Origin of the sequence: Xenorhabdus beddingii, assembly GCF_002127545.1 — a bacterium.
Lineage (GTDB): Bacteria > Pseudomonadota > Gammaproteobacteria > Enterobacterales > Enterobacteriaceae > Xenorhabdus > Xenorhabdus beddingii.
The window spans coordinates 11721-53753 of record NZ_MUBK01000028.1; the positions used below are offsets into that span (position 1 = coordinate 11721).

Below are 42033 nucleotides of genomic sequence, written 5' to 3' on the forward strand. Positions count from 1 at the left end.
TATCAGGCCATGATTTCGGGTGTGAGAGCCGTGAAATGTATCACAGTTGACTCACGCCTTTTAATATTCCGCCTGTTGCACTTAATATGTTAACTCAGCATTAATTGAAATGAGTACCTGGCTGATTTATGCCTTACTATCAGCGCTAACCGCAGCACTGGTGGCTATCTTTGGAAAAATTGGGTTGCAGAATTTGGATACCAATACAGCAACCGCCATTCGTGCTGTCATCATGGCCCTGTTTCTGGTCGGCGTGGTTGTTGTGCAGGGAAAATTGAATCTCATCAGCGAAGTTCTCGCCAATCGCAAGGCGCTCCTGTTTATCCTATTAAGTGGCGTTGCCGGGGCGCTTTCCTGGCTATTCTATTTTCTGGCGATCAAGCATGGCAACGTTTCCCAAGTGGCTCCCATCGATAAATTGAGCGTGGTATTTGCCGTCATTCTGGCCGTGATATTATTGGGGGAAAAAATTTCTCTGGTCGCTGCCGCAGGGGTTGCCCTGATTACCGTCGGAGCCTTGATGGTTGCTTTGGGATAAAAAATAGAGCGCCATAAAAACCGGAAAGCCGTAGCGGTTGCTACGGCTTATTATTGAGATACGGGTTAAAACTTAACCCGCAGTAAACACTTGATTGACGATTTCCTGTGCCTCTTGCTCAATTTTTTCCCGATGTTCCGCACCGAGGAAACTTTCACAATAGATTTTATAGGCTTCTTCCGTACCGGAAGGACGGGCAGCAAACCAGCCATTGTCACTCATGACTTTTAGGCCACCAATGGAAGCGCCATTGCCCGATGCGGTTGTCAGGCGGGCCGTGATTGGATCGCCCGCCAGCCTGTCGGCCTTGACCATTTCTGGTGATAATTTGGACAACAAGGCTTTTTGCTGATGCGTCGCCGCCGCCTGAATACGGCTGTAACTGGGGGTGCCGAATTTGGCCGCCAATTTGTCATAACGCTGCTGTGGATTCTCTCCGGTCACGGCGGTCATTTCAGCCGCCAGAAGACAAAGGATGATACCATCTTTATCCGTTGACCACGGTGTACCATCAAAACGCAGGAAAGAGGCGCCGGCGCTTTCTTCTCCGCCAAAACCCAGCTCGCCTTTGTACAATCCATCCACAAACCATTTAAAACCGACAGGGACTTCGATTAACTCGCGCCCCAAATCCGCAACAACACGATCAATCATGGCGCTGGAAACCAGAGTCTTACCCACGGCAATACTTTCAGACCATTGTGGACGATGGCGGAATAAGTAATCCACCGCCGTTGCCAAATAATGGTTAGGGTTCATCAAACCAGCCGGTGTAATAATCCCGTGACGGTCATAATCCGGGTCATTGGCAAAGGCCAAATCAAATTTACCGCGCAGCTCCAGCAACCCCGCCATTGCCCAGCGAGATGAGCAATCCATGCGGATCACACCGTCATGATCCAGAGTCATAAAGCGGAAAGTCTGATCAATCTTATCATTAACCAGTGTCAGGTCGAGATGGTAATACTCCCCAATCCGCTGCCAGTATGCAATCCCGGAACCGCCCAATGGATCGATGCCAATTTTTAAACCTGCCTGCTGGATCGCCGCCATATCCACAACGTCACCCAACGCAGTGACATAAGGATCAATCAAATCCTGAGAATGCAGGTATTCACTTTTTAATGCCCGTTCATAAGGCACTCTTTTGATCCCATTGAGATCATTCGCCAGTAATTCGTTGGCACGCCGTTCAATGATTGCGGTCAAATCGGTATCGGCTGGCCCACCATTGGAGGGATTATATTTAATGCCGCCGTCTTCCGGCGGATTATGGGATGGCGTTATCACAATCCCATCAGCCCGATTTTTTCCCTGACGGTTGTAACATAAAATGGCATGGGAAATCGCAGGAGTCGGGGTAAAACCATTATTCTCCTGCACAATCACATCCACACCGTTGGCCGTCAAGACTTCCAATACCGAGATAAACGCCGCTTCTGAAAGCGCATGGGTATCTTTACCCACATAACATGGCCCAGTCACTCCCTGCTGCGAACGGACTTCCACGATCGCTTGGGAAATAGCCAGAATATGGGCTTCGTTAAAACTGTTGCGTCCAGAACTACCACGATGGCCGGAAGTGCCAAACTTGACCTGATGCGCTGGGTTTTCGGAATGGGGTTGCAAGGTGTAATACTGTGATGTGAGCTGGGCAACATTGATTAAATCATGTTGCCGGGCAAGTTGCCCTGCTCTTGGATGAATTGCCACTTTATTTCTCCTGAGAGGCTGCACTGGCTTACTTTGTCAGTGCAGTATAAATAAGTTAAGCGGTTGGTTATAGAGCAACTATACCCGTCATACTTCAAGTTGCCTCTTTGTTGGCTGTGTTCCCTTGCCGCCGCGATGCAACTCGAATTATTTTGGGTATAACTAAATAGTGCCACACACTTTTTCAATCAGATTCGCCGGAAACTTCATATCCTGCATAACATGTTCAATCATGCTGCGCTTACGGTCAGTATTGGTATTGGTGATCACCCAAAAAGGTGTGCCGGGGATATGACGTGGCTTGGTTTGTTTACCGCTAGCCAGTAGCGTATGCTCATCGCCTGCAAAATAGGTGCGGGTACGACCATGCATCGCTTCCGTTGTTTTGGAAAAACTTTCACTGTTTAGGCTATACAGCGTGGACAGGATCAACATGAAGCGTTCAACAGATTTTTTCTTCTCAGCGTATTCATCGGAAAGCAGTAATTCGCGGATAACGCGAACCGCATCACGGGAACGGGCAACGGGAATTTTAACAACAGGTGTAGGATCGTTGGCAGGCGGTGTAATTTGTACTGGCTGCCCGGCGTCCAATTTCAAGATGCGCCGTAAAATATCAGATGCACTTTCACCGATATGCAGGGTTTGGCTTGCAATAAAGCGGTAAAGGTCTTCATCAACTTCTATCGTTTTCATTTCTATCCAGTACTGTTCTTAATGAAAAAATTATCCTGAGATTATAAGATATAATGCCACAAAACAAAACAATTAAACTTTCAATAACTTAAAGTGATTCTTTTTAAAATTGCCAATCTCTGGAAAAGCGACTTTCCTCTAAAATAAATCAATCAGTTACATCTATTTCATCTCATTGAGTTTGTCACTGCCCATGAGTCATGATATTAAACATCTCAATATTAAACATTGTATAAATGGCATTAAATTCAGGTAAACCATGAAGTCAAATAGTCAATTAAATTATCATTTCCACACACCGGAAAATCCGCAATCATCGACGCCCATTGTCTTGATCCACGGACTTTTTGGCGATTTAAACAACCTTGGGGGGCTGGGACGCGATTTACAACAACATTATCCGGTCATTCAAATTGATGTGCGTAATCACGGTATTTCACCCCTGATGGAAACCATGGATTACCCCAATATGGCACAGGATGTTCTGGCGCTCCTTGATAAGCTCACGCTATCCAAGGCCACGGTTATTGGGCATTCCATGGGGGGCAAAATCGCCATGGCCATGACCGCCATGGCACCAGAGCAGATTGACAAAATCGTCGTGATTGATATGGCTCCCGTTGCCTATCCCGTTCGCCGGCACGACAGCATTTTCACCGCGCTGAACAACGTCACGGCCGCCGGCGCACAGACCCGGCAAGCAGCAACAGAGATTATGCGTCAGGACATTCAGGAAGAGGGCGTCATTCAGTTTCTGCTGAAATCGTTCCGTCAAGGGGAATGGAAATTCAACCTGCCGGTGTTGCAAAAAGAGTACGAAAAGATTATCGGTTGGGAAACGATCCCTGCTTGGCACAAACCTGCCCTGTTTATCCGTGGCGGAAACTCAGATTACGTGACTGAAGCATATCGGGAAGATATCGTCAGGCAATTTCCACAAGCAACAGCATGGGTTGTGGCTGGTTGTGGGCATTGGGTACACGCAGAAAAACCGGAAGCGGTACTCAGGGCAATTCATCGTTTTTTAGAAACAGAATAATGATAATATCAACCCATAAAATATGGGTTGATAAAAAAACCAATATATAACCAGAATAATCCGGGTTGCATTGCGGCGGAAAGGGCGCACAGCCAACAAAGAGGCAACTTGAAATATGACGGGTATAAAAATAATTATATCCAATTCATCAATGGCATCCTAATATATCCCAAAGGAAAAAACATCAGTAAATATTAAATCAACAATAATTAATGTATCCCATAAACAAAAAGAACATCTTGACTTTAATTAAGGATAAAAAATAATGAAAGATAATATTTTATATAATCCTATTGCCCATCTTTACGAGAGCTTTTCAGATTCAACGCCCCATATTGATGTAGAAATTCGGACGATGCTCAATCTGGCCGGAGATGTACAAGGAAAATCAGTGTTAGATTTAGCCTGTGGATATGGTCTTTTTAGCCGGAAATTCAAAAGCCTCGGCGCATCAAAAGTGATTGGTGTCGATATATCAGATAAAATGATAGAAATTGCCAGAAATAAATCGCGACAATACAACGATGGCATAGAGTTTCATCTCAGTGATGTCTGCAAGATGGGATCATTCGGAAAATTTGATCTCGTCGTGGCCGCCTGGTTATTTTGCCATGCGGAATCACTTGAAGATCTTAAGACCATGTTTCGTGTCGTTGCCGACCATCTTAAACCGTCCGGTAAATTCGTCGCTTATACCTTTGAACCTGATTATCGATTGGCAAACGGGAATTATGAAAATTATTTCATCAAAGTTCTGAGTGAAGAGCCAGTAAAAGATACCACTCTCGTAAAAGCGGAATTTCTGACGACGCCTCCCAGTCCTTTCACGATGTATCGCTGGAGCCGTGAACAATATGCAGAAGCCATCAATGAGGCGGGTTTAAAACATGAATGGCATAAGCCCATGTTGTTAGAAAGTGATATTGCGAGCCAACCTCCGGGTTTCTGGGATAATTATCAACGAAACTGCCTTGATACCGCGCTGGTTTGTCAACTCTGACAAAATATTCTGAGGCCATATATTACACGGCCTCAGAATTAATCCTCATTATCCTGTTACTTGAGCCATAATAGAAAAATTCATGCTTTCCACTACGCTATCAAGCAGTTTGGGTGTACATGCTGATACCAGACTTCCCCCAAACATCACTTTTTCCCGGCTGCCTTTTAACGTACAGAAATCCCCGCCCGCTTCTTTAATGCAAGGCAAAATCGCCGCGCTATCCCACGGTTTCATCAAAGTATCAATCGCACAATGCAAGCGTCCAGAGGCGACCATGGCATGTTGGTAACAATCATTGACAAAAGTAAAATCACGGGCTGATTTTACCAGCGAATCCAAATTATAAGCGATTGTGCCATCGGCAAGATGATAGCTTGTGCCGTGTATTCCTGAAGCGGTGATCACCGCCTGTTCCACCCTTTGCGGTGAGTTTTCGGCAATTTTGAGTTGGCGCCGTGGCTTACCTTCCACACTCATCCAACATCCCTCACCTTTTGCCGCATAAACCACCGTCGAAATCGCCGGAAAGCTCATCACCCCCACCACGGGATCACCTTGTTCAACAAAGGCAATTAATGTACTGAATAACGGAACGCCATATAAAAATGCCCTTGTACCATCAATGGGATCAATGACCCAGCCAGATTCAAATTTTTCAGCGCCCTCCAGACCAAACTCTTCGCCCAAAACAGGCACACCCGGACTGCGTTTTGCCAATAGGTCACGAAGTTCTGTTTCCAGCATGAGATCAGTTTGGGTGACAACGGAACGATCCGGTTTATAATCAAACTTCCCTGCTCCGTCAAAAGCATCTTGAGTCTTTTTTCTGATGATATTCACGGCTTCAAGGGCTATCTTCAACATCGGTTTGTGACTCCTTTTTGTTGTGGAAGAGAATTGTTATGGGGGAGAATAAAAATTTGTTCTGCTACAATTCATTTTCAAGCTGACGAACAAGCGGGATGATATTTTTACCAAAATATTCCAGTTCTTCCTGAATATGCAGAAAGCCAAGCAACATCAAGTTTACGCCCGCTTTTTTATATTCAATGATCCGTTGGGCTATTTGCAACGGGGTGCCAATAAGATTGGTTTTGAAGCCATCGTTATATTGCACGAGATCTTCAAGTGTCGATTTTGCCCAGTTACCCTCTTTTTCCGGTGATGCATTGCCCGCATTCTGTACTTCATGGTGAAAACCTTTTACCGCGTCAAAATCACTGTGATCTAAAATATCCTGCAATACTGCATTAGCTTCTTGCTCAGAATCACGGGCAATGGCAAAGCCATTTACCCCTATTTTGACCCGGTGGTTAGTCAATCTCTCTTTGCTCCTGATATCCTCAATCTGTTTCTGGATATACTCTACGCTGCCACCATTGGTGAAATACCAGTCAGAAACACGTGTCGCCATATCTCTGGCCGCTCTCGAACTCCCGCCCTGAAAAACTTCAGGAAGTGGCTCCAGAGGCTTCGGTTTTAAAACATAATCCCGAAAGCGATAAAAGTCACCCGCAAAACTGAAAGAAGGCTGCGACCAGACGCCTTTTAAACAGCGGATAAACTCTTCGGAACGCAAATAGCGCTCCTCATGATCCAACCAAGGTTCACCAATCGCTTTGAATTCACTGCGAAACCAACCACTGACAATATTCACTGCGATGCGGGCATTATAGAGTTGGCTAATCGTTGCTATTTGTTTAGCCGCCAGAGCCGGATTCCAGGGACCGGGCAAAAGTGCTGCGATCACTTTCAGACGTTCTGTGACCGAAAGCAAATCCTGAGAAAAAGTGACCGATTCATGTTGGTTATCCGCACCATACCCGGCAGTAAATCGAATTTGAGTTAAGGCATAGTCAAAACCCACATTTTCTGCGGTCTGGGCTAATCGGCGATTATAGTGATGATCCCAATGAGTTCGCTGTTTAATTTTACTGATCACCAACCCACCTGAAACATTAGGAACCCAGTAAGCAAATTGAATGGGGGAGGAGTTAAATTTAATCATATAACCTCTACTTAGGGCCTGTGTTAAGGATATTTTGCTCCATAATTTGCCCGTCATTAAATAGGTTTTCATCATGATGACACACTGAAATTCCGAGGATCCCTGACTCCCCCGCAGTATGAGGAGTCAGAAAATGCCCCACAATTTTGAAATGTCATTTAATTAAAATTAATATAAATAGGATTAATGGCTAAAAAATAAAACGGTAAATTTTATTGGAAACAATGCCTATAATATCGAGATTTATAAAGCTCATTTACCTAAGGAAAAAGAAAATCTGATGAGTGATTTTTCCAATCAGCCATTTAATTCATGGATAAAAACAGAATAGTGTTTTTCAAGTTTAATATTATTTTCCATTGAGTATATAGCTTCATAATTTTTATAAGGTATTTCACTATAAATATCCACATAGTTTAGACAAAGAACTAAAAGTAATAATTAATTTCCATTCGTTATATACCCAATGGATTTCAAGATGCAGCGCGACGGCAAGGGAACTCATCCTCAGGAGCATAGATCACTATGTGACTGGGGTGAGTGAGCGCAGCCAACAAAGCTGCAACTTGAAAGACGACGGGTATAAGAATAATGAGATTATCTTAGCCACTATTTTAACTAGTTATTCTGATGAGCCCAGACCCATAAGAAACACAAAAGAAAACAACCATTACAAAATAAACTTCCAGAATGATTATTAATATAAATGACCTTTTACACCACCAAATTGATAAATATTTCCCACTCAATCCTAAATATAAAGTCCACGATAATAAACACCAGATAAAAGCCTGAAACGTGCATGACAGCATGACTGGAAACAAAAAGCCGTGCCAATTTGTGATTTAGTTCACAATCTATTAACAATGGCAAAATTTTGAATTCCTCTCTCAACCCAGTGCAGGTCTGAAATTAAGTCAATACGCTTTATCAATCCCCTTCTAACCTACTTAAAAACAGCCCTATTCATTAATGATATTTATGTCATTATCTGCATAATAAGTAACCCTCAAGATATCTTATCTATTTCATTGAAACACGGGCACGCCATATATTGATAGCATCAATGAATCATCTAAGGAAAGCATGAAAAAAGATAAAGAATCGCTGTACCTGCAAGAACTGGCCGCTGACCCTGAATCCGGACTGTTACCGCGATCCGGGGGAAATGTAAGCCATCACAACAAGGAGCAACCACAATGACTATGCCGCCCACCGCCAAAAGCGGGTTACGTTTTGTTTTTCGGATCGCCGGCCTGCCGTTGCAGTACAACCCGCAACCGGAGACGGCACACGGGCTGGATACCATTTATCAGGTCTATCTGGGCGTCGGCATGAGTCCGCAACGCAGCCTGCACAAAGATTACAACCCGGACAGCCCGTGCTATCACCTCTCCCATATGCACAGCAGCGACGGTTACCGCGATTTCGGCAGCCAGACCCCCTATACCGTGTTCGAGAGCTACGGGCGTTTCCAGAAAGATGCCGCCGCCAAACCGTTCCTGAAATACCGGCAGGAAGCGCTGGATAACCAGAAGCAAAGCGGCAACGGGCGCAGTAACTGCATCAAGCTGATGCCGGGCAAAATCTTCGAAATTAAAAATCACCCCCATACCCCGCTCAATACCCGCTGGCAGATTGTCGGCATCCATCATTATGGCCGCTGCCCGCAGGCATTCGGGCACGATGGCGGTGAAGGCACCACACTCAGCAATGATTTCAGCTTTATCGACGGTCTTGCCGACTGGCGCCCGCCGTTTCACTACAAACCGCTGGCCGATGGCGATGAAACCGCGATGGTGGTCGGGCCGGCCGGCGAGGAAATTTTCGTCAATAAAAACGGGGCCATCAAGGTGCATTTCCACTGGAACCGTTATGACGAGGCGGATGATGGTGCGTCCTGCTGGGTTCGCCCGTCACAGAACTGCTGATAGACAGGCCGCAACCAATGCGGTTTTGCCGTCCCGACGCGTGTAGCGAAGGTAACAGCGAAATCCCGTTTACATTGGGTGAGCATTTGCTGGCAGTCTGGTTACGTTCTCCCTACGGACTGAACGTGTTAACCAGTTCACTTTATTGCGATTTATGGGAAAACCACGGCCAGATGGCGAAGCAACTGGATCAGCCTGAAGGCAGTCTGGAATCACAGATTGAGCACTGGTTGCGGCAAAAACTCGCAACCGGACAACGTATTGAAAAAGTATCCAGTCAGGATTACCTGCTGGCGATGGAACAAGAAAAAGAACAGGAGAGAGAGCGATGAGTGATGAAAATTCGGTTTATTGCCATGATTGCCAGAAAATACTTAAAAATGACTTATACATTAAACTTGTCAGAGACTATACAAATGAGCCTATCTCTAATGTGCCTTACATTCTGACAAATAAAGGGCTGGAACATTCGGGAACAAGTGATGGTTATGGTATGAATCTTGAAGAGGGTTTAACCAGCACACCGTTCACCATCAAAATAAATCCTTCTCAGTCGGTCTAGTTGACGCGCCTCATTAAAAAGATGGATGAGACGAACAGAAGAATATAAACGCTTAGTCATAGCATGATATTAAACCTATTTTAATCAGGAAGATGTAAATGACCGAAGTCTTTAAAAAACATAAATACGATGACATGGAGTTGTACAAGAGCACCCAATCTGTTGCAGCCTGTGACTGCCATCTCGAAGAAAAAGACGGAAAACAAATTAAAGTCATTGATGTACCGATACTCACTTGTGAGTGTGTCTGGCGCAGGTATCAGAAAGAGGCCGAAGACATTGTTGCACCGGGAGGCAAGTTGATTGCCGATCCCATAGAACGCAACCAAAAAATTAGTGCAGCTTATGCTAAAATTTGGTTGGCCGATAATCGTTTCCAATGGGCCGGTCTTGCTGCTTTTGCTTCTAAGCAGGTAGGGTGTGGATTGATGCATGCTTCTACGGTAATGAAAAAAGTGGAAGCTGAGCATGACGCCCAAAAACGCTCGACTAAAGTCATGGAGGAGGCAAAAAAAGAAGTAGATAATCCGATGTTCCCTGGTTACCCACCGTTTATTATTGCCGGTGAAAGTGCGGATGATGTTGGGCAAGCTATAGAAGTAACTAGGAAAGCTAACAAAAATAATCCAGTACCTGCTGATTTGCCTATTGGTGAAAAAGGATTAGCATACGCATCAGTCAACCATGTGTATCAAATGATGACTCTGGGAAATACATCGTTATTTCTGGATGTATATCCGCTGCACGCTTTCTACAAGCAACGTGGGTTGGAGGAACTCAAAACTTGCCTGCCTGCACGTAAAAATATCTACGGCAATAGCCAATTCCCGATATTGTGGCCGATAAAGCAAGAGACGTTACGATTTGGTAACGACTATGCGGAGATTTTACAAACCTTTGAGGCGATAGATTCGGGTAATATTGCTAAAAGTGTCGAGTACCTTGCTTACCACGAGCAGGTCAATATATTACAACCCTCAATGTACAGTGATAACAGTTTCGTATGGGCATTGCGTAGCAACCATTGGACCTATATCAGCGGTTTACTTTCTGGTGCATCAGAATCTGTTGAATTAACGCTAACTAGTCAATGCGTACCTGTTAACGATGGTAGAACTATCAAATTTATCGATGACTGGGGACTAGACCTATCCAATATCAACTCACGTATGCCATTCGTTCTTAAGGCGGCAACTCGTTTTAATGAATTGCTAAATGGTAGCAATCGAGGTTTGATACAAAAATCTATAGAAGAAATTGCTGCAAGAGGCGGTGACAAATGAGACTGTTACAATCAATAAGCCGACGGCACGGTGGTTTTATTTTAGCATTGTCAATCGTTCTGGGCTTGGGGATAGCCTATATCTATTATTCATTTTATTCTCGTGACCCAGAAATAGCCCTAGTGATTGGTGAACCTTACGAGGCGATGAGGCAGCGATCTAGTGCTGCTATTGCCCCACATCTTCCAGGCCATGCTTGGTATAACACTCCGAAAACGGATGCACGTTTACGTTTTACTGACCTCAAATATGGATTTGTGACTCCCCCAGCCCGATTTTTTACTGTTATGTTTGATGATGGAATAATCAATAGCGTGCGCATGTCGCCACAAATTGAGCCTTTACTCTACAACGATGCAATTAAGATAGTATTGGATTTACAAGATCAGTGGCGCAAATCGGGTTGGGTACTTACTAAAGGATACCAACCCTTGGCTAATACACCAGAATTACATGCTCAACTTCATAGTTTAAGAGGCTTTGAAGCAACTTATTGGCAAGCCAGTGATCAGTACCAGATCAAACTGGACATAGGGCGTTTTAAAGATGACAGACATCCTAATGAAGAGCGATATTTGATCACTCTGGCAATAGCCAAGCCGTGGGTAGGGTGATAGTCGTACAAGCTTAGATGAGAATGGAAATATTATTTTTCACACCTACTATCCAGATGACACTGACGCGCTGCGCTTGTCTCCTCCGTGTGACCGGGCTAATACATTAACCCGGTCACACGGAGAATTGAAAAAAATATCTCCATTACTATCGATTATCTCTATATCACTACACAGATTAGGGAGAGGTGTCGAATGATTCTGTTACAAAATATAAGCCAGCGGCGTAACGGCTTAATCTTAGTGTTATTCGTTATCCTAGGATTGGCCTCTGCCTACCTCTATCATTCTTTTTATTCCCGTGAACCCGCTGAGATAGCTTTAGTGATTGGTGAACCTTACGAGGATATGCGACAACGATCCAGTGCTGCTATTGATCCTGATATTCCGGGCGAAATTTGGTTCAATGTACCAAAAACGGATGCACGTTTACGCTTTACTGACCCGAAATATGGATTTGTTACCCCTCTAGCCCGATTCTTTGTTGTTAAGTTTAATAATGGAATAATCGAGAATGTACGTATGTCGCCACAAATTGAGCCGTTACTCTACGAAGATGCAATCAAGATTGCATTGGATTTACAAGATCAATGGCGCAAAGCAGGTTGGGAGCTTACTAAAGGGTATCTACCCTTGGTTAATACACCTGAATTGCATGAGAGTCTTCGCCGTATGAAAGGTGGGGCATTCACATAATAAAATCGGCATTCCGTCCCCCTTTGGGATAATGGATTTCAACCATCGTAACGGGATAAAAGCAAAGTGGCGGATTTTTATCCGCCACTTTGGCTGTCATTTGATGGCTCACTCTTGTGAGCCATTTTCGTTAATGCGTGGATAATTCCTAACGGAAAAATCTTTCCTGCCATCAGGCCAGTTTAGATTTCACGTTGGTCGTATCCGACCAAGCGGTCATGATGGTTGACTTCGTTTTATTATCAAGCGAGTCAATAAACCCGCTGTCACCCATATTAGGTGCAAATCCGCTCATCGCCTGTACCAGAGAATCCACCGCATGGGGAGAGAGGGCGGTATATTCGCGCTCACCCTGTGCGTCTTTATCCCCCATTTGGGTGATGATATCGGCACGGTTGCCATTGAAGTAATTATCGAAGGTCACAGACCCCATTGCTTCAAACTGCCCCTGTGCCGAATTTTCTTTCACATGACGATGCGTCAACAGAACCAAATCGTAACCGCTGCGTTGGAACCACAGGTTTTGCCAGTTGATATCGTTGAAAATAATCTTGTCACTCTGCTTGATATCTTCAACCACGTTATCAATCACATCACCACTGACCACAAAGCTGTTAACGCCCGTGCCACCCTTGAAGCGGTTTTGATATCCGCCCAATACCAGCAGGTCATCTCCGGCACCGCCGTCAATCCGGCTGAACTTGGATACCACATCAGCAATCAGGTGATCGCTGCCTGCACCGCCATTGATCACGGCGTGGTAACCCATCAGTTTGATGGAATTGTTGCCCGTGTTGCCATCAATCCGGTTATCGTTGCCGAACACCGTCGCAAAGTCGTTACCTTCGCCCAAATCGACCCGATTGTTGTTACCTATAGTCACCACGTAATCTTGATCTTTTCCGGCATCAATGCGATTAAAGTTGCCGGAAGCCACGATATAGTCACGTCCTTGGCCGCCATCAATCACGCCGCCTTCACCAAAGGCAAAGACCTGATCGTCCCCCTCGCCCATGTAGGCATAGTTAATGCGTCCGGCCAATACCGCAACGTCATTGCCCGCACCACCAAACATCATGTTTTCACGCCCCATCATGACGCCCGTGTCATGACCTTTACCACCGGTGAAAATATTCGAGGTTCCGACGGAATAGAAGACGTCATCACCACGGCCGCCCCAGAAGTTGTTGTTGTCTCCCAGATAGGCACCGAGATCTTTACCATCCCCTCCCCAGTTAAAGTTGTAGTTACCCAGAGAGGCATGGATGTCACCATCCCCTTGCAGGTGACCACTGTTGCGCAGGAAGTCGAAGGTTTTATCCTGTATGTTCAGCAAATCAGCCGTCAGGTTCTGTTTCAGATTCGCGACCAGAGATTTCATCTCAGCCTGCTTATCCTGATGGAACAGCGTTGCAAACAGGTTTGGCAGGTTCAGTGAACTCAGCCCAAAGGCACGATCTGCCTGTGCCGCCTGTGAAGTTTCCGTTTCTGGTGTTGAATCCTCTTCAAGGATGGAGATATGCCCTGCTTGATTCTCATCCGGTTCTTTCGCTTGCAAACCGTGGCTTTCAGCAAAAGATTTCACGCCATCAGCCCCGATGTTCAGCCCGGCTTTCAAACCGTCGAGCCATTTTTCCGGATCAGTGAAGGCTTGCAGTTGATCCCCACTGAATTCACCGATGATGTCCAACATTTCGCGCAGAATGGCAACACCATCAACAGGCTCATTTGAACGGGAAACCATGTCGCCATTCGGGGTATAATCCACGCCAAAGATATCCGCCAACGTCGTATCCGCACTGACACCGGCCAGATTTCCCAACAGTTTGTTTTTAAGCTGGCGTGGCAGGTCCGTCGGGCTAAAGGTAAACGTGGTTTTCGCCATACCGGTGGAGGTATATTCCTGCGTCATCAAGCCAAACAGTGAACCCAGATTAGTATCCAGAATCGACTGGATATTGTCACCGAACATAAAGTTCCAGTTACCCGTCGTGACCTGAATATCCGCGCCCTGTCCACCCACGGCAAAGTTGAAGGCCAGTTTTTCATTCGCCTGACGGAATTTGTCCGCCCGACTGATTTTACCCCTTTCAGGGGTGTTGCCATTGCCACCCAACCACTGGTTGTATTTCTTGTTCAGTGTGCTTTCGAGATCACTTTTCAGACCACGGCTGCTACGTTCGTTTTGAGCGTTAAGATCAGTCAGGGTTTTATAATCCACACTGCTGGTCAAATCGAGACCGGACAGATCACTGACATATTTCTTCGCACTTTCCAGTGTCCACTGTTGGTCCTGTTTAGCCAGCCAATCCGGTGCGTTAGACGATCCGGCAATATTTTGCAATACGCCGGAAATACGTGCGGCACCGTCAAACGGGTTAACCAGCGGCGGGGTTGGAATGGATTTTTCCAGCATGACGATCAGGTCGTTACTGCGTCCCTGATTGAAACTGACGTTGCGGTTGCCCACAAACAGTTGGGCGCCTTCCAATGCCTGATAGCCGGCAATATCAACGCTGTGCTTGCTGTCACCATTACCGATGTGAACCATCACGTTGTTATCACCAAAGGCCAGAGACTTAAAGCCGCCCGTACCGACTTTGATGCCGACGTTGGTGGTTCCCCAGTTCGCCACGGTGAATTCACCATGACCCGCCTGTACCTGAATATTGCCGGAATAGCTCAGTTGATTATTTGATGATGCCGCCGCGTTATGCTTATCTTCTTGATGCCGTTTTTCTGGCGCATGGAAGGTTTCTGCATTATCGGCAATCGCGCCTTGGGCTTTTGCATTTACCTCGGTCTGACCCACACGGGACAGGCTGATGTCATTTTCAGAGATGCCACGGCGGAGCCGTTCAGAGTGGCTTTCCACTTCACCCTGGTCATTCCAGCCCAACACGATCTTATTATCCGCGAACTTATTAACCCACTGTTCCTGCGTATCTTTCGTGTATTTACGGCCAATGCGGTCTACCGCCACTTCACTGCTGCGCGCTGAGACGGTGGTACGGATGCCCTGATTGTCCAGTGCCGAAATAAAGCGGCGGGCAAAACCTTCCCGTTTGTCATCGCTGATCAGCGAGCAACCGACGAGACTGATATGGTCAGGCGTGCCGATAGGTTTGAAATCGGTACTGAACTGTTTCAGTTTCAAGGCCAGTTCATCCGCACGGTAGCCACTCATGCGCGTGTGGTTCAGCGCGGACTCTTCACGCCCATGCCCGACAATCTGCCAGCGTAATTTGCCGGAGAGCCGTTGTTCGGTGAGTTGTTCGACCTCACCATAAACCACGCGATATTGACCATTGGCATCAAGCTGAACAATCACGCTGGAATCCGGGTGCTTACTTGCCAGACTTGCCGCGGCTTGCGCAGCAACCGGGTCATTTTCCGTCTGGATAATGATCTGACCGCTAAAGCGGCTGTCGCTATTTTCCGCCTGTGGTTTGACCTCAGCTTTCGCCCAGGAGTCAACATTTTGGTTATTCACGCGGAGATGATTTTCCAGTGACTCTCCATTCAGTGAATTGTCACTCAGTGAATTATCACCCAAAGGTTTTTTCACTTCATCTGCCGAAGCCTTGAGGGTGAATTTGCCATTTTCCGCATGAGCAATGACGTTATCGAGATTCGACTGCACAAGGTGTGCCGCCTGTCTGAAATGGTGACTTTCAACTTCGACCTGAATTTTCTGGCCTTTTTTAGTTGTCACTTCCAGCGTCACGGCCTCGTCAGCAAAATCAACCACACGCCCTGTCACGTTTGAACCCAGTTTAAAGGTCTTGCCCTGCTCTTTCAGCGCACGCAATACGTACTGTTGTTCACCGGCACGCGCCGATTGCCAGATCCCGTCATAATGGCTAATGGTGTCTGCTTCAAACGTATTGTAGTTAACATAGAAACTTTGGTTTGCCTCTTGGCTTGCTTCATATTGATAACCCAGTTTGGATTGATAACCCGTTATCATGCCCTTATGGAAAGCGTCCATAAAGCGTTCAAAGTCTTTATAGTGATCAAATGACTTAATGCCAAAGTTAGGATCGTAGAATGACCAAATGGTTTCTTTTTCCCCGTTAGGCTTTTCTTCTTTATGCACGACCACTGCCATGGCATGATCTTCAGACATAAAGGACATATAGGTCGTTTTGTCCACATCGCGCAACTGTGCCATCACGGACTCATAGCCAGCAATATCATTACTCAATGATCGGTCGATCCTATCCCCCGTCAGTCCATTGGCTTTCAGCTTGCCACCATAAGCCTGATTGGCTTTATCGCGATCGACCAAATTGGACTGATTTTGAGTTTGGCTATACTGCATCGATAGCAGGTCTTGAATGGCCGGGCCGATGTGCTGACGGCGATACTGATTCAGCAAGGCGGTTTCAACCGAATTGATATCGCTCTTTTTATGCGAGCTGTTGTCATTGTAGGCTTTGACCGCATCCGTCAACCACGACAAATATTCTTTGCCTCCCCCCAGTCCATTGACCCGCTCTTCTATCAGGTAACGGGCAGACAGGGCGAAACAGACGCCTTCCAGAAACTCTTTTGACTCAACGTGGTTCCCATTAGTCAGGAGTACATCGCCAATTTCCGGCACCAGTTTGTCAAGGTTACCTAATAGTGATTCTCCCTGCGTGAAATGGAATGAGTATTCATCCAGCTCTTTTCCTCCCGATTTCACATCAAAGAGGGTATAAAGCATTTTTTCCAGCACACCGGCTTTGACCCCAGCGTTTTCACGTCGGGGTTCAGAAAGGGTTGTCACGATCTGATCGGCGTATCGGTCCATTAACCGACCGCTGGCTTCATGACCATAGAAGGTCTGTTCACCCGATACCTGATAACCGGCCATCGCCAGTTTGGCGCGCAGTTTTTCCCCTTCTTTACCCAACCCTTCGTTATCGGTCAACAGCATGATTGGCGTCTGCTTCGAGATACCTTGCAGATTTTTCTCCACGGAGAAGCGCCCGTTGACCGTTTTCGCCAATGCGCCTGTGATCCCCGCCGGATTGGGCACTTCATGGGCGGTAATGGCTTTGGTCATGCTTGGCATAGGTCTGTCAAGCAGCAAACCGGAAACGGCCTGTCCATTGCGCTCGGCATAACGGGTAAGATCGGCGGCAACCGCCCCGCCCATTGAATAACCATGAATGATGATATTTTCCGGCTTGATACCACGGTCATTAATCAAATAGCTGAACATGGTACGGGCATCCTGATACAGCCCTTTTTCGCTGGGATGACCATCGCTGGCACCATAGCCACGCATGTTCACCGCCAGCATATCAATACCCTGGCGTTGATAGTGGCTTTGGATAGTGCTGGCTTGCTCTTCCGCAGATGAACCGGAGCCATGAATAAAGAGGACGACTTTTTTCGCCGGACTGGATTCACTCTGCTCTTTCGGGTCACCATTATGGTAATAACCCGTCAGGCGCCCGACTTCACCCTGTAGCGTGATCTTATCCGCTGCCCCTTTGGTGACGGCTTCATCCAATATGATCTGCGTGCCATAATCCACGTCACGGCGGGCTTCTCTGGCACCGTAAAGCTCCTCGTTAAGGATGCGGGCCACTGGGTTGAATGGCTCCCGATCACGCGGCGGTGTACCGTCGTTGTCAATGGCCACTTTTTCCACCACCTGATCTTTTTTATCGGAGTGACCCGGTGCTTCCCGATCCTCGCCGACAACCCGCTTCGGCTGATGCAGGTTTGTTTCAACTTGTGCTTCCTGCAATGCCTGCGCAAAGTTGAACAGCTCGGTGGGTGTCCAGACACCCAATTTTGGCCGCCACGCATGACCAATCACTTTATCAGCACCACCCGCCTTAAGTACTTTGGCAACGATGCTTGAACAGTTGTCGGTCAGAAGTTGATAACGGGCCTCAGGGTTTTGGCTGATTTTCTGCCATTCCGCCTGCATGGCCGCCGCGTCTAATCCCGCCAGATTGATGCGGAATACGCGTCCCTGATCGCCCTCGCTGGCCTTGAAGTCCTGAATATTGCTCAACTCGTGTTCAGCAAACAGGCGGATAACATGGGTGATGCGTTTTTCTGTTAATTCAGGCGATTGGCCGGCAGCCCTGCGCAGAACCTCAGCGAACTCTTTGCCCACTTCAAATATGTCAACGCCACCCGCTTCCACCTGTTTAATGAACGGTCGGGAAATCGCCTCGGGTACACCCGCCGCTTGTAATAGATGAGGATGATCCAGGGCAGCGATGGCAAAACTTTCACTGATATCCTTGAATTTTTCATCAAGACCTTCGGCTAGCCGGAGTTTTTCAATAAATTTCTCCAGCTTGAGTTTCCCATCGTGCATACCAAAGTCATCTTGTTCTTCAGACTCAACATCGTGTTTCAGCGTGTTATTCTGGGACGCGGGTTGACTCAGGTCATACCAACGTATCCTCAAGTCAGGGTATTGCTCAGAAGAAACATTGAGAAGGTGACTGAAATTGGCGGATTTACTGCCTTTCGGCCACCAACTGACGTAGTTTTTCTGGTTAAATTCACCCGCCTTTTCTGCATTGATCTGCACACGTCCTTGCCCGATTTGCAGGGCAGCATGTCCCAATCGGCTGTGATCACTCGGTTTCCAGACAAACAGGGTTGCACTCACAGGGGACAATTGTTGCTCAATGGCCTGATGTACTTTTCTCAAGCCGGAGATATCGATCCCCTTGCCGTCTTTCGATAATTCAGGGGCAGACAAGTTTGAAAAGACGGTGTCAGCCACCGACTGACCATATTCCTTGGTGATAGCAGACTTGACCTGTTCAACGGCTTTTTCTGCACTTTCCGTTTTCATGGCAATCTGGATATTGGATTGACCACGGGTCACAAAATTCCCCTGTTCATCAATATAAAGATGCTTGGAATCTTTGAGGTTGGCATTATTCAACTTGCTGTAGAGATCGCTGAAACTGCCTTTACCGGCACTTTCCAATGTCGGCTCCGCCAGTATCAATGATTCCTCCAGGCGCACATGGATCTGTGACAGCAAGTTTTTCAACGCAGGTGTACGGGCTGAATCCGGATGTCCCAACAAGTAGCCTTCAACCTGTTGACGCAAGTGAGTCAGTTTTTCTACTGCCTCAAGGTCATAATCTTCGCTGTTTTGCAGGCTGTTTTCATAGCCTTTGAGCGCTTCCAGTACATGACGATAACTGTCACCCAGGATTTTGCCCTTAACATAAGCGGCTTCCTGCAACTCACTGACCGACATCAGGTCAGTTTTGGGTTTATATTTCCAGCCATCTTCTCCTTTTTCGGCAATAATGCGGGTACGCCCGTGATCGAAGGAAATGATTTTCCCTGCTGACAGAGACAATGACTCAGGCAGTTGATCGTAACTTTCGTAGTTGGCAAGGATAAAACGCTCAACTGATTTAATTTGCGCAGGATCTTCCGGGTCTTCCACCATGATGAGTTTGAAATCATCACTGTCATGGCCCGGCCACCGACGCACTTCAAAGCCTTCCGTATCGGACTCACGCACCAGCAAGTTGCGCTCTGTGCGCAGACCATAGAATGGCAGCGCTTGGTTCAGCAGACTATCAATGGCACTGGTTTTGATTTCCTGTTTAACCATGGTATCCGGCCTGTATTTATCAGGATCTAATGCCAGCAGCCTTTCCTGCTCGGCAAAGCTGAGTGAATCAAAACGTGCCATGACAGCAACACCCGCATCTGTCAGCCTGCGGCCAATGGATCCCGGTGGCTCCCCCTGATAGTCTTTGGCTGCCTTATCCAGCAGGCGGATCTCACCCACCAGCCCTTCACGCTGCAATTGACGCAATACGGGCAATTCCACATTCCAGAAGTAGTTACCCAGGCGCAATCCGCCTTCCGCAATGACATACACATCATTACGCGATCCGGTGGCATAGAGGGAACTCCAGAATCCGGTATTGCTGCGGGTAGACGCATTAATGGCCGATTGCACGACTTTTTGTTCCGCAATGTCAGAATCGAGGAATATATTGCCCCAGTTCATCAGGATTTTGTTCATCCCAATGGCAAAAGCATTGCCTTCAATATCAGTATCGTAAACGACTTTCTTGCCATCAGGCTGTACGGCATCCAGCACTTCACGGTATTGTTTAAAGTTTCTGCCAGACCAGAATGAGACGATGCTCTTATCGCCATGTACCGGCGCGAAGCTGTAACCATAGCTCTCCAGTCTTGCAACAAATTCGGCACGCTTGCCCCAGTCATAGTCGAGGGTGGCATCAACGAACAGTTTAGCCAGCGAATCGATCTGATCTTTCGGTATGCGGTTCTCATTGCCATTCAGGTAACCGGCAATAAAGGTCACTATCCTCCCTCTGAGGTCATCTGGAATATCTGCATCCACGCGGGCAAATCCCGGCACCGGAATATATTTTTCCGTAGCAAGATCATTATCACTATCCAACCAGCGGTAAATATCAGCCACTTTCTCCGCCCTGAGCGCCGTGGCAAAGACTTTTTCAGCTATATTTTCCGGTTCATGTTGAACAGCTTCTTCACCCAATGCCTGCAAGCCACTGAGATCCAACCCCGATATTCCCGGCGTGTTCCTGACCCATTCAGCCGCGACATCAACCGACGGGCTGGCAGGTTGATTAACCGGTTCTCTGCTATCTCCGGATGTCAGAGTAGCGCCAACCGAGGCTTTTTTAGCCCGGATACCTGCATTGACCTGCAAGCGATTCAAGGCGTCTTTGGCATTGCCAAGTTCATTCAGGTCTTCATCCAGATGTCGCCAGCCTTTGCGGAAACTGCCATCCGCCTGAACAACCGATTCAGGATTAATGTGACTCTTGGATTTTTCGGCGTGTTCAATATTGTCAGAGTAGCCGGATACATAAGCCTGACCTGACAGACCACTGCTGGTTGCTCCTGTGCGAGCCGGCTTATGGTTGTCATCAAGTTTCGACCCCTTGGCATCGTTTTGCACTTGGGCGGCCTTATGGTTTGCCGCAGAGACTTCATGCTGACCACGCTGTTCGGCTTTCTGCACCGCAGACTGACCCTCACGTTCCGCCTGTTCAGCCCGTTGTTGATAGCTGATGGCTTCTTTTTTCCTGTTTTCAGCCTGAATACGTGCTTCTTCGACATCCCGCCCGGCATTCTGATGATGTTGTTCCGCATTGAGCCTGCCGGCTTCTGATTTGGCAACCGCATCCCTGAGATCCCCCAGACGCGCCGCTGCCGCTGTTTGTGCATGATCCAACGAGCTCTGCGCCGTCTCTTTGGCTTTGTCCAGATCGGTCTGCACGCGTTCCAACAGTTCACCACCAAACTGATCGCGCCATTGTTGGCCGGATTCCCCCTCATAGGTGGCATAGCCGTCCAGCGCTTCCAGCCCCTTGGCTTGCGCCATCAGTTCATTCGTGACTGCCTGGGATTCCTCTTTGATGGCATCGCGCTGTACCTGTCCGCTGGCATGCAGGGCATCCAGATCGGTGGCTTCCAGTTGTGCCTGAGTGCCGGAAATCGCCGCCAGTTGTTTATCTTTTTCCTGTGCCAGACGCTGGCGATCCGCTTCCGCTTTTTCCTTATCCTGCAAGGCATTCTGGGCTGCCCTGTCCTGCTGCATATGTTCAGTGATAGTACTGTCTGACAGATAAGATGATGAAGTGGCAGAAACGTTATCCAGAATGTAACCCAAGCCATCACTCAGGCCGGTGCCGGCAAATCCCAGTAGGTTGTTGCCCGCTCTGGCGGTTAAGGTCAGTGTCTTGTTTTGCCACTCGCTTTTATCATTGGTGGTTTCATAAACAACCTCCCCATTCCACCACACTTTCAGCCCGTTATCAGCAGAGCTGCCGACACGCCTTGCAAAATCGAATTGGACGGTAATTTTTTCGCCCTTTTTCAATTTCTTGATAAGCTGGCAGAGATGCGTGTTACCGTCGACATCAAGTTCACTGACGCGATCTCCATGCCCTTCCGCATTGAGACCGTATGCCTTGGCTGAATAGCTGGCTTCAATGCCATTGGTATATGTCCATCCCTTGTCGCCTTGTTCAAAATCACCATTAACGATCAAGTTGCGTGGCTGATTTGGCTTCAGGTGCTTGCTGTTGCCCAGTGAATGCTGAATGCCGTCAATATCCGGGGTATCCACACCCGTCACGGAACCTTGCAGGTTTTTCTGCAAATCAGAGGTGATTCCATCAATTTCTGTCAGTTTGAAGCCATTCAGGGAAGACACTTCCGGCAAATCAATGGCACCACGCCCTTTATGGGTTCCCGATGTATTGGCTTCATCGCCGTTCACCAGATAACTGATGCCCTGACTGCCTGCGCTACCCAGCACGGTCTGTTTCACATTCTCAAACAGGGCGTCCAGTTTATTGCTCTGGGTATTGCTTTCCGCCACCGCAAGGCTATAAAAATCACCGTTACCCACCTGAATGGCCACGTTGTTGCGGGCATAAGACGCATGGATATTCAAGCCATCGCCCACGCGGATGTTGGCATTTCCCTTGCCTTTCATGACCGAAACATTCAGGCCATCCCCCACGCGGGTATTGACGTTGAGTTTGCCCCACGCCACATTGACGGAAACGCCATCACCGACTTTGGTATTGATATTCAGGTCGCCATGAACGGCGGTCACGCTTAACCCATCACCCACGGTAGTCGTGATGTTGCCCTTGCCTTTGGCGGCGGTGACTTGCAGGCCATCACCCACTTTGGTGACCACGTTGCCCTGACTCCACAACGCATTGAAGCTGTCCCCATTACCGATTTGGGTCACAATATTGGCGTCACCTTTAGCCAGTACAGCATTGCGGCCATCACCCACTTTGGTGATAACGTTGGCCTTGCCCCAAGCGCCGGTGTAATCATCGCCCTTGCCCACATGGGTCACGATGTTGGCCTGCCCCTGAACCACGGTCACTTCCTGACCATCACCCACTTTGGTGATGATATTCGCATCACCTTTGGCAAGGTTATAGCGCTCACCATGACCGACATGGGTCATGACGTTGGCTTTGCCCCAGGCGGCATTGATGCCTAATCCATTGCCGACTTTGGTGATGATATTGGCGTCACCGCCCGCAAACCCGACCGTCGTGCCGTCACCGACATGCGTCATGATATTGCCGACCTTGGAAATCAGCAGACCCACGGTGGTTCCTTGCCCCACTTTGGTCAGGATATTGCCCTTGCCAGACAACAGCGCCGCCGTCGTGCCATCACCCACATGGGTCACCACATTGGCTTCCAAGGCCGCCACAACGCCCATAAAATCATTGCCAACTTTTGTCACGATATTGGCTTTGCCCAATGCCAGTACCCCCGTCAGGCCATTGCCGACATGGGTCATGATGTTCGCTTCGCCAAACATGGCAGACAGGGTGGTTCCCTCTCCCACTTTGGTCATGACATTGGCCGTGCCGGCAAACAAACCGATGCTGGTTCCCTTGCCGACATGGGTATAAATATTGGCTTTACCTATCATCAATGCCGCTGTCAGGCCATCACCCACTTTGGTCAGTACGTTTGCCCCGCCGATCATGGCGGCAAAGGTTGAACCCTTACCCATTTGGGTAAAGACATTGCCTTTACCAATCATGGCGGACAAAGCATCGCCATGACCCACTTTGGTCGCAATATTGCCTTTGGCGATCATCAGGGCAACACTCGTGCCATCACCAATGTGTGTGTATACGTTGCCGAAGGCCAGCATCAAGGCCAGTGCATCACCATTGCCGACTTTGGTGAAAATATTGCCGCCACCGCCCATCAGCGCCCAGGCATTTCCATCACCGACATGGGTGAAAATATTGCCCGCCCCCACCATGGCCGCAATGGTTGTGCCATCGCCCACTTTGGTGAAGATGTTGCCGACCGCTCCCATCACACCCAGCGTTTGTCCGTCGCCGACATGGGTCAAGACATTACCCAGCCCCAACATGATGCCGGTCGTATCGCCATTGCCGACTTTGGTCAGGATATTCGCAGCGCCCAACATCACGCCGGTGGTTTTGCCATCACCCACATGGGTCAGAACATTGGCACCACCGCCCATGACAGCCTGTACATTGCCTTTACCCTTTTTCGTCAGGATATTGGCGCCCCCCAGTGCGATTGCCGATGTATTGGCAGAGCCGGAAGCAGACGTCTCATGATTACTGATATGGGTAATGACGTTGGCACCGCCAAGCATGGCAGATTCCAGATCCCCCTCACCCAGCTTGGTCAGAATATTTGCCCCACCCGCCAGTATGGATGAAAGGTTGCCATCCCCCATTTGGGTCAGGACATTGGCACCACCGATACCCGACCAGAAAGCGTCACCATTCCCCATTTGGGTATGGGTATTGAAACCGCCGCCCATTGAGACCCGGCTGTTGCCATTGCCTTTATGAATGGAGATGTTGCCAACCGCCAACAAATGGGCAAGGTAACGGCCATCGCCCACGCGCACCAACACGTTTGCCGCACCGCCCGCATTGACATTCATATCACCGCGTTGGCTTTGGTGCAGCAAGACGTTGGCAATGCCGCCCCCGTTGAATTTCAGGTTGCCTTCTTGCCCTTTTTTGATGATGACGTTTGCCGCGCCGGCACCGTCAAATTCGGTATTACCGAACTCAGAGCCATGTTGAATCACATTGGCAATGCCGGCCCCGTTAAAGACGACATGACCACGGGTGACGTTGGATTTGATGATATTGCCACCACCTGCACCGATATAATGAATATCACCCGAACTGTCACCATTGCCCGTTGCCGATTTGAACAGCTCAAGATCGCTATATTCATGCATATCAGGCACACGACTGGCATTGGTGCGCACAGTATTCACACTGTAATGAAGATTACTCAGTGAGTAGCTGCCGGTTCCCATATATTGGTAGCCATTGGCAGGGGAGATATTCTCGTTCGCCAGATTTGCTGTATGGTTGCCTTCTTTATATAAGGGACGGGCAATATATTGCAGCATTCCCGTTTTGGGGTCGTTCCTCAGCTCAACCACCACAACCTTGGTATGTTTGCCAAGTTGCTTACCATAAATATACGTGTGTGGCATCCGGTTGGATTTTACGGCTTTGACATCAACAGTGGTTCCATCGCGGTAAATGGCATAACCACCCATTTTGGCGTCAGACAAGGTAATATCTGCCGCATCAATCTGGACACCATTGCCATAATTCACCCATGCGTTTTCTGTCAGTTTTTTCTCAACTGCGTGAATCGTTACTGGCTTGCGCTGTTCAACGGTCAGGTTTGACAACGTGTATGCGCCGTCTTCACCAACTGAATTAAAGCCACCCTGAGTCGAGATATCTTGTTTTTCCAGCCCTTTAAAATGCTTTCCTTCTTTATACCAGGCGCTTGAAACGTATCTCAGCTTGCCCGTTTTGGGATCATTACGGAGTTGAACCTTGTTGATTTTAGTGTAAGTACCATCTTCAAACGCAAACAGGTAAGTATTTGGCTCCCGTGCCGATTTAAACCCTGTCACCTGATGGGAGTTGCCAATCCATGAACCACTCATGGTTGCCGTTGTGAGTACAACCTCTTCCGCTTTCGCGTATTCCATCCCTTCGCTATTGAAATCATTGGCCGTTCCTTTACGGGTAATTTCGTTATAAGCGCCGGCACCTGTAAAATAGATATTACCGTGTGCAACATCGGAATAGAGGCTATTGTATCCACCGCCCCCCTCAAACCGGATATCTCCCTGAGTTTCAGAGTGTACGTCATCCGCCTGACGTATACGCTCAATACGGTTATAAGCCCCCGCACCCTTCAGCGTAATATTGCCAACCTTACCCTTGCGGGAGATATGGTTATATGCCCCACCTCCCGTAAAATCAATATTACCCGTCTCGACTCTGGAGCTAATGACGTTCGCCGCACCTACCCCTTTAAAGGCCACATTGCCCTGAGAACCCTGATACTTGTCAAACCAAGTACGATCGATCACATTGCCAGCACCGGCACCATTAAAAGACAGATTGCCCTGATTGGTTTCATGCCAGAGAGCATTGTATCCGCCAGCGCCATTGAAACTGACCGTTCCTTTCACCCCCTTACGGATCAATTTATTATAAGCAGCACCGCCTGCGTATGTGATATCACCATAATTGCCGGTGTGCGTTATCAATACACCACCAGCCACACCGGTAAAGTTGATGCTCCCGTTGGCCGTTTTATTAATGTCGGCGTAGCCCGCTCCCCCTTTGACTGTCAGGTTTCCGGTGGTGTCACTGACTTTAAGATAAGCCGCTCCGGCTTCAACGACATCATGCCCGGTACCCGTATAAACCGTCGCACCGAACGCCCCTAACTTAATATGATCATCACCACCATAAGCGTAGATATTACCGCCAAATCCAATGGCGACGATGTCATTATCATCATCATCAGCGTAGTAATTCCCTGTAAAAGCGAATTCAACACTTCTCCATACTGACTTTCCCATAAAACAATCCTGATATTGGGCAGAAATTAAACAGTAAACCACTGTACCCGACGGATACAGTGGTCATTTTGAATATCCAGAGTGCCCCTGACTGTGCAGGCTTTTTGCCCTTTCCATGCGGCAAAGACACGCCGACGCAGATCGCAGGCAATGTCACGCGCATGCCCGAAAGGCGCGATCATCTCTGGAAAAAAGATATGCTGGCCGGAACGCCAATCTTCCCGCGAAATTTCCCGCTCCCCGGCAAGGATCGCATCTCGACTGTTGTCAGACAAAAAAGCCCAATTACAAAAAGCAACTGGGCGTTTATGTTCATCTTCGTAATAGCAAAACTGATTAAGCTGAAATGCAGGCAAGATACGTTGTTGCCATTCAGCAACTAAATAACGTCGGTGTAAGGGGGAATGCTGACAAAGCAACATCACCCCACCAATCATTGTCTGTATTTCAGTCATACTCAGTATTGCCGGTTGATGTGTGATCATCATAAGTGAGCAACCACTAGACTGGCGTTTTGCTGATATTATTTTGATGCTTGTGAATTACGTGTTACACGCTTTTTAGGCTCAGAGGTTTCTGTAACATTGCTTTCTGTAAAATTGCGTTCTGTAACAGCAACTTTTGCTTCAACGGGAGTTGCTGTTTCATTTGTCTCTGGCATAGGCAAAAAACCAGCAGCAATCAGTTTATTGATTTCATCTTCCATTCTTGGGTCTTCAAACATACTTTTAACCATGGAAACCATATACATAAAACCAGAAGCAGGCATATGAATAACTTGTTTTAATTGTAATTCCTGATCATTTTCTGCCAACATGCCATTTGCCATTCGATTAGGCTCTTGCCCCACAAAATAAAGGGAGAATACGCCTTTGTTATAATTAACACTTGAGATGGTTTGAACAAATTTTTCAGACATAGCATTATCCATTAAATAAATATTAATTTAATGTTAAGATTGCATTAAATTAAAATGATTAAATCATAAATGAACCCCATATTTATTATGATTTCATTTATGATTTAACCGGATGACTAAAACCATGATGATAACTGCCGGGCTACGGCTAAAACAGCGGTTAAAGCATTGCCGGAACGATTTTAACCGTGGCAGTTAATCAAAAATAATTTATACAACATAGGGTAAGAATGAGTGCATAACGCTCTCAAACGGGGTCCGAATGCCAATGAACAGCAAAATTCATTACCACAAACCCGCCAATTTACAGGCTACTTTAGACAAAAATATCTCCATTCGAGGGTTAAAATCAATATATAAACAGAAAAATGTCTGTTTAACCGCTACATTTTGTCCCAATTACCAACACTCATATCCCCCTTGATAACCGATAATATCTTTAATTGGATTTATTAAAATTCTTTTATCAATAAATACCACATTATTTCTCAGGTTACCTCTTCAGTTCAGGGTTTAGTTTTTATTAAAAATAGATCGACTTTAATGAATGAAATAGAAAAAACAACAATATCATTAATTAAATTAATAATAATGATATCTAATCGAAATCAGACTGACACATCAAATAAAAACTTAAGCGATAATGATGATTACATTTCTGCCATAAACAAAATACAAAAAGAATATAGTATTAAAATCAAAAATAAATATTCTATAAATAAGAAGTTAGACGCTATTTCTTTACCTGCTATTTTATTCGGAAGCGACGGTCAGCCTTTCGTTTTGGCAAAATATGATGAACAACGGGTGTTGATTCAAAGACCTTATCAGGAAACCGCTGAGATCCTGGATAAAGCAGAATTTATCAGTCTATGGAGCGGCAGGTGGTTAAAAATAAAACAAAAAAGCAGCCAATTTAATATTCGCTGGTTTATTCCTGAATTTGTCAGACAAAAGAAAAACCTCACGGAGATCCTGCTATTCTCTTTCGTTCTGCAAATTCTGGCGCTTCTTTCTCCTCTGGTCGTGCAGGTTGTCATGGACAAGGTGCTCGTCCATCAGGCGTTTTCCACTCTGGATGTCCTGATTTTCGGGCTGGTGACCGCCGGATTGGTTGAAGTGATCCTGCGGGGGCTGCGCGAATATCAATATGCCCACACCGCCAACCGGATCGACATCAAACTCGGGTTGAAATTGGTTAGCCACCTGTTCGGCCTGCCATTGCTGTTTTTCAAATCCCGTCAAGTGGGTGCGATTGTGACACGGGTGCGGGAGCTGGAAACTGTCAGGGAATTTTTAACCGGCTCCATGTTCACCCTGAGCATTGATGTCTTGTTCATGTTTGTCTTTATTTACGTCATGAGCCTGCTGTCCGGTATGCTGACCCTGATTTTTCTGCTGACCATTCCCTGCTATGCCCTGCTTGCCTGGTGGGTGACGCCCAAAATTGAACAGGCGGTGGAAAAACAGTTCACTCATGCCGCCATCAATACCTCTTTCTTAACCGAAACCGTGGCGGGGGCTGAAACCCTGAAAAGTCTGGCCGCTGAACCGCGTTTTATTCGCCGTTGGGACAACCAGACCGAGAACATGGTCAGTACCAGTTATGCGGTGCAACAGTGGGATAATCGTTCCGGTCATCTGGTGATGCTGTTACAGAAAGTCACCAGTGCCATGATTATTTGGCTTGGCGCCTCCGAAGTGCTTTCACTGCACATGACGATTGGTCAATTGATCGCCTTCAATATGATGGTGAGCCATACGCAACAACCCCTGGCTAAGTTGGTGCAACTCTGGGGGCAGTTTATCCGTTCACGCATCGCCATTGATAAACTGGGGGATATGCTGAACCTGCCAACCGAACAGCAATCAGGAAACGAGCACGTTACGTTGCAGGGAGCCATCTCATTTTCCGATATCGTCTTTCGCTATCAACCCGACCTGCCTGCCACCATTAACCATTTCACGCTGCATATTCGGGCCGGTGAAACGCTGGGTGTCGTCGGAACCTCCGGCTCCGGGAAAAGTACCCTTGCGCGTTTGCTGCTGCGGCTTTACACCCCTGAAAGGGGGGCAATCATGCTGGATGGCATTCCGGTGCAAAACCTCAATATCGAATCCATCCGGCAGCAGGTGGGGATCGTGCTGCAAGAAAACTTCCTGTTCAATAAAACCGTGTATGAGAATTTGGCCCAATCCTGCCCTGATGCCCCCTTATCCATTGTCATTGAGGCAGCAAAATTGGCAGGAGCCCATGATTTTATTCTCAAGCTGCCGATGGGGTATGACACGGTGATCGCAGAAGGGGGACAATCCTTATCCGGCGGTCAGCGGCAACGTCTGGCGATTGCCAGAACCCTGTTGTCAGATCCCAAGATCCTGATCCTTGATGAAGCCACCAGCGCGCTGGATGATGAATCACAAGCCATCATTCAATCCAATATGGCAAACATTGCCCAGGGCAGGACGGTCATCACTATCGCACACCGGCTCTCAACGGTACGCCAGTGCGACCGGATCATTGTGTTACACCAAGGTCAGATTATCGAACAAGGCAGCCATGAACAGCTCTTGCAGCAGGGCAAACAGTATCGAAAACTTTGGCAGCTACAACAGGAACTCAAACAGGAGGCGCCTTCCCATGTTTAAGGCCATCTTGCGCAAAGGGATCAAGCGATTACGGACTCCCACTCCCCACTATGATTTTTTACCGACCCATTTGGCATTGTCACAACGCCCCCCTTCCCCGTTCGCCCGTTACACGGCAATCACCCTGAGCGTTGGCGTACTGGTCACCTTGCTATGGGCTTGTCTGGGGAAACTGGATGTGCAGGCGACGGCCACCGGGCGGCTGATTGCCTCTGGCCGGTCACAAATTATTCAGGCTTATGAACAGAGCCGCCTGATGGCCATTCATATTGCCAATGGGCAACACGTTGAGAAAGGGGCTCCCCTGCTTACGCTCAATACACTCGGTGTCAATCAGGATATTGCCCGTTTGTTGAAACAACGCGAATATTCGGTTGAAGAAGAGATCCGCTATCAGGCTTTGTTGCTGAAACATGACCCCAAATCCCTGCTCCTTTTTCAGCAGCAATCCAAAGAAAAACAGGAAAAAATCCTGACGCATTACTATCACGAAAAACAGGAATTCGATTCGGTCATCACCAATATCTACGCCGAAATGGAAGTCAATCTCTCTTCCCAAAAAGCACGGAATAGCGATATCCGCTCATTGACCCATCTACGCGAAAATATCAGCCAGCGTTTACAGGCCCGAAAAACATTGAGCCAAAAGCAGGTCATCAGCAAGGTGGAATATCTGGAACAAGAGAGAGAACTTCTGGAAGCCGAAAGGCTGATCTCTCAGCAAAAATCTGACCTCGGCATTCTGGTGACCCAATACAAAAGTCTGGAAGAGCGCTTAAAAGGCGTTAAAGTCCAAAAAGAACGGGAATGGTTTGAGAAAAGAAAACAAGCTGAAATGCAATTATCTGTCTTGAAGCAGGAGATTTCCAAAATGCAGGAGCGGGAAGCCCTTGAGGTTGTGCGCTCTCCGGTGGCCGGCACAGTCCAGCAATTGAGTGTCCATACGCTGGGTGCCGTTTTACAGCCCGCCCAAAATTTGATGGTGATTGTGCCGGATGATCATATCCAACTCGCTGAAATTCAGATCTTGAACAAAGATGCCGGATTTGTCCGCCCGGGTCAGCACGTCACCGTCAAAGTCGATGCTTTCCCCTATACCCGCTATGGCACCATCGAAGGGGAATTACTCAGTGTTTCGCGGGATTCCACCACCGATGAGCGGCTTGGTCTGGTTTTTCCCGCTCAAATCAGCCTCAGGCAGAACAATATCATGGTCGATGGGAAACCGGTCGAAATTACGGCTGGCATGTCGATTGTGGCTGAAATCAAGATGGATCAGCGACGCGTAATTGATTACCTGATCAGCCCGATCCGGGAATATCAATCAGAAGCATTGAGGGAAAAATAATCATGACTGACACGTTTTCCTTTAGCCGCCATGCCGACAATTATGCGCTGGATTGTATTGCCTATTTAGGTAAACAGTTTCACAAGGTAGCTTCTGTCGGGCAACTGCACCATGCTCTGGGGGTCGATTCCCTGATGCTGACAGATTCACAGCTACGTGAAGCGGCCGATGCCATTGGGTTGCACAGTAAATTTGACCGCCTGATATCCGGTGCGGCATTGCCTTTATCTACATTGCCTTTACCTGCATTGATTGAATTGGACAAGCGTTGGTGGGTACTGTCAGAAATCGGCCCTGACACCTTCACGGTGTTTGATCCGACCAGCGGAAAACACGAAGTGCGTGCATTCGTTCAGCCCATACACGCAGAGCCAGCAAACTTCGGCAAAGGCGAACATCCGCAATATAAAACCCAGCACGATAAAATCCAGAGCTATAAGATATTGCTGGTGGCGGATAAATCCCTGACCAAACAGCAGGTTAAATTTGGCCTGAGCTGGTTTTATCCTGCCATTTTCAGGCAAAAAAACCAGTTACGGGATATTTTCCTGTTTGCCATCGTATTGCAACTTTTTGCACTGGCCTCTCCCCTATTATTTGAAAATGTCATCGATAAGGTGCTGGTTGGGCGGAGTATTTCCAGCCTGCATGTTCTCGGCATGGCGATGCTGGCGCTGGCCGTGGCAGAACCCCTGTATGGCTTCCTGCGCAATACCGTGTTTGGGCATATGGCCAGTCAGATCAACGCGGAACTCTCCGGCAGGCTGTATCGCCATCTCGTGGGACTGCCCCTGCCCTATTTCAAGCAACGGCAAACCGGGCAAATTATCGCCAGAGTCAGGGAAATGGCACATATCCGCCAATTTCTGACCGGCTCTACCCTCATGCTGTTGCTTGACCTGATTTTCATCATTCTGTTTTTGGGCGTGATGTTTCATTACTCCTCCCTGTTGACCGGAATTGTCATCACTTCCCTGATCCTCTATTTCTTGCTATGGATCGCCGTCGGGCCAATCATCCGGCGCAAGGTAGAAAAAGAGTATGAAGCCGATGCCAATGCCACCAGCTTTCTGACAGAAGCGGTCACGGGGATTGAAACCATCAAAACCACGGCAACCGAAAAACGTTTTTTGCACCAATGGCAAAAGGTATTGAGCCAGCAGTTGATCCAACGTTTTACTGCTCAAAAGAGTGGGCTGGCCGCAGGACAAGGGATTGAGCTTATCCAGAAAATCGTGGCCGCCCTGTTACTCTGGTGGGGAGTCCGGGGCGTCCTGAATGGCGATTTATCCCCCGGTGAATTAATTGCCTTTAATATGCTGGCAGGCCATGTGACCCAGCCAATCCTACGGTTGGCACAGGTCTGGCAGGATTTCCAGCATACCCTGATTGCCCTGCGGCGGGTGGGCGATATTCTTGATGAACCCACGGAAAGCAATAAACAAGGGCTGGCATCGGCGCCTGAACTGGCGGGTCAGATTGAATTCAGGCATATCCGCTTCCGCTATCATGCGGATACGCCCGAAGTGCTGGCGAATCTGTCACTGGCGATTAAGGCCGGAGAGTTTATCGGCATCACCGGGCCATCAGGTTCCGGCAAAAGCACGCTGACCCGGTTATTACAGCGCCTCTATGTGCCACAACACGGTCAAGTTCTGGTGGATGGCATGGATTTAGCCATTGCCGATCCGGTATCCCTGCGCCGTCATATGAGTGTCGTTTTACAGGAGAGCATTCTGTTTTCCGGCAGCATTGCGGATAACATTCGTTTGTGCAAACCCAATGCCAGCGATGAAGAAGTCTATCGGGCCGCGCAGTTGGCGGGGGCGACTGACTTTATCAATGCGTTTCCCCATAAATTTGCCCATCCTGTCGGAGAAAAAGGCAGCCATCTTTCTGGCGGACAACGGCAGCGTATCGCATTGGCAAGGGCGTTGTTGAATGATCCCAAGATTTTGATCCTTGATGAAGCCACTTCCGCACTGGATTATGAATCTGAAGCGGCCATCATGAGCAATATGGATGAAATAGGCCGCAACCGAACCATCATTAGCATCGCCCATCGGCTGAATACCCTCCGCCATGCGGATAAAATATTCGTGTTAGATCAAGGCACAATCGTTGAGTCAGGTTCACATGATGCCCTGGTGCAGCAAGACGGTTTATATGCTCAACTTTGGCAGCAACAAACCCAGTGATGATGACAACTGGGGTCTCGTTTTTTGTGACGTTTTTTTATCGCGTTTTTTATCGCCATAAAAAATGCAGACATGAGGCTTATTTCGCCTTAGAATTAATTTCATAACGAAATTAACACAGCATCACAAAATGTTCTTAAGGAAGAGAATATCACTATGAAACAAGTCTCTATTACAGCATTGGTTTTTTCTCCCACATCGGTCACATCGGTTGCCATGCCGATTGAAATTCTCACCATTGCCGCCAGCACCATTGGCGGCCCGATCCCCCATGTCAGCATAATCTCTCCGACCCATCAGGGTGGGATCAATCAAAAAATAAATAATACCGATGGCCTGTTTATGGACTCAGCGCCCACGCCCCGCAGTTCTCCCCTCTCTTACCCCGATGGCGAGCATTTCGAGGGTAAATCACAACCCGATATTATTCTGGTGGGTTCACTGGGCTTCCCTGAATGGGAACCCCAGCACTGCTCACAGGAAATCATTGAGTGGCTTAAGGTCATGGATGAAAAGCACATTCCCATCGTTTCAATATGTTCAGGCACTTTTATGCTGGCCAAAGCCGGATTATTAAACACAGGTGCCACAATTCACCCGCACTTTTCCGCTGAATTCAAAAATTTATTCCCCCATATCCCCCTTTATACCGACAAAAAAATCATCAGCGACAATCACCGTTTTTGTATTTCCAGTGCCTATGGATGCGGGAGTTGTATGTTGGATATCGTGGAGTTGATATACGGACAAGATGCAGGAGAACAGTGCGCCAGATTTCTGTTAGGTGAGAATGACAACCAAAACGCCACTGATTCTGCCAGTTTTACCCCTTGTCGCCAACACGACGATCCGCTGATCCATAAACTGCAAGATTGGATGCATGCTTTCCCCTCTGAAATTTTATCCGTGGCGGATTTGGCAAACAAAATTCATCTTTGTGAACGCCAAATGAAACGTCGTTTCAAAATCGCCACCGGAAAAACCCCCATCCAGTATATCCAGCAGATCCGTCTGTCACAGGCAAAGCATTGGCTGGAAAAATCACAAAAAACCATTGAAGAAATCAGCCATGAAGTGGGTTATGAGGATACCCGTTATTTCAGGGAATTATTTAAACGCTGCAATGGACTGACGCCAAAAGAGTATCGTCAAAAATATCATCATTGATGAGTTTTTTCTGGCTGCTAATTTTGCACTCTGTCAATAATCAGTAACACGTATAGGTGGCACGTTTTATTATCCTATTCCCCAAGAGCCTGTTCCTGTTGGCTTGCGTTATGGAATAGGCTCTTCATCGCTTTCTGGAGATAAATACTATGCTAAAGCGCAAATACCTGGATTAATATTTAGATAGACATAACTATCAATCGCGGTAATCACTGTACCGCCATGATCGGTGGTGTCGTTTAAGCGGATCACAGCTCTGCCTGTCATAGTTATATCTCTGATATTAATGGGAGTATTTGTAAATCGCGCAAGCAGATTTCAATATCATTGGCTTTATTGATATGCGCTTGATTTTCAATGTCAAAAATATCTTTTGTGGTGATAATTAGTGAGCCTTTCTCACTATTTTTATCAGAAACAGGTATTATTTCTTCTGCCATTGGGACTAGGGCAGGATCAATTTCAATTGGAAGGTAGAGCATCCAGCCAGCACTTAAGCGATCTGGAAAGACTTGTTTTCTTTTTATTCTATACCCACGAGTTTCTACCATGATATACGGTAAATTCCGGTTAGAAACCAAGAAATTAACAAATTCCATCAGATGGTAAAATTGAAATTCTTTTTCTTCAATATTAAGGTTAATTGATACTTCTGTTTGTCCTAATCGATCTCGACGGTAATTATGATAAGAGATAGAACATGTAAGATCATCATTATCTTCCCCATCCCAGATACTTTTTCCGATAAAAGGATATTCATCTTTATATTCTTGTTCAAATATTTGAATAATCTTATCTGTGGCCCCTTGTTCATTAAAGGCAAGGTGCTCCAATGCTTGTTTACGACTATCTCCAGGTAAGTACCAGACTTTTTTTCGCCCAAAAAACTGATTAACCTGCTGAGTGATTCTATGTAAATCAGTAAGTACTATTTTAGGTGTTAACGGTTCTTTCCAGTCACTATATAGTTTTATTCTGGGTGATATGATGACCATATAAGATCTCCTGCTAATGTTACAAAAAAGTGTGAAATACTTTAATATTAGGATAAGCCGAAAATGCTTCCGAGTAGTAAGCGAAACTGACAGGTTCTAGAAAATGCCAATGGCAGTTTGGAATTCCATCTAGTGAAGAGCATACATCTTGCTGTCTTTTTCCTTGATTTTTCATTGAATCATCACCTGATTTCCACCAACTCATAGGTTCATCATTTCTAAAGAAATTATCATATTTAGCTTTAGCTTCGAGAAATAAACAGTTAGCAGGTTGCCAGCCATCAAAGCTCACCCCCAAGCAAGTCCATGATTCAATCATTGATAGTTCTGGATTATAAATTGTTTTAGCTATAGCTGATTGATAACTAATGGCTAATGCAGAACGACCATTAGTCTTTTCCCAAACCATCATGACCTGACCGATAGCCGGACATTTCTCACATTTAGTACGGGATGTGGCAATGGTTTGTGTATCTGATTTTGCCTTATCCTGTTCACCTGCTTTATCCTTGGTACTTTCCATCACACCAATACCGACTAATACCGCTGAACAGGCAGCCAATGTCCATTCAGCCGCAGCGATAATTGCCGGTGCCGCTGGCGCAAGAATTAATGGCATATCAATCTCTCCTTTTCAATAAATTATCCATGACGCTTAAATAATCACCGTATTGTTTTTCCGGGCTATTTCCTGCTTTCATCCCCGATTAATTCGATATGTACTGACAGAATGCGTTGTCGGATTTTAATCATATAAACATCGTCTTCTACATCCATAAATTGAATATCTTTCAATCAATGCATCCCGCCCTATGTAAAATAAGACGGGAATTGCCAACATCAAGCAAGAAAATCCTTCTGACTGGCGATCAATTTTGCCCCACATGCCGTATGCATACCGTCTAATGCGACAGGTTTTCCCTGATGCCGTAAGCTATTACTCCCCTCCACAATAGGGAAAACCCCTTGGCATTGTGGGCAGGTGACTAAATCGCCTTTGGCGGCAACGGGAACGCCTTGATAGACATACCTGTCAATCGCGGTAATCACTGTACCGCCATGATCGGTGGTGTCGTTTAAGCGGATCACAGCTCTGCCTGTCATAGTTATATCTCTGATATTAATGGGAGTATTTGTAAATCGCGCAAGCAGATTTCAATATCATTGGCTTTATTGATATGCGCTTGATTTTCAATGTCAAAAATATCTTTTGTGGTGATAATTAGTGAGCCTTTATTACGATTTTTATCGGCAATAGATATTATTTCTTCTGCCATTGGGACTAGGGCAGGATCAATTTCAATTGGCAGGTAGAGCATCCAGCCAGCATAGATTCTATCTGGAAAAACTTGCTTTTGTTTTAAAGAATAACCTCTGATATCTATCATGATGAATGGAAAATGTCTATGAGAAACTAAATTTTTGATAAAGTCGATAAATCTTGAAATATTGAATTTTTCTTTTTCAAAATCAAGACTGATAGATATATTTGTTTTTCCTAATTTGTTAGGTTCTGAATAAATATCATCTTGACACATATACATAATGGTGCTTTTCTGTTCTGCATCTCCCGGAACATCAAATAACGTTTTTATAATGGACTTTGTATCTTCATCAAAGTCTTTTTTATACCATTCTATGGCATAATCAGTGAATCCATTTTCATTAAATACATTATTTTCTCGAATTTCTTCTAGAGTATACCCAGGTAAATGCCAACCACTTGAACTATTACTAAGTTTATTAATTTCTTTCATTATTTGATGTGTATCAGATAACACTAACTCAGGTGTTATAGCTTGCCTAAGATCATAGGATAATTTCATTCTTGGATGTATAAAAGACATATTTTAATTCTCATCTAAAGTTTATTATGAAGGTATTAGCGTATTAAATGTTTTAATATTGATAAATCCGAAAGATGTAAAAACCCCAGTAAAATATGTATAAGATTCAGGCTGTAGAAAATGCCAATGAGACTTCGGAATGCTATTGAATGAAGTGCATACTACATTTTGTCTACGGGCCTGCGAAATCATGCTTTCAAGCCCTGTCATATCTGTCGGTTTTTTCCTGAAATTTTCATAAAACCACTTAGGTTCTCCATTTTTAAAAAACTGATCATAATTAGCTTTGGCTTCAAGAAATAAGCATTTTTCAGGTTTCCAGCCATCAAAATTTGTACCCTTGCATAACCAGGTTTCAATCATTTTTAATTCAGGATTGTATATCGTTCCAGCAATTTTTGTCTGATAAGCAATGGTGATAGCTGAATAAGATGAACATTTCTCCCAAACCATCATGACCTGACCAATAGCCGGGCATTTTTCACATTTAGTACGGGATGTGGCAATGGTTTGTGTATCCGATTTTGCCTTATCCTGTTCACCTGCTTTATCCTTGGTACTTTCCATCACACCAATGCCGACTAATACCGTTGCACAGGCAGCCAATGTCCATTCAGCAGCGGCTAAAATAGTAGCACCGGCAGCAGGAATTGCAGGAATAAAAACGGGCATATCAATCTCTCCTTTTCAATAAATTATCCATGACGCTTAAATAATCACGGTATTGTTGTTCCGGATTATTACCTGCGTTCAGCATATTCTGGATGTCTGGCGAACGGTGAAAATCACGGTTAAATGCGACAAAATACAAATAGGAGCGGATCAACGCTTCATCTTTAAATTCCATTGCAATCAAATCCAGATAGGCTTCTTTTAGCCGCCTGTGCAGGCTATGCTCGCTTTCGTTGACGACGGATCCGCCATATTCTGACAGAATGCGTTTTCGGACTTGGGTAATATAAGCGTCGTCTTCTGCATTAATAAACTTTGCGACCTGTTCCTTGCTTAATTTAAGCATCATGCCGTCCTTTCACGGAATAATCGTTGTTATCAAGAGAATATACCCACTCATCAATACCGTCTGTGAATGCGGTCAATTGCGCCGGACTGAAAATATCCCGGAGTTGGTGCAGAATGCGGGGATCATAAAAACGCAGCAAGGCCGTTTCCCCCGTTTCCAGTTGCACATTCAGGTAACTTTCGAGATGGCGGGTCAGTTTATCCAGCGACATTGTGGTATGTAGCCAAGACACCGAAGGTGCTGCCTGTTCCAGCGCCGCTAATTTTTCTTCCCATGCTTTGGCATACGCCATGTCAAACAGCCACGGCCCGGCGAACGCAATTTGGGCATCCGGGTATTGCCGGAACAGGGGATTATTCGTGCCGGCAAGATACGTAATCTCCTCATCAAAATAGCGTTCATATTGTAGGCCACTGACTAAGGCATACTGTTTCATGTCGGGATGGTTTTCCCGGTATTCATGCCATTTTTGCTGTAATTCCGGTGTCATGATTGCCCCCTTATCACCATGGCCGTGCCATCCCGTTCCGCTTTCATCAAACAGGTCAGGCAGATGGCTTCCTTTGGCTCCGTCAGTGTTTTTTCCATCAGTACAACGCTGGCGGGTTTCAGTGTATCCAATATATCCGGCAACTGGCCGCCCCAGCCTGAGCCACTGCCCGGTGCACCACTGCCGAAGTTAACCGCCGCACTGCTGGTGATCCCGCCGGCATCGATTTTGATAAAATGCCCTGCCGCCTGAATGGTCAGTTCAGAACCGGCATCAATCACCACTTTGGTCCCGGCGCTCAGGTGGATTTCATTGCCGCTTTGGGTCAGCAAAGCATCGTCGGTCTTGATATGCAGCTTTTGCCCGGTAGATAAGGAAATATCGTTGCCCGCCAGTACCCGGTATTCATTATCAATGCGTAAATGCGCATCATGTTTAATGTGGTGGGTCCGGTTATGGCCCACATGGTGGGTTTCGTCATTGAGAATGTGCGCTTTGAGGTCTTTTTGCGCATGAATAAACACCTCTTCACTGCCTTTTGCATCCTCAAAGCGCAGTTCGTTGAAACCTTCGCCCTTGTGGGTTTGGGTTCTGAACGTGGTACGGGTTTTTTGGGCCGGTAAATCCAGCGGTGGACGATTAAGGCCGTTATAGACGCAACCGGTGACCATCGGCCGGTCAATATCGCCGTTGAGGTAGGAAACAATCACTTCCTGCCCGATACGCGGGATGGTCATAAAGCCAAAGCCGTTGCCGTTCCAGCCCTGTGCGACCCGTATCCAGCAGGATGCACCATCATCGGCTTTATCGTAACGGTTCCAGTGAAAATGCACCTTAATCGCGCCGTCTTTGTTGACGAAGATTTCTTCGCCTTCCGGTCCCACGACCGTGGCGCTTTCATCCCCATCTGCCAGTGGTTTGTAGTGAAACGGCGGACGCCAGTCGGCATAGCCATCGATAAAACTGAAATCGTTGCTGAGTGTGGTCCCTTCGCCCCCGTCATGCCCCAGTGCCTGCGGGCAACGGCCATAATGGCTGATTTCGACAATTTGCCAGCGGGTGTTGAGTGGCGTGTGGGGATGGTTTTCTATCTTAAAGATTTTGCCCGGCATCAGTTTGATGCAGTTACTGTGACCACTGCCGCTTTGGGTCTGGTTTTGCAGGGCTTCATGCCGATATTTCACGAAAGGTTTAGCGTCGGTTTCCTGTCGGAAACGGCCATAACTTTCGTAAATGGTATACGGCGTGAGTGAGCCCAGGGCCTGATATTCCGGGCTGCTTTCCAGTTGATACACCGGGGAAAGCGGCCGGTCGGGATTATAATCCCGGTGGATGCTGCGCTTCGGTGCCATGCCCACACCGAGGCGTACCTGATAAACCACATCCTGCCCGTGGGCGGTGTCCGGTTGTGGCTGATATTGCAGCGGTAAATCTGCCGTCATTCCCAGATGGCTGTCACTGAAAAACAGCCTCTCACCCTCAAACCAGAAACTGATCCCCTCTTCGGCGGCCAGCCGGCTGAAAAAGTCATAGTCAGATTCCCGTTTCTGGGTGGTGTATTCCCGATCATAATGCGGATCTTCCCGTTGTGAATCCGCCCGGACATGGTGCTTTTTCAGCAACAGTGTCATGATATCCGGCACACTCTGCCGATGGTAGATATGGCTGTCCTGATTCAACGTCAGCCGCCAGAGAAACGGGCGCACGGTGAAGGCATACCGGGTCTGGTTGCCATCGGTGCCGCACCAGTCGGCATGGGAAATGAGGCCGATGATTTTGCGTTGTTCCGCCTCACCATAAAAGACTTGCAGCACCGCTTCCTGCATCAGCAGGGCGGTTAAGTCGATTGCCGGCGGTGGTCTGAAAGGGTTGGCGGGCAGGGACTGAACCAGTGTCAGGTTCAGGGTGAACAGCGCCGAAAGCCCTTCCCGCAGGGTAAAATCCGCCACGGCAAAGGTCTGTTCGGGTAGGCCAGTTCTTGTAGGTACAGTGATTCCTTATTGTTTTTCATCGTTTATCGTCCAGATTTTTTGATTAACTATTCATCGGAATTTTATTGATAAAGTTTATGTATCATGACTATTAATGGCATAATACGGGGTATTTCACGGAGTTAACCATTAATTTAATTAATGCGGCGCTGCTTTTTTGTTATTTAGGACAAATCTTAAAAACATCTGGGCTTCTTCGAACCCCAAAATAACCGCCAATCAACACCAAAATTATTTACATCCACAAATGTTAATTGCAGAAAAATGGTCGGATTACTCAATGATTGACATTGCACTCTGTAAATAATCAGTAACACTCATAGGTGGCACGTTTTATTATCCTATTCCCCAAGAGCCTGTTCCTGTTGGCTTTCGTTATGGAATAGGCTCTTCATCGCTTTCTGGAGATGAATACCATGCTAAAACGCAAATACCTGACCCAACCTGAGATAGAAACACTGCTTAAGGAGTTGGGCAAACATGCCCATGCAGAGCGTAATATTTGCATGCTGTTTATGGGATTTATTCATGGTTTCCGAGTATCCGAACTCCTCAGCCTGAAACTGTCCGATGTGGATTTGGACGGTCGCAGCCTGCGCGTCCAACGCCTGAAAAATGGTTTTTCCACCATTCACCCGATGGTTCCGCGTGAAGTCCAGCTTCTCCGTCATTGGCTGGTTGAACGGCAAAACTATTTACCTAATATTGAATTACCCAAGATTGAAGAGACGGATTGGTTATTTCTCTCCCGCAACGGACAACGCATATCACGTCAACAGATGCATAAAATCATTCGCCAGACCAGTTTGAAGGCAAAATTATCGATTTGCGCGAATCCGCACATGTTACGACATGCCTGTGGTTATGCACTGGCCGACAATG

The 42033-nt window shown here is 46.9% G+C and carries 29 protein-coding genes; 14 read left to right on the top strand and 15 right to left on the bottom strand.

All coding sequences use genetic code 11. The features are described 5' to 3' along the window. Positions 1 to 109 precede the first annotated feature (109 nt). Positions 110 to 538, top strand: a complete 429-nt coding sequence (locus Xbed_RS15085; RefSeq protein ID WP_086113728.1) for an EamA family transporter — start codon at positions 110 to 112, stop codon at positions 536 to 538. A 72-nt stretch (positions 539 to 610) separates the two neighbouring features. On the opposite strand, the gene pgm is transcribed toward Xbed_RS15085, so the two are convergent. Both pgm and seqA read right to left on the bottom strand, forming a co-directional pair. Continuing rightward, positions 611 to 2251 carry a phosphoglucomutase (alpha-D-glucose-1,6-bisphosphate-dependent) gene (gene pgm, locus Xbed_RS15090; RefSeq protein ID WP_086113729.1) on the bottom strand — a complete coding sequence of 547 codons (1641 nt, stop codon included), beginning with the start codon at positions 2249 to 2251 and terminating at the stop codon, positions 611 to 613. Between the two features lie 162 nt (positions 2252 to 2413). Next, a complete protein-coding gene (seqA, locus tag Xbed_RS15095) occupies positions 2414 to 2947 on the bottom strand; it encodes a replication initiation negative regulator SeqA (RefSeq protein ID WP_086113730.1) in 534 nt (177 codons plus the stop codon). A gap of 259 nt (positions 2948 to 3206) precedes the next feature. Here seqA and ybfF point away from each other — a divergent pair, with 259 nt between their 5' ends. Beyond that, positions 3207 to 3986 (top strand): esterase, encoded by a 780-nt coding sequence (gene ybfF / locus Xbed_RS15100; protein ID WP_086113731.1) that lies wholly within the window; start codon positions 3207 to 3209, stop codon positions 3984 to 3986. A 265-nt stretch (positions 3987 to 4251) separates the two neighbouring features. Then, positions 4252 to 4986 (top strand): class I SAM-dependent DNA methyltransferase, encoded by a 735-nt coding sequence (locus tag Xbed_RS15105; protein ID WP_086113732.1) that lies wholly within the window; start codon positions 4252 to 4254, stop codon positions 4984 to 4986. A gap of 48 nt (positions 4987 to 5034) precedes the next feature. Here Xbed_RS15105 and Xbed_RS15110 read toward each other — a convergent pair whose 3' ends face one another. Both Xbed_RS15110 and sfnG read right to left on the bottom strand, forming a co-directional pair. Next, complete coding sequence (locus Xbed_RS15110) at positions 5035 to 5853, bottom strand: inositol monophosphatase family protein (protein WP_086113733.1); 819 nt, start codon at positions 5851 to 5853, stop codon at positions 5035 to 5037. A gap of 64 nt (positions 5854 to 5917) precedes the next feature. Beyond that, positions 5918 to 6997 carry a dimethylsulfone monooxygenase SfnG gene (sfnG, locus tag Xbed_RS15115; RefSeq protein WP_086113734.1) on the bottom strand — a complete coding sequence of 360 codons (1080 nt, stop codon included), beginning with the start codon at positions 6995 to 6997 and terminating at the stop codon, positions 5918 to 5920. 1199 nt (positions 6998 to 8196) lie between these two features. On the opposite strand from sfnG, the gene tssI reads away from it, so the two are divergent. The 6 genes from tssI to Xbed_RS15145 all read left to right on the top strand — a co-directional run bounded on the left by tssI (position 8197) and on the right by Xbed_RS15145 (position 12083). Continuing rightward, positions 8197 to 8928 (top strand): type VI secretion system tip protein TssI/VgrG, encoded by a 732-nt coding sequence (tssI, locus tag Xbed_RS15120; RefSeq protein ID WP_244182511.1) that lies wholly within the window; start codon positions 8197 to 8199, stop codon positions 8926 to 8928. 17 nt (positions 8929 to 8945) lie between these two features. After that, positions 8946 to 9260 (top strand): hypothetical protein, encoded by a 315-nt coding sequence (locus Xbed_RS15125; RefSeq protein ID WP_244182512.1) that lies wholly within the window; start codon positions 8946 to 8948, stop codon positions 9258 to 9260. Then, positions 9257 to 9490, top strand: coding sequence for a hypothetical protein (locus tag Xbed_RS15130; protein ID WP_086113735.1), 234 nt, complete (start codon positions 9257 to 9259; stop codon positions 9488 to 9490). Before Xbed_RS15125 ends, Xbed_RS15130 begins: the two co-directional genes overlap by 4 nt. Before the next feature lie 98 nt (positions 9491 to 9588). Next, positions 9589 to 10773 carry a DUF2515 family protein gene (locus tag Xbed_RS15135; RefSeq protein ID WP_086113736.1) on the top strand — a complete coding sequence of 395 codons (1185 nt, stop codon included), beginning with the start codon at positions 9589 to 9591 and terminating at the stop codon, positions 10771 to 10773. Further along, positions 10770 to 11387 (top strand): hypothetical protein, encoded by a 618-nt coding sequence (locus tag Xbed_RS15140; protein WP_086113737.1) that lies wholly within the window; start codon positions 10770 to 10772, stop codon positions 11385 to 11387. Before Xbed_RS15135 ends, Xbed_RS15140 begins: the two co-directional genes overlap by 4 nt. Positions 11388 to 11582: 195 nt before the next feature. Then, positions 11583 to 12083 carry a hypothetical protein gene (locus Xbed_RS15145; protein ID WP_339373819.1) on the top strand — a complete coding sequence of 167 codons (501 nt, stop codon included), beginning with the start codon at positions 11583 to 11585 and terminating at the stop codon, positions 12081 to 12083. Positions 12084 to 12255: 172 nt separating this feature from the next. Here Xbed_RS15145 and rtxA read toward each other — a convergent pair whose 3' ends face one another. From rtxA to rtxH, 3 genes are read right to left on the bottom strand one after another with little or no spacing between them, the layout of a single operon-like run. Further along, positions 12256 to 26526: an MARTX multifunctional-autoprocessing repeats-in-toxin holotoxin RtxA gene (gene rtxA, locus Xbed_RS15150; protein WP_086113738.1), complete on the bottom strand. Its 14271-nt coding sequence runs from the start codon at positions 26524 to 26526 to the stop codon at positions 12256 to 12258. Between the two features lie 26 nt (positions 26527 to 26552). Beyond that, complete coding sequence (rtxC, locus tag Xbed_RS15155) at positions 26553 to 27014, bottom strand: RTX toxin-activating lysine-acyltransferase RtxC (RefSeq protein ID WP_086113739.1); 462 nt, start codon at positions 27012 to 27014, stop codon at positions 26553 to 26555. 35 nt (positions 27015 to 27049) lie between these two features. Then, positions 27050 to 27445: a protein RtxH gene (rtxH, locus tag Xbed_RS15160; RefSeq protein WP_086113740.1), complete on the bottom strand. Its 396-nt coding sequence runs from the start codon at positions 27443 to 27445 to the stop codon at positions 27050 to 27052. 543 nt (positions 27446 to 27988) lie between these two features. Between rtxH and Xbed_RS15165 the strand changes: the two genes are divergently transcribed. From Xbed_RS15165 to Xbed_RS15180, 4 genes are all read left to right on the top strand, one after another. Continuing rightward, positions 27989 to 30094, top strand: coding sequence for a peptidase domain-containing ABC transporter (locus Xbed_RS15165; RefSeq protein ID WP_086113741.1), 2106 nt, complete (start codon positions 27989 to 27991; stop codon positions 30092 to 30094). Beyond that, positions 30087 to 31442 (top strand): HlyD family type I secretion periplasmic adaptor subunit, encoded by a 1356-nt coding sequence (locus Xbed_RS15170; RefSeq protein ID WP_086113742.1) that lies wholly within the window; start codon positions 30087 to 30089, stop codon positions 31440 to 31442. Before Xbed_RS15165 ends, Xbed_RS15170 begins: the two co-directional genes overlap by 8 nt. A gap of 2 nt (positions 31443 to 31444) precedes the next feature. After that, positions 31445 to 33640 (top strand): type I secretion system permease/ATPase, encoded by a 2196-nt coding sequence (locus Xbed_RS15175; protein ID WP_086113743.1) that lies wholly within the window; start codon positions 31445 to 31447, stop codon positions 33638 to 33640. Positions 33641 to 33796: 156 nt separating this feature from the next. Next, on the top strand, positions 33797 to 34807 hold the full coding sequence (locus Xbed_RS15180; RefSeq protein ID WP_086113744.1) for a GlxA family transcriptional regulator: 1011 nt from the start codon (positions 33797 to 33799) through the stop codon (positions 34805 to 34807). A 269-nt stretch (positions 34808 to 35076) separates the two neighbouring features. Here the strand turns inward: Xbed_RS15180 and Xbed_RS15190 are convergent, their stop codons facing one another. The 8 genes from Xbed_RS15190 to Xbed_RS15225 all read right to left on the bottom strand — a co-directional run bounded on the left by Xbed_RS15190 (position 35077) and on the right by Xbed_RS15225 (position 41154). Then, positions 35077 to 35802, bottom strand: a complete 726-nt coding sequence (locus Xbed_RS15190; RefSeq protein ID WP_086113745.1) for an immunity 52 family protein — start codon at positions 35800 to 35802, stop codon at positions 35077 to 35079. A gap of 19 nt (positions 35803 to 35821) precedes the next feature. Continuing rightward, positions 35822 to 36421 carry a restriction endonuclease fold toxin 5 domain-containing protein gene (locus Xbed_RS15195; protein ID WP_086113746.1) on the bottom strand — a complete coding sequence of 200 codons (600 nt, stop codon included), beginning with the start codon at positions 36419 to 36421 and terminating at the stop codon, positions 35822 to 35824. Between the two features lie 221 nt (positions 36422 to 36642). Next, on the bottom strand, positions 36643 to 36906 hold the full coding sequence (locus Xbed_RS15200; RefSeq protein WP_086113747.1) for a PAAR domain-containing protein: 264 nt from the start codon (positions 36904 to 36906) through the stop codon (positions 36643 to 36645). Between the two features lie 2 nt (positions 36907 to 36908). Next, positions 36909 to 37649, bottom strand: coding sequence for an immunity 52 family protein (locus tag Xbed_RS15205; protein ID WP_086113748.1), 741 nt, complete (start codon positions 37647 to 37649; stop codon positions 36909 to 36911). 24 nt (positions 37650 to 37673) lie between these two features. After that, positions 37674 to 38321: a restriction endonuclease fold toxin 5 domain-containing protein gene (locus Xbed_RS15210; protein WP_422641369.1), complete on the bottom strand. Its 648-nt coding sequence runs from the start codon at positions 38319 to 38321 to the stop codon at positions 37674 to 37676. A gap of 1 nt (position 38322) precedes the next feature. Further along, complete coding sequence (locus tag Xbed_RS15215) at positions 38323 to 38670, bottom strand: hypothetical protein (RefSeq protein WP_244182514.1); 348 nt, start codon at positions 38668 to 38670, stop codon at positions 38323 to 38325. Continuing rightward, the gene (locus Xbed_RS15220) at positions 38660 to 39160 is read right to left on the bottom strand and encodes a DUF4123 domain-containing protein (RefSeq protein ID WP_086113751.1); all 501 of its coding nucleotides are present in this window, start codon (positions 39158 to 39160) and stop codon (positions 38660 to 38662) included. The genes Xbed_RS15215 and Xbed_RS15220 overlap by 11 nt, the downstream gene beginning before the upstream one ends. Then, on the bottom strand, positions 39157 to 41154 hold the full coding sequence (locus Xbed_RS15225; protein ID WP_086113752.1) for a type VI secretion system Vgr family protein: 1998 nt from the start codon (positions 41152 to 41154) through the stop codon (positions 39157 to 39159). Before Xbed_RS15225 ends, Xbed_RS15220 begins: the two co-directional genes overlap by 4 nt. Before the next feature lie 413 nt (positions 41155 to 41567). On the opposite strand from Xbed_RS15225, the gene Xbed_RS15230 reads away from it, so the two are divergent. After that, on the top strand, positions 41568 to 42033 hold a 466-nt coding region (locus tag Xbed_RS15230; RefSeq protein WP_086113753.1), incomplete at its 3' end, for a tyrosine-type recombinase/integrase.

Coding starts and splice junctions, on each gene's coding strand:
- Xbed_RS15190 (WP_086113745.1), bottom strand. CDS start 35,802: ATGGTCATCATATCACCCAGAATAAAACTATATAGTGACTGGAAAGAA.
- rtxA (WP_086113738.1), bottom strand. CDS start 26,526: ATGGGAAAGTCAGTATGGAGAAGTGTTGAATTCGCTTTTACAGGGAAT.
- Xbed_RS15085 (WP_086113728.1), top strand. CDS start 110: ATGAGTACCTGGCTGATTTATGCCTTACTATCAGCGCTAACCGCAGCA.
- seqA (WP_086113730.1), bottom strand. CDS start 2,947: ATGAAAACGATAGAAGTTGATGAAGACCTTTACCGCTTTATTGCAAGC.
- tssI (WP_244182511.1), top strand. CDS start 8,197: ATGACTATGCCGCCCACCGCCAAAAGCGGGTTACGTTTTGTTTTTCGG.
- rtxC (WP_086113739.1), bottom strand. CDS start 27,014: ATGATGATCACACATCAACCGGCAATACTGAGTATGACTGAAATACAG.
- Xbed_RS15205 (WP_086113748.1), bottom strand. CDS start 37,649: ATGTCTTTTATACATCCAAGAATGAAATTATCCTATGATCTTAGGCAA.
- Xbed_RS15145 (WP_339373819.1), top strand. CDS start 11,583: ATGATTCTGTTACAAAATATAAGCCAGCGGCGTAACGGCTTAATCTTA.
- Xbed_RS15180 (WP_086113744.1), top strand. CDS start 33,797: ATGAAACAAGTCTCTATTACAGCATTGGTTTTTTCTCCCACATCGGTC.
- Xbed_RS15200 (WP_086113747.1), bottom strand. CDS start 36,906: ATGACAGGCAGAGCTGTGATCCGCTTAAACGACACCACCGATCATGGC.
- Xbed_RS15175 (WP_086113743.1), top strand. CDS start 31,445: ATGACTGACACGTTTTCCTTTAGCCGCCATGCCGACAATTATGCGCTG.
- Xbed_RS15125 (WP_244182512.1), top strand. CDS start 8,946: ATGCGGTTTTGCCGTCCCGACGCGTGTAGCGAAGGTAACAGCGAAATC.
- Xbed_RS15130 (WP_086113735.1), top strand. CDS start 9,257: ATGAGTGATGAAAATTCGGTTTATTGCCATGATTGCCAGAAAATACTT.
- Xbed_RS15195 (WP_086113746.1), bottom strand. CDS start 36,421: ATGCCATTAATTCTTGCGCCAGCGGCACCGGCAATTATCGCTGCGGCT.
- sfnG (WP_086113734.1), bottom strand. CDS start 6,997: ATGATTAAATTTAACTCCTCCCCCATTCAATTTGCTTACTGGGTTCCT.
- Xbed_RS15135 (WP_086113736.1), top strand. CDS start 9,589: ATGACCGAAGTCTTTAAAAAACATAAATACGATGACATGGAGTTGTAC.
- ybfF (WP_086113731.1), top strand. CDS start 3,207: ATGAAGTCAAATAGTCAATTAAATTATCATTTCCACACACCGGAAAAT.
- Xbed_RS15105 (WP_086113732.1), top strand. CDS start 4,252: ATGAAAGATAATATTTTATATAATCCTATTGCCCATCTTTACGAGAGC.
- rtxH (WP_086113740.1), bottom strand. CDS start 27,445: ATGTCTGAAAAATTTGTTCAAACCATCTCAAGTGTTAATTATAACAAA.
- Xbed_RS15170 (WP_086113742.1), top strand. CDS start 30,087: ATGTTTAAGGCCATCTTGCGCAAAGGGATCAAGCGATTACGGACTCCC.
- Xbed_RS15165 (WP_086113741.1), top strand. CDS start 27,989: ATGAATGAAATAGAAAAAACAACAATATCATTAATTAAATTAATAATA.
- Xbed_RS15215 (WP_244182514.1), bottom strand. CDS start 38,670: ATGATGCTTAAATTAAGCAAGGAACAGGTCGCAAAGTTTATTAATGCA.
- Xbed_RS15210 (WP_422641369.1), bottom strand. CDS start 38,321: ATGCCCGTTTTTATTCCTGCAATTCCTGCTGCCGGTGCTACTATTTTA.
- Xbed_RS15220 (WP_086113751.1), bottom strand. CDS start 39,160: ATGACACCGGAATTACAGCAAAAATGGCATGAATACCGGGAAAACCAT.
- Xbed_RS15140 (WP_086113737.1), top strand. CDS start 10,770: ATGAGACTGTTACAATCAATAAGCCGACGGCACGGTGGTTTTATTTTA.
- Xbed_RS15110 (WP_086113733.1), bottom strand. CDS start 5,853: ATGTTGAAGATAGCCCTTGAAGCCGTGAATATCATCAGAAAAAAGACT.